The sequence below is a fragment of the Bradyrhizobium sp. LLZ17 genome (assembly GCF_041200145.1).
Classification (GTDB): domain Bacteria; phylum Pseudomonadota; class Alphaproteobacteria; order Rhizobiales; family Xanthobacteraceae; genus Bradyrhizobium.
In genome coordinates, this window is record NZ_CP165734.1 from 173,015 (window position 1) to 230,685 (window position 57,671).

Consider the following 57,671-nt stretch of genomic DNA (forward strand, 5'->3'; position numbering starts at 1 on the left):
GCGCCAGTAACAACGCGCCGCCAGCCGCAGCTCCGCCGCCGGCCGAGCCGCCGAAGCCGGCGCCGGCGAACGAGCGCAGGCGGCAGTAGGGCATCTCTCTCCTCCGTCATTGCGAGCGAAGCGAAGCAATCCAGACTGTCTCCGAGGAGGCAGGCAGCCTGGATTGCTTCGTCGCAAGGGCTCCTCGCAATGACCGAGCTTGTGGGGGCGTTGTAATTTCCCAACGCGCAGGCGTCGCTGCTCCGATGACGAGCCCAAACAAAAACGGAGGCCGTTAGGCCTCCGTTTTCTCATTCCTATTCGGCGCTATCCGCGTCTTACCCCAGCCGTCCCCCGGCGTGCGCGAGCAGGGTGTAGACCAGGCCCGTCTCCGAGGTCAGGTGGTTGCGCAGCTCCTGCGGGCCGCGGCCGTCGCGGGCGACTTCGTCGAGCAGGCGTTCGAACTCGACGACGTAGCGGTCGACCGTTCCCTTGAAGTTGCGGTCGGAGCGATACTTGCGGGCGACCTCGTCGAAGGCCTTCTGGCCGGCGGGCGTGTAGAGGCGCTTGGTGAAGGCCTTGTTCTCGCCGCGCTGGTAGCGGTCCCACATCTCGGCGGCGAGGTTGCGGTCCATCAGCCGGCCGATGTCGAGCGACAGCGATTCCAGCGGATTGCTGCCACCCTGCGGGGACTGCGGAGCGGGTGCCGCGCGGCCACGCGGGGCCTCACGTCCGCTCGGAGCGGCCGGGTTGCCGTCGGTGCGGTTCAACAGGTCGGACAGCCAGCCGTCGCGGCCCTGGTCGCTATTGCCGGCAGGCGCGACCGGCGGCGCTTCGGTGCGGCGCGCGGCAGGTCCGCCGAGGTCCGGCGGCGGCAGCGTTGCGGCGCTGGCGCTCTCGCGGATGCGGGTCTCGGTGCCGCGGCCGCCAGCCGTTGCCAGCATCGGCTCTTCCTGGCGCTGCACGGTGGCCCGACCGGTCGTGGTGACGTCGAGGCCGCGGCCGTGCTGGGCCACGATGCGGTTGAGCTCGGCGAGCGCCTCGATCTGGTCGACGATCACCTTGCGCATCTGCGCAGTGCTCTCGGCGGCCTCCTGCGGCATTTCGAGCACGCCGCGGCGCAGCTCGTTGCGCGTGGCTTCGAGCTCGTTGTGCATCTCGAAGGCCATCTGCTTCATGCTGGCGACGAGGTTGCCGAACTTCTCGGCCGACTGCTTGAACATCGCATCCGCCTCGTCGGTGGTCTGGCGGTAGATGTCGTGCATCGATTCGATGGTCTGGCGATGCTCCTCTTCGGATGCCGACCGCACCGCCTCGAACTGGCGGGTGATCGCGGCGGAGCCTGCGCCGGCGGTCTCCGCCACCACGCGGGCGATGTCGCGGGCACGCTCTTCGGCGGCGGCCAGCGATTCATCGAGCAGGCCGGTGAAGCGCGACAGACGCTGATCGAGATCGGTCGTGCGCAGGTCGATCGTGGTGACGAGCGATTCCAGCGCCTGCTTGCGTTCGGCGAGCGAGGCGGTGGTGTTCTTTGTGCTCTGCTCGACCACCTGGGCGGCATCGACCAGCGCCTTGCCGTGCGCGTCGAACTGGGTCGACAGCTCGCCGAGATCCTGCAGGGCCCGCGTCGTCTTCGTATTGAAGACGTTGAGCTGGTCTTCCAGGTTCTGCGTCGCCGCGCCGTTGCGCGAGGTGACGTCGTTCATCGCCGAGACGAAGTCGGCGACCCGCGTCACCAGCGCCCGCTCGAGCGAGTTGAGGTTGTCGTGCGCACCGGTCAGCACCTCCTGGAGGAGGATGTTGCCTTCGCGCAGACGCTCGAACAGGGCGACCGTGTCGGTGCGCAGGATCTTGCTGGTCTCCTGCATCTCGGTGACGGCCGCGATCGAGACCTGGCGCGACTGGTCGATCGCCGCGCGCGAGGACTGCTCGAGGTCCTTGAGCGACTTGTTGACTGCGCCGGTCGCTATCTCGCTCGCCGCGTTGATGGTGCGCGCCACTTCGGAGCCGTTGCCCATCATCGTCTGCGAGAATGCGTGGCCGCGCGTCTCGATCGACTTCAGCGCGTCGGAGGTGACGCGATCGATGTCGAGCGTGAGCTGGCTGGTCTTCGAGCCGATCGCGTCCACGAGCGAGCCGCGCTTGGCATCGATCATGTTGGCGAGACGGTCGGCCTGCTGCTGCACATAGGTGACGATCTCGTCGGTCTTGCCGGTCATGGCCTGGCCGAAGCTGCTCGAGGCGGCGAGCACCGAGCGCTCGACGTCCGCCGAGCTCGACTTCACCCGCGAGCTCGCCTCGTTGGAGGCATTGATCAGCGCGTTCTGGGCATTCAGCGCGCTGGTCTGGATGTCGTTGGTGGCGTTGGTCGTGGCGGTGCTCAGCGTGCGCTCGATCTCGGTCGAGATCGTGCGGATCTGGCTGGCGGCGTCGGCCGATGTCGACGTCAGTGAGCTCTGCGCCTCACGCGCGCTGTTCAGGATGGTCGAGGCGGTGTCGGCGCCGACCGAGGTCAGCGTGCGCTCGATATCCGTGGTCAGCGACTTGATCTGGCTCGCCGCGTCAGTCGACGCGGAGATCAATGTGCCCTGGGCTTCGCGCACGCCGCTGGTGAGCGCCTCGATGGTGGCGCCGCCGGCGGTGGCCAGCGCGCGCTGCATCTCGGCTGCGAGCGAGCGGACCTGACTGGTCTGCTCTGCCGAGACCGAGAGCAGGGTGCTCTGGGCGTCGCGGGCGCTGGTGGTGATCGTCTCGGCGGTCGACTGGCCGACCTGCGAGAGCGAGCGGTGCACTTCGGCCGCGAGCGACTTGACCTGGCTAGCCGCATCCGAGGATGCCGTGACGAGTGTGTTCTGCGCTTCGCGGGCGCCGCTCGTGATGGTCTCGGCCGTGGCGGTACCCGCCATCGAAAGCGAGCGCTGCACGTCGGAGGAGAGTGCCTTGATCTGGTTGGCGGTCTCGCTCGATGCCGCGATCAACGCACTCTGCGCGTCGCGGGCGCCGGCGGTGATCGATTCCGCCGTGGTGCTGCCGGCCAGCGACAGCGAACGCTGCACGTCTGCGGTCAGCGTCTTGACGTGGTTGGCTGCGTCCGAGGAGGCGGTGACGAGCGTGGTCTGCACCTCGCGCGCGCCGGCCAGGATCGAGGCCGCGGTGGCCGAACCTGCCGCCGACAGCGTGCGTTCGACGTCGGCCGCGAGCCCCTTGATCTGGTTCGACGCATCGCCCGACGCTGCGACCAGGGTCGATTGCGCTTCGCGGGCGCTGGTCAGGATCGAGTTCGCAGCACCGGTGCCGACCGCGGTCAGCGCGCGCTCGACCTCGGCGGAGGTCATCTTGAGCTGGGCGTTGACGTCGGAGGAGACCGTCATCAGCGACTGCTGGGCGGTGCGGGCGCCGGTCTGGATGGTCTCGCTGGTGTTGACCACGAGGTTGGTGAGCGAGCGCTCGGCGTCCTCGACATGCGAGCGGATCGCGGTCGAGATCATCTCGGCGCGGGACATCATGTCCTCGCTGGCCTGGCGTCCGCTGCTCTCGATGCGGCCGGCGACCGCCTCGACGCGCGAGCCGAGCAGGTCTTCGAACTGCGCCACACGGACGTCGATGTCGCTGGCGACAGAGCCGACCTTGGTCTCGATGGCGTGCTGGATGTCCTGGAAGCGCGCCGTGACCGTGTCGGTCAGGTGCATGCTGCGGCCGTCGATCAGTTCGGCGACGCTGGTGATGCGGCGGTCGACCGACTCGATCGCCTGCGCGGTGCCGTCGGTGAGCGTCGAGGTCAGCAGGGTCAGGCGGGTGTCGATCGACTGCACGGCCTGCGAGGCGCCGTTGCTCAGGGCGCTCGTCAGATAGGAGAGGCGGCTGTCGACGGACTCCAGCGCCTGCGATGCGCCGCTGTTGAACGTGGTCGTGAGATGCGTCAGCCGCGTATCGATCGCCTGGATCGTCTGCGAGGCGCCGTCGGTGAGCGTCGTCGTGAGATTGGTGAGACGGGAGTCGATGGATTCGAGGGCCTGCGATGCGCCACCGGTGAGCGTCGTCGTGAGGTGCGTCAACCGGGTGTCGACCGACTGAATAGCCTGCGCGGCACCATCGGTCAGCGACATCGCCAGCGTGTTGAGACGCCCGTCGATGGTCTCGGTGACGGATTTGGCGCGGGTGTCGAACGACTCTTCGAGTGCGGCGACGCGGCCGACGAGCTGCTCGTCGAACGTCTTGATGTGGCCGCCGATCGTGCCGTCGAGGTTGGCGATCTTGCCGTTCAGCGAGGCATCGAGGTTGGTGACACGTTCGCCGATCGTGGTCTCGAACTGCACCAGGCGCTGGTCGAGCACAGCCGTGATCGCGCCGCCGTTCGAGGTGAAGCGGGTGTCGAAATTATCGACATAGGTCTTCAGGGTTTCGGCAATGTCCTGCGTGCGCTGGCCCATGCGGTCGACGATCTCGCCGCCGAAGGTCTTCACGGTGCGGTCGAACTCGGAGATGTGGCGCGTGATCAGCGCACCCAGCGTGCCGGAATCGCGGGCGAACTTCTCGACCAGCTCCGAACCCTGGTTCTTCACCAGCTCATCGAACGCGCTCATCTGGAGCGAGAGCGAGTCGTGCGCGGTCTCGGTCTGGCTGACGACCTTGGCGACCAGCGTGTTGACGGTGGCGTCGAGCGCCTCGCTCGCCTTGTCGCCGGAGGTCATGATCTGGCCGGCGAGCCGGTTGCCGGCGTCGTCGATCTTCGCGGAAATGTCGTTGGAGCGCAGCTCGAGCTCGAGCAGCAGCGAGTCCGACGAATTCTTCAGGCTGTCGTGCACCTGCTCGGTGCGCTCGGAGATGCCGTCGACGATCGCGGCGGAACGCTGTTCGAACTCGCCGGTGATGCGGTCGATGCGCTCGTTCAGCATCTCGTGGACGCGGTCGGCGAGGTCGACGAACTCGTCGTGGACATGGCCGGTCTTGAAGTTGAGGCTGGTGGTCAGTCGCTCGCTGGCGTCGAGCACCGCGCGCGTGGTCTCGGCGCTGGCTTCCTCGAGGCGATCGAGCAGGTCGCCGCCGCGCTCGCCGAGCGCCAGGATCATGTTGTCGCCGGCGTTGCTCAGTGCCCCCGTGATGTGGGCGCCGCGCTCTTCCAGCGCGCCGGTGATGGACTTGGCAACCTCGTCGACGCGCGAGGCGATAGCATCCGAGATCAGCGCGATGTCGTGACGCAAATCGATCTGCACGCCGGAGATGGCGCTGCGGACCTGTTCGGCCTGGCCGACCAGGTTGTCGCGCTGGTGCGCCATGTCCTGGAGCAGGGCGCGGATGCGCACTTCATTGTCGGAATAGGCGCGTTCGAGCGCCGCGACCTCGTTGGCGACCAGTGTCTCGAGCTCGCCGGCGCGCGCAATCGCGCGCTCGATGCCGTCGCCCATCGCCGCGACCTCGCGGCGGATCGCCTGACCGACCGTGACCATGGAATCGGAGGCCGAGCCTTCCGGCTCGGAGAAGCGGATCGCTACCTGCGCCATCGCCTGCGCGACCGAGCTCATTTGCTGGCCGCGCCAGACGAGGCTCGCCAGGAAGAAGAACAGCATGATCGGCGCGAAGAACATCGTGACGAGGCCGGCGATGGCCAGCACGCCGCCGCTCTGGCCCATGGCGGCCTGGATCGAGGGCAGGAAACCGACCGTCAGCGCGGCGCAAGCCGCAAGCCAGATCACGGTGAAGATCGTTGCGCCCGTGTAGACGCTGCGGGCAGGGCGTCCGGTTTGCAAGGACTGGAGCAGCTGGCCGATGGTCTCGCGGTCGTCATTGGCGGCGCGACGCGACGCGCGGCTCCTCGACCGGATCGAACACGTTGCGCTCGTTCGCGGCAGGCCGCGTGTCGAACGCCGGCTCGTCGAATACGGGCGGCATCGGCGGCGCCACCGAGGGCGCCGATTCGTTCCGCGCCGAGGCGCTGCGGCTGGTATCCGCGGCCGTGTCGCTGATGTTCAGAGCTTCCTGGATCGCAGAAAGCGCAACTTCTGTGGGGTCTTTGACCTTTTTCGGAGTGTTCGCCATGTTCAGTCCGAGCCCTCGTTACTTGTACGCGTCCCCCCGCGAGCCCTGCGCGCTACGCAAGCCCACAGACCGGATCATGCCGCTTGCGCGGATCTCCGAGCCGTCCCCACCCGGACGGCTTGTCCGCCAATTTCTCCAACATCCTATTGGCAGAGCGTCGCGAATGAAATGGCTGCGATTAAGACAATCTTAATCATCGTTAACAGGATCGGGCCGTAACGCCTTAGCCCTGAATGAAATTTTCCACCGAACTCGCCGGATTGCGGCAACTTTTCGTCAATAAACCGGCGGAATTGAGTAAAACCGCCCCAACGCTTCGTTAACCATTTCCATGCTTGGGTGAGGCCAAAGCTCACCGCCGGACCGGCGGACATCCGCGATGCCGGGGCCCGCGCCATGACGCCTGAACTGCAACGGATGGACTGGATGCCTTCGCCCCCGCTTGCGCCCATCGACCGCCCGCTCGATTTCGACCACCTCTCGCGCATGACGCTTGGCGACACTGAGCTGGAACAGGAAGTGCTTGCGATGTTCGCCGAGCAGGCGGTCCGCCTGCTTGCGGCGATGACGGCACTGCCGGCCGAGACCGGCGCGCTCGCGCACAAGCTCAAGGGCTCGGCGCGCGGGATCGGCGCCTTTTCGGTCGCCGATGCGGCCGCAAGCCTCGAGACCGCGATCTGGACCGGCCACAACCGGCCCCATGCCTTCGCCGCGCTGAAAGAGGCGGTGGCCGAGGTCCGCGCCGCGATCGCCGCCATCCTGAAGCATTAGGCCGGCGACCCGCCCTGTACGGATGGCTTGCGCACTAGCGCCGGCCTGACCGACCCGTTATAGGACAGCCCGGACCCTCCTTTTTCCCAAGATCGCGGCAGCACGAGCACACATGGCCAAAATTCACTTTGTCGATCACAAGGGCGAAACCCGTACGGTGGACGTCGAGAACGGCGCGACCGTGATGGAAGCCGCCATCCGCAACAGCATTCCCGGCATCGAAGCCGAATGCGGCGGCGCCTGCGCCTGCGCGACCTGCCATGTCTATGTCGACGAAGCCTGGCGCGAGAAGGTGGGCAGCCCGACGCCGATGGAAGAGGACATGCTCGACTTCGGCTTCGACGTGCGCCCGAACTCGCGGCTGTCCTGCCAGATCAAGGTGTCCGACGAGCTTGACGGGCTCGTGGTGTCGACGCCGGAACGTCAGGCCTGAGCACGCCTCTCTTCCGTTCTATGCGGCTGGCGGCGCGACCTCGATGCCGCGCTTGTGCCAGGGTCTCAGTTTCTCGATCACCTCTGCGGTGAGCGGCGCGGGCCGCCGTGTCGCTTCGTCGAGCATGACGCCGACCGAAATCGCCGACGCGATGCATTTGCCTTCTGAAAACACGACCTGCTCGAAGGTCACGGACGTTCGTCCCAGCTTCACCACCCCGAGGCCGAGCTCGATCGTGCCCGGCCAATGCAGCTCCGCGCGAAAATGGATGTCGAGCCGCACCATAATCCAGGCAAGTCCCGGCGGGGTCAGCCCGTATTCGGGAAGCTTCATCAGCGTGACGCGGCCGGTCTCGAAATAGGTGGCGTAGACCGCGTTGTTGACGTGCTGGTTGGGGTCGAGGTCGCCGAAGCGGACATTGTCGCTGAGGCGAAACGGAAAGTCCTCCAGGCGCGGCGTCGTATCGAGGCGGCTTGGTGCGTTCACCGATTGATCTCCGTCATATCCATCCACCTTACATCCCAGTTATTTTGAGCGGGCAAGTGGGGGCGGTTGCGGGGCGCTCCTGCTTTTATGCCTTCCCTGATCCATCCCCGTTGGTTAGACAGGCAGGGTCACCTCTGCCCGCCGGGCGCCGTCCAACCGATAATGACCGATAAAGAGACGAGATGAGCGACGTGATCAAAACCGATGTGCTGATTATTGGCGCCGGCCCCTGCGGTCTGTTCGCCGCCTTCGAGCTTGGCCTTCTCGACATGAAGGTGCATTTCATCGACATCCTCGACAAGGTCGGCGGTCAGTGTGCCGAGCTCTATCCGGAAAAACCGATCTACGACATTCCCGGCATTCCGCAGGTCTCCGGCCAGGGCCTCACCGATGCGCTGATGGAGCAGATCAAGCCGTTCCACCCGACCTTCCATCTCGGCGAGATGGTCGAAACCGTGGAGAAGATCGGCGATCCCCTGTTTCGCTGCACCACGGACACGGGCAAGGTGTTCGAGTGCAAGGTGGTGGTGATCGCGGCCGGCGGCGGCTCGTTCCAGCCCAAGCGCCCGCCGGTGCCCGGCATCGAGGCCTATGAAGGAAGCTCGGTGCACTACGCGGTGCGCAAGATGGAGATTTTCCGCGACAAGAACGTGCTGGTCGTCGGCGGCGGCGATTCCGCGCTCGACTGGACGCTCAATCTGCATCCGCTCGCCAAGCGCATCACGCTCCTGCATCGGCGCGACGATTTTCGCGCGGCTCCCCACAGTGTCGAGCAGATGCGTGCGCTGGTCGCGGCCGGCAAGATGGATCTCCGGATAGGCCAGGTCACTGCGCTCTCCGGCGCCGACGGCAAGCTGGCCGGCGCCACCGTCAAGGGCAACGACAACGCCATCACCGAGGTCGCCTGCGATGCCATGCTGCCGTTCTTCGGACTGACAATGAAGCTCGGTCCGGTCGCGAACTGGGGCATTGCGCTCGAAAACAATCTGGTGCCTGTCGAAACGTCCGCGTTCGAGACCAACGTGCCCGGCATCTTCGCGATCGGCGACATCAACACCTATCCAGGCAAGATCAAGCTGATCCTGTGCGGCTTCCACGAAGGCGCGCTGATGTCGCAAAAAGCCCACCGCTACGTCTATCCGGAGAAGCGGTTGGTGTTCCAGTACACGACCTCGTCGTCCAGCCTGCAAAAGAAGCTTGGTGTCAACTAACCGCCGCGAGAGCGAGAGGGCACGCCCCATGTTTCGGGTGCTGGAATCGTTCGCGAAATCGCCGTAGTGTCCGGCCATTCAGTCTTGGCTAGCAAGGTCGTTGGCTCAGCAGGGTGATCATAATGCGGACTCTCTTTACCGGCATTCGGCTGCTTCCGTTTCTCGCGCTCGCGCTGTCGCTCGGTGCGACGAACCCGGCCGCGGCGCAAGCGCCGGCCCAGCCGACCGCCGCAGGCCTCTGGCAGAAGGTGGAAGACGGCAAAACGGTCGGATGGTTCCTCTTCATCGACCACAACGGCGTATTCGAAGGCGTGATCGCGAAAACCTTTCCGCGTCCCGGCGACGATCCGAACGAGGTCTGCGCGAAATGCACCGACGATCGCAAGAACGCACCGGTGCTCGGCCTTTCTTTCATCCGCGACATGAAGCGCGACGGATTGAAGTATGACGGCGGCAATGTGGTCAATCCGCGCGACGGCAACATCTGGAAAGCCAAGATGACCGTGAGCCCGGACGGCCAGACGCTGACCATGCGCGGCTTCCTGGGCATCTCCCTGTTCGGCAAGGACGAGACGTGGACGCGGCTGCCCGACGCCAACATCGCCCAGGTCGATCCCGCCATCGTCGCGAAATATTTGCCCGCACAGGCCGCCGCCACCAAGCCGCCGCCCGCGCCGTCGGCGAAGAAGGGCGGCGCGATGATGCTGGCGCCGGCCGCGAGGCAGTAGGGGCACTCCACGCCGCTGTCATTCCCGCGGAGGCGGGGAATCCAGTACGCCGCGGCTTCTGCGAATCCTCGCCGCCTTCTCCGGAATACTGGAGCGGGCGACGACGGCCGAGTGTGTGGCTCGCGCCGCGCTGTCGCGGCAGTAGTTCCCCGGAATGTGCGTTGGCGCCGGATTTGCATAGCGTTCGTCAAAGCCGCTGGGGGAATGAGTCGCTATGTCCACGCCTGCCGCCATCGCGCGGGGCGCGAACGGCGTTGGCTGTCCCTCGCGGCGGTGTCCTCGATCCGCGGGAAGACGACATGAGACCTGCAAGACCGTGTGCGGCCAGTTTGCTGGGGCTGATGCTGGTGCTGGCGACATCGGCGCTCGCGCGAGACGACGGTCGCTACGCCAACTCCCCCTTAAAGCCCTGGTTTCAGGGCCTGCGCAGCGAATACGGGCAGTGCTGCTCGGATGCCGACGGCTATATCGTGGCCGACGTCGATTGGGAGTCCGATCAGGGGCACTACCGCGTGCACCTTGACGAGGAGTGGGTCATCGTGCCCGACGGCGCCGTGATCGCCGAGCCGAACAAGATCGGCCGCACCATGGTCTGGAAGCACTATATCGACGGCCACCCGCACGTGCGCTGCTTCATGCCGGGCAGCATGACCTAGGACTTGCGCGTCATTCCGGGTTCGCGGCGCTGCGGCGTCGGACGACGCCGTGTCAATCAACCAGCCTGGCTCGCCGCGCTTAAGCTGCCCGCGCTCAGGTCACCGGCGCCGGATTGAACAGTGTGAGATCGTTGTGGATGCCCCAGCGGTCCGACCACGGCTTGGTGCGGCCAGAGGCGACGTCGAGGATCAGACGGAATAGGTCCCAGCCGGTTTCCTCGATGGTCTTCTCACCAGTCGCGATATGGCCGGCATCGAAATCGATCAGGTCCTTCCAGCGCCGCGCGAGCTCGCTGCGGGTCGCGACCTTGATCACCGGCGCCGCCGCCAGGCCGTAGGGCGTGCCGCGGCCGGTGGTGAACACTTGCAGCGTCATGCCGGAGGCGAGCTGAAGCGTCCCGCAGATGAAGTCGGACGCAGGCGTCGCCGCAAACAGCATCCCCTTCTGCGTCGCCTTCTCGCCGGGCGAGAGCACCCCGGTGATCGCGCTCGAGCCGGACTTGACGATCGAGCCCAATGATTTTTCGACGATATTCGCCAAGCCGCCCTTCTTGTTGCCGGGCGTGGTGTTGGCGCTGCGGTCGGCGCCGCCGCGGGCGAGATAAGAATCGTACCAGGCCATCTCGCGCACCAGCGCGCGGCCGACGTCCTCGTTGATGGCTCGCCGCGTGAGCAGCTGGATCGCGTCGCGCACCTCGGTCACTTCCGAGAACATGACGGTGGCACCGGCGCGCACCAGCAAGTCGGCGGCGAAGCCGACGGCGGGGTTCGCGGTGACACCGGAGAAGGCGTCGCTGCCGCCGCATTGCAGGCCGATCACGAGATCGGAGGCTGGGCAGGTCTCGCGGGTGCGCTTGTCGAGGATCTTCAGCCGCGCCTCGGCCTGGGTCATGATCGCGTCAACGATAGCGCCAAAGCCGTCGAACGCCTCGTCCTGCATCCGCACGATGGCATCGCTGACGCCTTCCGGCACCAGCCGCTCGGGCGCGAGCTTTTCGCATCCCAGGCTGATGACCAGAATCTCGCCGCCGAAATTCGGGTTGAGCGCGATGTTTTGCAGCGTGCGGATCGGAATCACCGCATCGGGCGCGTTGATCGCGACGCCACAGCCATAGGCATGCGTCAGCGGCACGACATCGTCGACGTTCGGATATTTCGGCAGCAACTCGGCGCGGATGCGCTTCACCGCATATTCCATCGTGCCCTTGACGCATTGCACGGAGGAGGAGATGCCGAGGATGTTCTTGGTGCCGACCGAGCCGTCGGAGTTGCGAAAGCCCTCGAACGTGAAACCCTCGAGCGGCGGCAGCGGTGCGGGCACGGCCGTGGAGATCTCGAGCTTGTCGAGGGCAGGGGCCTCCGGCATGCGGATGCGGGCTTCGTCGACCCATTCGCCGGCGAGGATCGGGGCGAGCGCATAGCCGATCACCTCGCCATAGCGGACGATCGGCTGATCTTGCGCGATGTCGACCAGCGCCGTCTTGTGCCCTTGCGGGACGAAGGCGCGCAAGCTCAGCCCGCAGGCGAAGCGCGAGCCGGCGGGAAGCCCGAAATCATTGACCACGATCGCGACGTTGTCGCGCTCGTTGAGCTTGATGTAGCGGGGTTGCTCTTTCGCTGCGATGTCCTGGTCCATCTGCTCTCACCTCAGAAACCGATGTCGTAGGGTGGGCAAAGGCGCAACGCGCCGTGCCCACCATGCTTCACACCGAACATCGCGGTGGGCACGCTTCGCTTTGCCCACCCTACGATATCTTGCCCGTGGTTAGCCGGGGAAGGTGTAAGCCGTCTTCACCATGGTGTAGAACTCGCGTGCGTAGGAGCCCTGCTCGCGGGCGCCGTAGCTCGAACCCTTACGGCCGCCGAACGGCACGTGATAGTCGACGCCGGCGGTCGGCAGATTGACCATCACCATGCCGGACTCGCTGTTGCGCTTGTAATGCGAGGCGTATTTCAGGCTGGTGGTGCAGATGCCGGAGGCGAGGCCGAACTCGGTGTCGTTGGAGATCGCGAGCGCCTCGTCGTAGTTCTTGGCGCGAATGACGGTCGCCACCGGCCCGAAGATTTCTTCGCGGGCGATGCGCATGTTGTTGTTGGCTTCCGTGAACAGCGCCGGCTGGAGGTAGAAGCCGGGTGTCTCGCGCTTGAGCAGTTCGCCGCCCCAGGCGAGCTTGGCGCCCTCGTCCTGGCCGATCTTGATGTAGCGCAGGTCCTGGTCGAGCTGGCTCTGGTCGACCACGGGACCGATATGCACGCCGGCCTTGAGTGCGTCGTCCACCGACAGGCCTTTCAGGCGCTCGGTCATCGCCGCGATGAAGCGGTCGTGAATGCCTTCGGTGACGATCAGGCGCGAGGACGCGGTGCAGCGCTGGCCGGTCGAGAAATAGGCGCCGTTGACGGCGACCTCGACGGCGGTCTTGAGGTCGGCGTCGTCGAGTACGACCAGCGGATTCTTGCCGCCCATCTCAAGCTGGAATTTCTTCATGTTGCTCGAGGTCACGCAGGCCTGCGCGATCTTGCGGCCGGTCTGCACCGAGCCTGTGAAGGTGATCGCCGCGACGTCGGGATGTTCGAGCAAGGTCTGACCGACCACCGAGCCGGAGCCGACCACGAGATTGAACACGCCGGCGGGAATGCCGGAGCGACTGATGATCTCCGACAGTGCATGGCCCGAGCCCGGCACCAGCTCAGCCGGCTTGAACACCACAGTGTTGCCGTAGCAGAGCGCGGGCGCGATCTTCCAGGCCGGGATCGCAATCGGGAAATTCCAGGGCGTAATCATGCCGACAACGCCCATCGGCTCGCGGGTGAGCTCGACGTCCAGCCCGGGACGGACGGAGGCGCCCTTTTCGCCCATCAGGCGCAGCGCCTCGCCGGCGAAGAACGCAAAGATCTGGCCGGCACGTCCGACCTCGCCGATGCCTTCGGGCAGGGTCTTGCCTTCCTCGCGGGCGAGCAGACGCCCGAGCTCTTCCTTGCGGGCGAGGATTTCGAGCGAGATCTTGTTCAGCGCGTCAAAGCGCTCCTGCGGGGTCGAGCGCGCCCAGGCGGGGAAGGCGGCCTTGGCCGCGGCGATCGCCTTCTCGGTCTGGGCCTTGTCGGCCTTGGCGTATTCGCCGACCACGTCACCCGTATTGGAGGGGTTGATGTTCTTGGTGATTCCGGAGCCATCGACCCATTCGCCGCCGATGAAGTTTTTCAGGATCGCTGTCATCTTTTTCCTCCAGGGAAGGTTTCTTAACGCACGAGGCAGGGACGCTTGTCGTCGAAGGTCCAGCCGGGGATCAGGTCCTGCATGGCAATAGCGTCATCGCGGGCACCGAGTCCATGCTGCTTGTAGAGCTCATGAGCGGCCTCGATGGCGGCGCGGTCGATTTCGATGCCGAGGCCGGGTTTGTCCGGCACCATGATCTTGCCGCCCTTGATCTGGAGCGGCTCCCTGGTCAATGCCTGGCCGTCCTGCCAGATCCAGTGGGTGTCGATCGCGGTGACCTTGCCCGGCGCAGCGGCACCCACATGCGTGAACATGGCAAGCGAGATGTCAAAATGGTTGTTGGAATGCGAGCCCCAGGTCAGGCCGTTGTCACGGCAGGTCTGGGCCACGCGCACCGAGCCTTGCATGGTCCAGAAATGGGGGTCGGCCAGCGGAATGTCCACCGCGCCCAGGCGCAGCGCATGGGAGAGTTGCCGCCAATCGGTCGCGATCATATTGGTCGCGGTCGGAAGACCCGTGGCGCGGCGGAACTCGGCCATGATCTCGCGGCCGGAGAATCCGGCCTCGGCGCCGCAGGGATCCTCAGCATAGGCGAGGATGCCGTGCATGTCCTTGCAGAGCCGGATCGCCTCGTCGAGCGACCAGGCGCCGTTCGGGTCCAGCGTGACGCGCGCGTTGGGAAAACGCTTTGCGATGGCGGTGACCGCCTCGATCTCCTGCTCGCCGCGGAGTACGCCGCCCTTCAGCTTGAAATCGGCGAAGCCGTAATGATCCTGGGTGGCTTCGGCGAGCCGCACCACCGTCGCCGGCGTCATCGCCTCCTGGTGGCGGAGGTTGAACCAGTCGGGCTTGCCGGACTCGCCCTTGACGTAGTCGAGCTTTGATTTGCTGATGTCGCCGACGAAGAAGAGATAGCCGAGCGTCTCGACGCTCTTGCGCTGCTGGCCTTCGCCGAGCAAGGCCGCGACGGGCAGATCGAGATGCTGCCCGAGCAGGTCGAGCAGTGCGGACTCCACGGCCGTGACGGCGTGAATCATGACGCGGAGATCGAAAGTCTGCTTGCCGCGGCCGCCGGCATCGCGGTCGGCGAAGGCCGTGCGGATGTCGGCGAGGATGTTGTTGAGCGCGCCGACGGTCTTGCCAATCACGAGATCGCGGGCGTCCTGGAGCGTCTGCCAGATCCTCTCGCCGCCCGGCACCTCGCCGACCCCGGTGTGACCGGCATTGTCGGTGAGGATGACGATGTTGCGGGTGAAGAACGGCGCGTGCGCACCGCTCAAATTGAGCAGCATGCTGTCGCGGCCCGCGACCGGGATCACCTGCATCGAGGTGACGATTGGTGCACCGCCGACTGACGCGCCGATGTCGGTCCGGGTCATCGTACGCTCCTCCTTGTTGGCTACTGTTATTCTGCGGCCTGTTGTGTCGAGGAGATGGCGGGCAGGTTTTTCACCAGCGCTGCTACTTCCGCGATCTCCTGCTCGGTGAGATCGGTCAGCGGCGGGCGGACCGGGCCGGAATCGCGACCGATCACCTTCATGCCGGCCTTGACGATCGAGACCGCATAACCCTTCTTGCGGTTGCGGATCGCGATCAGCGGCAGGATGAAATCCTTCAGACCGGCGTGGATGGTCGCATGATCGCGCTTGCGCACGGCGGCGTAGAAGTTGGTGGCGAATTCCGGAACGAAGTTGAACACGGCCGAGGAGTAGGTCGTCACGCCCATGTCGAGATAGGGCAGCGCAAAGGTCTCCGCGGTCGGCAGGCCGCCGATATAAGTGAGGCGATCGCCGAGCTTGGTGTAGACGCGGGTCATCAGCTCGATGTCGCCGATGCCGTCCTTGTAGCCAACGAGGTTCGGGCAGCGTTCGGCCAGGCGCGCCAGCGTGTCGGGCTGGAGGATCGCGTTATCGCGATTATAGACGATGACGCCGATCTTCACGGAGGCGCAGACCGCCTCGATGTGGGCGGCGAGGCCTTCCTGTTCGGAATGAGTGAGATAGGGCGGCAGCAACAGGAGGCCGTCGGCGCCGGCCTTCTCGGCGCCGATCGCGATCTCGCGCGCGATCGCGGTGCCGTAGCCGGTGCCGGCCAGCACGGGCACGCGGCCCTTGGTCTCGTCGACGGCAATCTTGACGATGTGCGGAACCTCGGTCGGGGTCAGCGAGAAGAACTCGCCGGTGCCGCCGGCGGCGAACAGGCCGGCGACGTCGTAGCCGCACAGCCAATCCATGTTGGCGCGGTAAGTCGTCTCGTCAAAGGAGTAGTCAGCCTTGAACGGCGTGACGGGGAAGGACAGGAGGCCGGATCCGATCTTCTGGGCCATTTCCTGCGGGGTCATCTTGCTCATTTGGGCGCTGCTCCCTTCTGTCGTGTTTGTCGGGGACGCAAATCAGGCGGCGTCCATGCCCAGGTGTTTAAGAGCCCGTTCCATGCGCGTCCAAGCCAAAGCCTATATCGACCGATGCGAAATCAGCATCAATCCTCCAGCACCTCCGCCGAGGATAATTCGCTCGCGATCTTCACCAGCGCGGCGAGCAAAGGATTCTCGTCGTCACGGCGCCAGACCATGAACAATTCGACGGGGACGCGGGTCCGCAGCTTCAATGGGCGCAGGCGGACGTCGGAGATTTTCAGGCCTGCAGCCGCGGCCGGCACGATGGCGAGGCCAAGGCCGGCGCGCACCATGGCAAGGATGGAGTGGATCTGGCTCAAATGCTGCACATAGCGCGGCAAGATGTCGGCGCGGGTGAACAGCGCCACCAGCAGGTCGTGGAAGTAGCGGCTCTCATAGGGCGAATACATCACGAAGGGCTGGCCGTCGAAATCCTTGATGGTGATGGTTTCGGCATTCGCCAGCGGATGCTTTTTCGGGATCGCGGCGAGCAGCGGCTCGGCGACGACGCGGCGGCTGGCGATTTCCGGGCGCGCGATCGGCGGCCGCAACAGGCCTGCATCGATCTGGCCCGAGGTCAGCGCCTCGAACTGGTCGCCGGAGACCATTTCCTTGAGCGAGAAATCCACCTCAGGCAGCTTGGCGCGGCAGGCCGCCACGAGCTCGGGGAGGAAGCCGTAGGCGGCGGCGGCCGTGAAACCGATCTTCACCGAACCGGTCTTGCCGAGCGCAATGCGGCGGGCCACCTGGGAGGCGCTTTCCGCAAGCTTCAGGATTCGCCTCGCCTCCGGCAGGAAGCTGCGCCCGGCAGGCGTCAGGCGCACCGAGCGGCTGGTCCGCTCCAGCAGCGGTGCGTCGATGATATGCTCGAGCACCTGGATCTGCCGGGACAGCGGTGGCTGGGTCATGTTCAGCCGCGCGGCGGCGCGGCCGAAATGCAGTTCCTCCGCCACCGTGACGAAACAGCGGAGCTGGTTGAGGTCGAACATCGATACATGCCTTGGATGGATAAGGCGTTTCCCGGGCACTTCTAGCATCGATCATCCCCAAAACAAAGACGGCGGCCCACAGGGGCCGCCGCAAGTTGCCTGGTCCCGCTCCGGATCACCGGAGCGCTCAGGAGGAACTCGTGAGCACGACCCGCTCGATCTTTCCGACGATCACGAGATAGGCGAAGGCCGCCACCAGCGCATTGGCGCCGACGAACACCAGCGCGCCATTGAAGGAGCCGGTCGCAGCCAGGATGTAGCCGATCACAATCGGGGTCGAGATCGAGGACAGATTGCCGAAAGTGTTGAACAGGCCGCCGGAGACGCCGCCGGCTTCCTTCGGCGAGGTATCGGAGACGACGGCCCAGCCGAGCGCGCCAATGCCCTTGCCGAAGAAGGCGAGCGCCATGAAGCCGACCACCAGCGCCTGGCCGTCCACATAGTTGCAGGCGATGATCGACATCGACAGCAGCATGCCGCCGACGATCGGGATCTTGCGCGCCATGGTCAGCGAGCCCGTCTTGCGCAGGATGGCATCGGAGATGACACCGCCGAGCACGCCGCCGATGAAGCCGCACAGCGCCGGCAGGGTCGCAACGAAGCCGGCTTGCAGGATCGAAAGGCCGCGCTCCTTCACGAGGTAGACCGGAAACCAGGTCAGGAAGAAATAGGTCAGCGTGTTGATGCAGTACTGGCCGAGATAGACACCGAGCATCATGCGGTTCGAGAGAAGCTGGCGGATGTGGTCCCAACGGGGACCGGTCGCGGCTGCGCGCTCGTTCTTCGAATCGTTCTTCGGGGAGTCGAGATCGACCAGCGCGCCGCCTTCCTTGATGTAGTCGAACTCGGCCTCGTTGACGCCGGGATGCTCCTTCGGCGCATAGACGGTCTTGATCCAGGCCATGCCCATGATGACGCCGAGGGCGCCCATCACGAAGAACACATAGCGCCAGCCATAATCGTGCGCGATCCAGCCCATCAACGGCGCGAAGATCACGGTCGCGAAATATTGCCCGGAATTGAAGAAGGCGGACGCAGTGCCGCGCTCATTGCCGGGAAACCAGGCCGCCACGATACGGGCATTGGCGGGGAAGGAGGGCGCTTCGGCGATGCCCACCAGGAAGCGCAGCCCGAACAGGACGGTGATCGCGGTCCCCGCGCTGAAGAAGCCGACCCAGCCTTGAAGCGTCGTGAACAGCGACCAGACGATGATGGAGAAGGCATAGACGAGCCGCGAGCCGTAGCGATCGAGCAGCCAGCCGCCCGGCACCTGCGCGATCACATAGGACCAGCCGAAGGCCGAAAAAAATGTAGCCCATCGCGACGGGGTCGAGATGGAGTTCCTTGGAAAGCGCGGGGCCCGCGATCGAGAGCGTGGCGCGATCGGCATAATTGACCGTCGTGACCAGGAACAGCATGGTCACAATGAACAGCCTGACGCGAGACCTTCTCACGTCCGCTGCGGACACAACTGCGCTCATCAGGCGCCTCCTTAAAACTTGAAACGTTTCCTCACCACGACTCCTAGAGGCGCGCGCAGGAAACTGTCCAAGTTGAAGGGAGTATCGATTGATGCTGTTTTTGAATTGATGGAACGGCAGCTTTTGGGAACGCTGCTGGAAATCGCGAGTGATATGGCCCGAGCTTCAATTCCGGCATCGCGAGCGTAGCGAAGCAATCCAGTCTGCCGCCGCTGAGGGACTCTGGATTGCTTCGCTGCGCTCGCAATGACGGATATGGCGAGAGCTCGTTCTGGGTTCTACTGCTGCACGCTCGGCAGCAGTTGCGGCAATAGTCCGCGCGTGACACCCGGAGGCACCGCATCGAGGCCGAGCACGGCGCTTGCGGCGGGCAGCGTGGCATCGGCCATCGCGGCGTGGCCTTCGGCGGTGGGGTGCACGGCGCCGCCATAGACGGCCGAGAGCACGCCCCAGGTCGCATCGTGGATATCGGTCGGCTGGCTCGCCGCCGGCAAGCCCTGCGGATAGGTCATCGCGGCAAAATAGCTGTCATTGGCGTCGCGGATCCAGCGCGCGCGCGGCAAATAGGCACGGTATTCCGAGGCGCTGCGGCCGCACAGCATCGGCTGGCTCGCCGCCGCGACGATATCCGGATTGAAGCTCTGGCCGTTTTCGGCAAAGCAGGTGCGGTCGAACTCGGGATCGTTTCCGGCATGGGCGCAGAAGCCGTGATCAGCGAACGCGGCCTGATGCGTATCGACGAAGGTCATGCGATCAGCTTCGGGGTCGCGGCACAGCGCACCGTTGGAGCAGGTGGCGAGCCCCTTCAATTGCGGCAGGAACTCGGTATCGACGAAGGTCGAGACGCGCGCGAGCCGCTGCGGATCCGCATTGAACGCGGGATGGATGTCGAAGCCGCCACGCCCGCCGCGGCAGGGTACGCCGCCATCCGCCAGCGCCGGATTGGCGTAGGAGACATAGACCACGTGCGAGAGGTCGCCGCCGACCAGCGGCTTCAGCGCCTCGCGCAGCTTGACGAAATTCTGCGGCAGCTCGCGCGCCAGCGCGTCGCGGGATTCGTCGACGCTCGCCATCACGCCGGAGCGGCGGAACAGCGCGCGCTCGGTCGGGGTGTCGACGATGACGTCGGCGACAAGGCCCGAGAAATAGACGTCGTTCGCGCCGACCGAAAGCAGCACCAGGTCGAGCGTGCGATCCGGCTGACGTTTCTTCGCCGCGGTGAGCGCCTCGCGCAACTCCGCGATCTGGGCGTTCACGCTGGTCTGGCAGGTGCCGGTCTTGCCGGGCGGGCATTCGCGGGCGCGCTGCGAGCCGAGCAGTCCGTCGCTGATGCTGGCGCCGGTGCAGGCGAGCGGCAGATAGGTCACTGCGATGTGGCTGTAGCGCACCGCGAGCGCCAGCGCGGTGCGGGCCTGGTAACTGTACAGCGAGCGATGGCAGGGCGAGTTGAACCAGAGCGCGCCGTAGCGCTGCCAGTTCGCAAGCGTATCCGGCGCCTCGCAGGCGCGGCCCCCCTTGAAGCCGGCACGGCTCGGCCGGTAGTACTGCGCGCCGGCGGCGCCGAGATAGGAGCGGAAGCAGAAACCTTCGTCGGAGAGCGCCAATGGCCGGTCCGGATTGCCTTCGCCCGAGGCGATGCTGTCGCCCAGACCGGCGATGAAGATGTCGCGGACCTGGATCTCGGTCTGCACGCGCTGGGTCGGATCAGAGCCGGAGGAGACATCGACGCTCGCGACCGTCTGCTTGCCGTAGCGGACGCGCAGATTGACCGGCTCTGCGCAGTCGAAGGTCGAGGTTTGCGGCCCGTCGCCGTCGTCGAAGGACCAGGCGCAGATAGCCCCGACCGGCACCGCGCCGGTCAGGCGCACGGTGACGGGGTGGTCGAGCGGCGTGATGTAGTTCTCTTTGACGTTGTCGCGGGTGCAGGGCTGGTTGACCCGGCCCTGGAGGTCGATGCAGAGCCGGTTGACCATGTTGCGGGCCCAGCCGCGGCCCTCGCTCTGGAGCTCCAGCGACTGCTCGGCGGCGAGAATGCTGCGGTTACGCGCATTCTCGACATGCAGCAGGAAGTCGCGCTCTTCGCGGAACAGGCGGAAGCGGTTGCGCACCTCCCAATTGATCTGCATGGCGCCGGTATCCTGCGCGGCAACGCGCTGGAGCGGCGAAAAGCTCAAGATCCCGGCAAACAGCAGGACGCAAGCGGAGAGGGTACGAAGAGATACAGGGATCATGGCCCGCGTCTTCAACGGCAAAGTTGAGGCGGAAATAAGAGAGGATTGCTGCTCCGGGCGCAACCTTTGTCCGGCGGTCGCGCGGACCGCCCGCCTTACCCGGTTGTTGGCATCACCGTTTGCTGGCTTGGCGCAGCGCCCGCTCGCGCTCCATCGGCGTCACCTGGTTGGGCAGGTTGGCCTGCGCGCAGGCCTCCGCCAGCCGCCGGCGCTCCTGCCAGGGCTCGACCACGTTCATCCACAGCTCGCGCGTGCCCATGATGGAGATGGCCAGACCGAACGGGATCACGAAATAAAGGATGCGGAAGACCAGGAGGGTGGCGAGCAACTGCTCGCGGCCGAATTCGGGAAGCGCCACCAGCATGGCGGCGTCGAACACGCCAAGGCTGCCGGGAGCATGGCTGGCGAAGCCCAGCAGGGTTGCCAGGATGAACACCACGGCGAGCGACAGGAAGTCCATCGGCGGGTTGGCCGGTACCAGCAGGTACATCGCCATCGCGCAGAAGCCGAGATCGACCACGCCGATCAGGATCTGCACCAAGGTCAGCGGTGCTGACGGCAGCACCACTTTCCAGCCCTTCTGGCCAAGTTCGCGTCGCTTCTCGCCCGTGCAGAGCCAGACCAGATAAGCGACGATCGAGGCGAGGCCGCCGAGTGCGATCAGCCGGTTGATCGGCGACGGGAGCTGATCCATGTAGGAGGCCGCATCCGGATGGATGACCATGCCGATCGACAGCACGAAGATGTTACCGAGCCAGAAGGTCAGGCCGGAGAGGAAGCAGATCTTGGCGACGTCGATCGCGTTCAGCCCGTAGTCCGAATAGATTCGGAAGCGGATCGCTCCGCCGGTGAACACGGTGGCGCCGATGTTGTGGCCGATCGAATACGACGTGAAGCTGGACAGCGCCGCGATGCGGTACGGTACGTGCTTCTTGCCGATCGTTCGCAGTGCAAAAAAGTCGTAGAAGGTCAGCGTACAAAACGCGAAGAACACGCACATCGCGGCCAGCCCGATATTGCCGCGGGGGATATCGGTCAGCGCCGTCAGGATGACGCCAGTATCGATGCCCTTGAGGGTTCGCAGCAGCGTCGTGACCGCGAAGGCGATGATCATGACGCTCGCCGCGATTCCGACCCGGCGCCAGCCGATCCATCTCTTGAAACCGCGTTTCAGCGCGGGCAGCATTCCGTGCATTCATCCTCCCGGCGGGGGGCAAGACCAAACCGGTCAGGCATTGACTGGTCGGGCGCGACCGCTGCGCCCAAGAGGGCGCCGATCGCTAGGCATGATGTAGCTCATTTAGGGCAAAAACAGCAACTTGTGCAGGCCTTGACAAGGACAGCTTCTGCGCTGGAGCGGGCGTTCCTGTCATACGTGGTTCACACGGCTCGCGCGTTAAGCATCTGAGTCGAGGCCCCGGCCTGGATCGCGCGTCCGTGTGTTGAGATGGTTTCAGATCCTGAAGCCGCAAGCCTTGTTCCGGCGCAAACATGCGGAGTTTTTCTGGAAAGCAAGTCTTTTGTGGAACGGCGGCCGCGCCCGCAGGTTAGCCGAGATCAGCAACCGAACACGGCGAAATGCGGCTCTCGTGCGAGCCGGCGCCGCCGTGTTCCCAAAATCTGCGAGGATTTGGAACGATGGGACTGTTCACAAAAGACATCAAGACCATGAACGACCTGTTCGTGCATCAGCTGCAGGACATCTATTACGCCGAGCAGCAACTCACCAAGGCGCTGCCGAAAATGGCAGACAAGGCCACTGATCCGCAGTTGAAGCAGGGCTTTTTGACGCATCTCGAGGAGACCCGGCAGCACGTCAAGCGTCTCGAGGAAGTGTTCAAGATGCACGGCGCGGAGGTGAAGGCGGTCGATTGCCCGGCGATCGACGGCATCATCGAGGAAGCCAACGAGACCGCTGGGGAAGTCGCCGACAAGACGGTGCTCGACGCCGCCCTGATCAACGCGGCGCAAGCGGCCGAACATTACGAGATCGTGCGCTACGGAAGCCTGATCGCCTGGGCCAAGCAGCTCGGCCGCAACGATTGCGCCAGCGTGCTTGCCAAGACGCTCGAGGAAGAGAAGGCGACGGATAAAAAGCTCACCAGCATCGCCGAGAGCAAGGTCAATCTGCGCGCCGCGAGTTGACGGCGCAAGCTACCCTCTGTGTCTGGAGGCGCCGCGTATCCGCGCGGCGTCTCTTTTTTCTTGTCGGCTCCGTCTAGCCAGATCGGTATTTCAGCCCGAACACCAGCGCAACGGCCGCAAAGACCGCAATCGTCGTGGCGAAGACGAGGCTGGCCACGGTCGAACTGATCAGGGTCGAGAGGATACCGATACCGATGACTGGAAGCGCGTTGCCGAGAAAGCAGCAGATGAAATAGGCCGACACCACTTCGGCACGACGGTCATCCGGTGCGATCTGGTTCACCACCTGCAGGCTGCCGCGATAGCCGAGACCCGCCGCCACACCGCAGGTCGCGGTCGCCACGATCATGACGCCGAGCGATCCCATGAGCTGTGCGGTCACCAGCAGGGCAAGGCTCGGCAACATCAGGCCGAGCGACCATAGCATCGCGGCGCGGCTCGACACCGAGCGCGTCAGGGCAATGACGAGGGCAACGGCGGCGGCAAGCTCGAGGAAGATCATGCCCGCGACCGCGTGGCTGGTGACGTGCAGCTCGCTGGCGAGCACGCTCGGCGCGAGCGCGGCGAAAAAGGCAACGAGGGCCATGGCGCCGAAGCCGGTGACCGCAGGCGCTACGAACCTGGACCGGATCGGCGACGGAACGCCGGCGCGCGGCCGCACCGACACTTGTGCGAAGGAGGTGAGGGGACGATTCACCGTCTCGCGAGCGAAGGCAACAAGGATCGCGACGACGACCAGCACGGCGAGATAGGCGATGAACGGTATTCGCAGCGGAAGCGCGACATATTCGGCAAGCAGGCCGGCGATCAATGCGCCAAGACCAAGGCCGGTGAAGTTCGCGATCGTTGCGATCACGGTGGCGCGGGAGCGGTCCCGTTCGGCGATCAGTTCGGCAAGCCAGGCGGTGCCGGTTCCGGCGCCGAGCCCGATCGCAAGACCGCTCAGCACCCGGGCGACGTAGAGCGAAGCGATTCCGTGTGCGAACAGGAACACGAGGGCGCCCACGATGGCGATGCCGATGGCAATGACCGCGGTGCGCCGCCGCCCGACCTGATCGGACATCCGGCCGAATATCAGGAGCGCGGTCAGGTTTCCGACGACGTAGACGGCATAAATCAGCGTCAACGTGATCTGGGAGAAGCCCAGCTGTTGCTTGTAGATGACGTAGAGTGGGGTTGCGACCGTGCTGCCGGAACAGCACGCCGATCATGCTGGCGACGGAAACGATGGTTGCAGTCTTGCCGAACTCCGATGGTGCGGCCGACGGAACCGAATTGTTGCCAACTCTTGCCATGACTTCGCGACCCTGAAGGGAAGATGTAGAGCCCAACACGAAGCAATCTTGTGACGTTCCCATTCGCTGCGTGCGGACGGGGTTTGCATGTCGCGCAGAGCGAGAGACTTCGACGTTTCAGCTGCAGCATGCGATGCGGCTCTGCAACGAAGCTTCGATCAGAACCGAAGCATGGAACGCAACGGAAGCCTCATGGCAGCGTTCACCCGCGAACATGAGGTGGATCATGCCGGCAGAATTTTTTCAGATGCAATCCTTTCCGAAAGCGTGGAACGCGCGGAGTACGCAAGCTGCGCCCGCGCTGATGCTAACTGCCATGAGCCTCGGTTATGGCGTGGTGCAACTCGACGTCACCATCGTCAACACTGCGCTCGATGCGATGGGCAAAACGCTCGGCGGCGGTGTCGCGGAGCTGCAATGGGTGGTCAGCGCCTACACCATCGCGTTTGCCGCCTTCATCCTGACGGCGGGCGCGCTCGGCGACCGCATCGGCGCCAAGCGCGTCTTCATGGCGGGCTTCGCCATCTTCACGGCGGCATCGCTCGGCTGTGCATTGTCGCCCAATGCCGTCGTGCTGGTCAGCGCGCGGTTGGTCCAGGGCCTGGCCGCGGCGATCCTGGTGCCGAACTCGCTGGCGCTGCTGAACCATGCCTATGCGGACGACCGTGAGCGCGGCCGCGCCGTCGCGGTCTGGGCCGCCGGCGCGAGTCTGGCGCTGACCGCAGGTCCGTTCGTCGGCGGCGCCCTGATCACCCTGGTCGGGTGGCGCGCGATCTTTCTGGTCAATCTTCCGATCGGCCTGGTCGGGCTGTGGTTGAGCTGGCGATACGCGAGCGAGACGACGCGCGCGCCCTCGCGCGAGATCGATCTGCCCGGCCAGCTCGCGGCGATCGGCGCGCTTGGGGCGCTCGCGGGCGCGATCATCGAGGGGGCGCGCTTGGCTGGCGGCATCCGCTCGTGCTCTCGGGCTTCGTGGCGTCTGCCGTGCTGGCCGTGCTGTTCGTCTGGCGGGAAAGCCGCACGGCCCAGCCGATGCTGCCCTTATCGCTGTTCGGTCACCGGCTGTTTACCCTCACCAGCATCGTCGGACTTCTGGTCAACGTCGCGATCTACGGCCTGATCTTCGTGCTCAGCCTGTACTTCCAGAGGATCAACGGCCTGTCGGCATGGTGGACCGGGCTCGCCTTCGTGCCGATGATGGGCGCGGTGCTGCCGATCAACCTGCTGGCGCCGCGCCTGGCCGAGCGTATCGGGGCGTGCCCGACCATCGTGGTCGGCGCCTGCGTGTCGGCGCTCGGTTGCCTCGGCTTGCTCTGGATCGGGGCCGGAACCAGCTATTGGACGATCTGCGCGCAGATGATCGCGATCAGCGGCGGACTGGGTTTGCTGGTGCCGCCCTTGACCTCGACTTTGCTCGGCAGCGTCGAGAAGGCGCGCTCGGGCATCGCCGCCGGCGTATTGAACGCGACGCGCCAAACCGGCAGCGTGCTCGGCGTTGCGCTGTTCGGATCTCTGATCGGGAGCCAAGGCGCGTTCATGCAGGGCCTGCATCTCTCGCTGGCGATTTCGGCCGCCGTGCTGCTGCTGGCCGCTGCGGTGATCGGGTTCGGTGCGCGAACCGGAGATGAACACGAAGGTTGAGCAATATGAATAACGTCACAAATGCTCTGTTCACCATACCCAGAACCGCCGCATAGCTGGTTACCGACTGTCCACCTCTGCCGGTTTTAGTGCGGGTGGAACAGGGGCCGGCAATGTATCAAGTTCTCTACTGTCTCACCGATCAGCATGACTGGCGCCTGGTCGTGCTCGGAGGCGCAGTGTGCCTGCTGGCCAGCGCGGCGGCAATCAGCCTGTTTCACAGGGCGCGTGCGACGCAGGGACCGGGGCGGCTGGTCTGGATCTCCTTGGATGCCGTCGTCAGCGGCTGCGGCATCTGGGCGACGCACTTCATCGCGATGCTCGCCTATGGGCCGGGCAACTCTGGTGCCTACAACATTCCTGTGACCGTCCTCTCTTTGATCTTCGCGATCTCCGTCACCTTCGTGGGACTGAGCATCGCAGTGTCGTCCTTGCGGGCGTCATGGGTGCTGCTCGGCGGTGCCATTGTAGGCGGCGGCGTCGCTGCGATGCATTACACCGGCATGGCGGCGCTGGAGATTTCGGCACGCGTGAACTGGGTCGAAGGCACAGTCATCGCTTCGGTGCTGTTTGGCGTTGTCTTTGGGGCGCTCGCTCTATTCGTCGCTGCGCGACGCGATGACCGCGTCCATGCACTTACCGCGACTGGCCTTCTGACGATCGCCATCGTCACGCATCATTTCACCGCGATGGGCGCCGTGCTGCTGACTCCGGACCCGTCGCTCGCAATTAGCGGGCGGTCGATCCCGCCGGCCTCGATGTCGTTTCTGACCGCCAGCGCCGCAGTCGCGATCATTGCGATCGCGCTGGTTGCGGCGCTGCTCGACCGCCGGGCCAAGGGTGAATTGGGACGCCAGCAGATCGTGCTCGACACCGCGCTACAGAACATGTCGCAGGGGCTGTGCATGTTCGATGCGGAAGGCAAGATCATCCTGTTCAATGAGCGCTATGCGTCGATGTTCCGCCGCTCGCAGATGCAGCTCACTGGCCGCCCGCTCGTGGACGTGTTGAGGGAGGAGCAGGCGAACGGTCAGTGGACAGGTGATCCCGATCAGTTCTTCGCGCGGCTCGTGGCGGACGCGCGCGATGGACGCACCACGACCGACGTCGTGGAGCGGTTCGGCTGCTCGATCCGCGTCGTCAACCAGCCGATGCAGGGCGGCGGTTGGGTCGCAACCTTCGAGGACATCACCGAGTGGCTGGAGGCGCAGGCGAAGATCTCGCACATGGCTCGCCATGACGCGCTGACCAATCTGCCGAATCGCGTGCTGTTTCACGAGGAGCTCGAGCAGGGACTGCGCCGGGCGGGTTCGAACGACCAGCTCGCGGTGCTCTGCCTCGATCTCGATCGTTTCAAGGACATCAACGACTCCCTCGGACATCCGATGGGCGATGCACTGCTGAAGGAAGTCGGCGCCAGGCTGACGGCCACCGTCGGAGAGCACGACACCGTGGCGCGGCTCGGCGGTGACGAGTTCGCCGTGGTCCAGATCGGCCGCTCTGGAGGAAGCTGCCGCGGGAGCTCTTGCTGGCCGACTTGTTGAAGCGATCTCCGCCCCCTACGAGATCGACGACCATCACATCGTGATCGGCGTCTCGATCGGCATTTCACTGTCGCCGCAGGATGCCAGCAATCCGGACGAACTGTTGAAGAACGCCGACCTCGCGCTGTACCGCGCTAAGGCGGACGGCCGCGGTACCTATCGGTTCTTCGAGACCGGCATGGATGCGCGGGCGCAGGCGCGACGCCTGTTGGAAATGGATATGCGCGCGGCGCTGCGGTGCGACGAGTTCCAAGTCTACTATCAACCGATCCGCGATGTCGCGAGCGATCGCGTTGTCGTTTTCGAGGCGCTATTGCGCTGGAATCATCCGCAACGCGGGCTGATCTCGCCCATCAATTTCATTCCGCTGGCGGAGGAGACCGGCCTTATCGTTCAGCTTGGCGAATTCGTGCTGCGCAACGCCTGCGCGGATGCGGCAACCTGGCCGGACGATGTCGATGTCGCCGTCAACCTGTCGCCGGTTCAGTTCAAGAGTCCGAACCTGATCGCAATCGTGACCGAGGCATTGGAGGGATCGGGCCTCGCGGCGCGCCGTCTCGAGCTCGAGATCACGGAATCCGTATTGCTTCAGAACAGCGAGGCGACGCTGACCACCCTGCATGAGCTGCGCGGTATGGGCGTGCGGATCTCGCTCGACGATTTCGGGACAGGCTATTCGTCGCTGAGCTATCTGCGCAGCTTCCCGTTCGATAAGATCAAGATCGACCGCTCGTTCGTATCCGAGCTTGCGACCCGTCAGGATTCCATGGCGATCATCCGCGCCGTAACCGGTCTCGGCCGAAGCCTCGGCATCGTCACGACGGCGGAGGGTGTTGAGACCGACGCGCAGCTCGAACTTCTGCGGCGGGAAGGCTGCACCCAGGTCCAAGGCTTTCTGTTCAGCATGCCACGGCCAGCTTCCGAAGTGGTGTTTATGCTGGAACGCCCGCGACTGCGCGCTTTGGCCTAGGACGATCTAGCCCCGCCGCAGCGCGAAATGCGCGCCGCAGAATGCCATCACCGCACCAAGGCAGAGCGCGGCAAGGCCGGCGAGCACGCCGGAAATGGTCGGGATCGGGCTTGGCGCCGAGGCCGCTTGTCCTGCGCCTGCGAGCAGGAGCACGCCGACCGCGATCAGGAACTGCCGCATTCGCTGCGGAATCTGCCCGGAGACGGCGCTCTGCATCAATGTCGCCGTGAAGTAGCCGCCGGTGAAGCCGACCGTTGCGATCAGCCACCAGGCGATCGCCGCGCCGGTCGGCATGAGCTCGTGTGTATCGGATCGCCACAGACCGCCGAGGTCGAGCCCATAGCGCGCGCCCAGCATGTGCACCGCGAGCGCGAGCAGCACGCCGGCGATGACGGCGGCGCCGAGAATCAGGCGGCGCGGAAAAAGGTCGTCTCGGCCATCCCTCGCTTGTAGGATGGGCGAGGGCGATTGCGCAAGCCGATCGAGAACGGGATTGGCGCGCACGGGATCGATGATCGAAATGCAGGATTCGGAACCTGAGGCCGCTCCAGCCACCAGCTACGCCTATAAGGCGTCGCTGATCGGCTCGGCGCATCGCTTCGAGTTGACCGATGAGGGCCTGTCCTGGCATATCGCCGGCCGTTCGGGCGTGTGGCGCTACGACGAGATCAGCGCGATCCGGCTGTCGTTCCGCCCCGTCTCGATGCAGCAGCACCGGTTTCGCGCCGATGTCAGCCATGCGGGCGGTGGCCGCATCGCGATCCTGTCGACGAGCTGGCAGACAGCGGCGCTGATGGCGCCGCAGGACCGCGGATTTCGCGATTTCCTTGTCGAGCTGCACGCGCGGATGGCGAAGGCCGGCAGCCGCGCCGAGTTGACCGCGGGCCTTGGCCGCAAAACCTATGCGGCCGTGCTCGCATTCCTGGCGGTGCTGGCGGTGGCGATGACGGGGCTGTTGATCCGCGCACTGATGATCGGCGAGTTCGCCGGCGTGCTGTTCATCATCGGATTTGCCGCCCTGTTTGCCTGGCAGGTCGGCGGCTTCGTGCGGCGCAACCGGCCGCAGAGCTACAGCTTCGAGCGCGTGCCGAGGTCCTTGTTGCCTTAGGTGCAATCGGTCGCAATCAAACGTGACTTCGCGCGCCTGCGCGGATGTCGCATCGTGCTGCCATGTCCCTCCTCGATCGCAGTACTCGCCTGCCTACGGCGGATGAGATAACCAGGATCAACCGGACGCATTTGATTGACACGCCGCTCCGGCCGGCCGACCTGTTGTTCTTGTTCGGCACCCGCGAGGACGTTGCGCTGCGCGTCGACACCGCGGTGGGGCTGTGGCGCGCGGGCTATTTCCGCTGGTCGATTGTCAGTGGCGGCGTGACGCCGGGCTCGGAGCAATCCGAATGCACCATCATCAAGGCGGCGATGGTTGCCGCAGGTGTTCCCGCGGACCGCATTCTCGAGGAACATCGCGCGATGAACACCGGCGAGAACGTGATCTTCTCGCTGCCAATCATCGATGCCGCGCTGGGATTGCAAAATGTCCGCAGCGTGATCTGCCTCGGCAACACCTGGACCGCGCGACGTTATCCGATGACGCTGCATCGGCACTGGCCGGAGGTCGAGAAGATGCTGCTCACCGTCGACAGCTTCGCGACACCGCGCGAGCGCTGGCACACGGACGCCGAATTTCGTCGGCGAATCCTGCACGAATGGGACAAGATCGAGTCGTACAAGGCGAGGGGCTTTATCGCGGAGTGGCCGGGGCGCTGATCGACACACGCTTGCTACTCCGTCGAATCGAAATCCTCTTCCTTGGTGCCGAGCAGCGACACGATCGTGCGCAGGCCGGAATCAAACTGCTCGAGCGAGGGCGGGGCGAGCGCGAGGCGGACCGCGTTCGGCGCATGACCATGCGCGATTGCAAAAGTGGAGGACGGCGTCAGCGCGATGCCGCGACGGGCTGCGGCGGCAACAAAAGTCTGCGAGCGCCAATGCGTCGGCAGCGTCAGCCAGAGATGATAGGAGCGCGGATCGGCCGAGAGCTGGTAGCCGGCGAGCAGCCTTGCCGCAGTCTGCTGGCGCCGCGCGGCATCGATGCGTTTCAGCCGCGTCAGTTCGGCGACGGTGCCGTCAGCCATCAGTCGCTGCCCGGACGCGATCGCGTGGCCCGAGGCGATCCAGCCGCCGGTCCGCACTGCGCTCATCACGCTCTCGCGCAGACGCGGTGGCGCGACCAGGATGCCGAGCGCAATGCCCGGCGCGACCTTCTTGGACAGGCTGTCGATCACGATGCACCGATCAGGCCCGAGCGCGGCCAGCGGGGTGTCGTCGGCGAGGAAACCGTAGACGGCGTCTTCGATGATGGTGAGATCGAGCTTTTCGGCGACACGCATGATGTCGGCGCGTCGTGTCGCGTTCATGGTGACGCCGAGCGGGTTCTGGATGATGGGCTGGAGATACAGCGCCGACAGATGCGACTCGCGATGCGCCTTCTGGATCGCGTCGGGCCGCACGCCGTACTCGTCCATCGGGATTGGAACGAGCGTCACGCCGAGCCGCGCGGCGATGCTCTTGATGTAGGGGTAGGTCAGCGCCTCCACGCCGCAGCGGCCGCCGGTGGGAACGAGGGCGACGAGCGCGGCCGCAAGCGATTGCTTGCCATTGGCGGTGAAGACGATCTGCTCGGCCTGCGGTATGAAATCCTTGCGCGCGAGATAGGCGGCGGCGGCATTGCGCGCGCTCTTGGTGCCGGTGCTGGTCGAAACGCGCAACGCGGATTCGAGCGCGTCGACGCGCTCGAGCCCGGCGAGGCTCTTGGCGATCATCGCCCATTGCTGTGGCAGCAGCGGGTAATTGACCTCGAAATTGATGCGCGCATCGCGCGGCTCGCTCACGGCTTCGACTTCGCGCCTGATGTCGCCTGAGATGAAGGTGCCGCGGCCGACCTCGCCGACCACGAGGCCGCGGCGGAGCAACTCCGTATAGACCCGGCTCGCGGTCGAGACCGCAATGCCACGATCATAGGCAAAATTACGCTGCGGCGGCAGCCGGTCGCCGGCCCTTAAGGTACCGTTAGAGATATCCGAGGCAATGGCATCGGCAAGCTTCACGTACTCGAACTTGGACATTATTGCACCGAGAGCAATGTTTCACTTGCTCCGAGTAGTGTACTGGAGCATTTAAGTTCCATCAAGGTCCGCGATTGAGCCGAGGGGAGCGAGAGCAATCCGACGGCAAATGAGGTGCAGGCGCTCACAGCGCGTGCGCCAACGGCATTCCCTTCGCCGCGTGGACAGAAGGCCGGAGAAGAACAATGACCACGATCTCGCAAACTTCGGGGCGGAGTTTACGCCCATCCTCGTCGGGCGGATTTTTTCGCACCTTCGCCAACGTCGCCTATGCGCTGTTCGACCGCCTCGATCAGCGCTCGGCGATCAAGACGCTGAACGAGCTCGACGACCGCGCCTTGCGCGACATCGGGATCACGCGCAGCCAGATCGAGGACGCGGTCTACGGGCAGTTCAAAGCCGAACTGACGCGGTATCTGTAAGCGACTTCCACGCGCATCGCGCCTGACAGGTCCAGGCACGATGACCTCTCAACAGATGTGCGGGCAGGATCAGGCCAGCGCGGCCTGGCCCCACATGCTGCCATAAGCTCGATCGTCCTCGGACTGGTCGGGCTGGCGAGGTCTCGCTGGAGCCCCACGCTGGCGCCGATGGCGGGCATCGCGCCGCTGCATGCGTCCAACGAGGCTGCCGGCGAGGGAGACAATCCGCTCCGACGCCTGCCTGACGACGAAGAGGATCGTCGTGATGCGACTGAGCACGCCGACCAGGAACAGCACCGAGAAAATATCGATATAGGCGAGGAAATCGCCGACCAGCATCAGCTCCGGTGGAATCGGAATGCTGTGATAGTAGGCGGCGATAAGGATGACGACGGGGATGAAGGCAATGACCTTCCGCACCGTCACCCTGTCCAGCAGCGCGGCGAGTTGCACGACCAGCACCTCCCATAGCGCATCGCCGATCGCAAGCGGGACCTCGTAGGTCCATCTCCGCCACCAGTGCTTCACCACATTGCTCCGAGCTCAGTGCCTGACCACCAGCACCGAGCACTTCGCGTAGCGCACCACATGCCCTGCGTTGGAGCCGAGGAAATAGGTGCGCATCGCCGGCCGGTGCGAGGTCATCACGATCAGATCGGCCTTCATGTGAACGGCCTCCTCGAGGATCTCGTGATAGATGCCGCCCTGGCGGACCACGCTGGAAATCCGCGCGGCGTCGATGCCGGATTCACGTGCGACGATGGCGAGCGCCTCTTCCGAGGTCTGGCGCTGCTGCTCGTCGAAATCCGCAGGCACGTATTCGGCCAGCATCACCGGCGTCATCGGCAGTACATTGAGCAGGCGGACCGTGCCGCTCCAGGTCTCCGACAGCGTTGCCGCGGTCGCGATCGCCGGTTTGGCGAGATCAGTGTCGGCGAGGTCGATGGGCACGAGGATGGACTTGAACATCTGCGCCTCCAAATCTTCCAATCAGGTCTTGCCGGCACGTCGCGCGATCATCCCAGTCGAAGCAGCTTGGGGCTGACGAACAGTACCAGTTTGCCGCGGCGGTAGGCCACGTCACCCCAATCCTTCACGTCAAAGTCGAAGATCGCAAGCCCCGCCGTGGGCAGGTTGTCGGCGAGCGCCTTCGCGCCGGCCGGATCGCCGCTGCCGATCAGCATCAGCGCCGCCTCATGCATGCCGGGATTGTGGCCAACCAGCAGCAATTGCCGGGGATTGGCCGGGATGGTTGCAGTGCGAATGGCTTCCAGGATCTGCGCGGGGTCGGCCCCGTAGAGTTCCGGCACGATCTCGACCTGCGGCGCGGCGACGCGGTCCTTCATCGCCTCCCAGGCGATGTCCCAGGTCTGCCGGGCGCGGACGGCGTGCGACACCAGCACGGTTTCGGGGACCGGTGGATGACCGGCGATCCAGTCGCCGATCTCTGCGGCATCCCTCTGGCCACGCTCGTCGAGCCGCCGGTCCTGGTCGCGGCCGCTTGGCGCGTCAGTCTCGGTCTTGGCGTGACGCAGCAGCATCAAACGGCGCATGGCATTCTCGAATCGTTACGCGTCCAGAATAATCTACAGGTCCCGGTTGAGGGCAAGGTGACAAGGGCCTGCACGGTCCTCTAAGAAGAAACGATATGACCGAGACTTTCACAAGCGTGTCCCAGGAAGAAGCCGGCTTTCGCGACCGCACCCGGCTGTCGTTCGATCTCGACGCCGACATCTGCGTGATCGGGGCCGGGCTGGCCGGGCTCTCTATCGCCCTGCAGGCGGCCCGGCTCGGGGCCAGCGTCGCGGTGCTCGAGGGCCGCCACATTGGCTGGAACGCCTCCGGCAACCAACTCGGCACGGTGATGCCGGGCTTTGCGCTGCCGCTCACCGACCTGATCGTGCGCATCGGGTTCGAGGACGCGCGTGAATTATGGACGCTGTCGAAGGAGGGCGCCGAGTTCGTCCGCGCCAACGCCACCGAAGAGAACATGCCGGGCATCGGCCCGAGCAATGGCGTGCTGGAAGTATCCAACGTCGATGCCGGCGACCGGCTGATCAGCCGGTTGCAGATGCTCAATGAGGATTTCGACACCGAGGTCGAGGGCTGGCAGGCCGATCGTGTCCGCACGGTGCTCAAGACCGATCATTACTTCCACGGCGTCTATTATCCGAAGGCATTCCAGCTCGACGGCCGCAAATATGTGCACGGCCTCGCGGCGCTGGCGCGGCGGGCCGGTGCGCGCATCTTCGAGGACACGCCGGTCGTCAGCATCGATTATTCCGGCATTCGCAAGCGCATCGTCACGCCCTCGGCCCGGCTGCGTGCGACCCACATCGTGCTCGCCGGCAACATCCATCTCGGCGCGCCGCTGAAGCGGCTGTCGCAGACGCTGCTGCCGGTCTGGCGCTATGCCGGAATCACCGCGCCGCTCGGTGAGCGCGTCAACGAGTTCATCGCCTTCAAGGGATCGGTGATGGATTCCGACGGCATCGACCATTTCCGTATCGTCGATGGTGACCGGCTGATGTGGCAAAGCCCGGAGACGACCTGGGCGGCACGGCCGCAGCGGTTTGCAGGTAGCGTCAAGCGCAGAATCCGCACGATCTTCCCCCAGCTGGGCAGTGTCGAGATCACCGATACCTTCGGCGGCGCCACCGGCCAGACCGTGCACGGCATGCCGCAGATCGGCCAGTTGCGCAAAGGCCTGTGGGTAGCGAGCGGGTTCGGCCGCCAGGGCATGAACACGTCCGCCATGGCCGGGCAGCTGATCGCACGCAGCATCCTGGCGGGCGACGAGCGTTGGCGGCTGTTCTCGCCATTCGAGCTGGTCTGGGCGGGCGGCGCGACTGGACGGGTTGCGGGCCAGCTGGTCGGGTCTGGGCCAGGGCGAGTTCCGCCGCCGCGGGCTCGCTCGCCCGTTACCGCGAGCGGGCACGGGTCAAGGACAGGGAACGCGAGGCGCGGCTGGCCGAAGCCAACCGGGCTGCCGGCACCGGGCCGCGCCGTCCGCCGCCCGGGGTTCGGCCGCGGCTGGTGCCAGCGCGGCGGACGGGTGAGGGCGAGGAACCCGTCTCCCAAGACCAGGGCGTCTCGCAATAAGTTGAGAAAAATCCCGCCTGGACGTGTAACGTCCACGGCTAGAAGCCCGTATCTCAGGGCGTGGATTTCCTGCGCACGGAGAATGAGATGTTTGACCGCCGCATCCTTTTGACGACTGTCGCCGGCCTGTTTGGCCTCTCAGCCTTTCGCTGGCTGAGAGGCACTCCGGCTCTGGCTGGCGAGAAGGGCGCCGAGAAGTTCGAGATCGAGAAGACCGACGCCGAGTGGCGCGCCCAGCTCACGCCGCAGCAATATGAGATCCTGCGCAAGGAGGGCACCGAGCGGCCGGGCTCCAGCCCCCTGCTGAAGGAGCATCGCAAGGGCGTGTTCGCCTGTGCAGGCTGCGACCTGCCGCTGTTTTCCTCGGACACCAAGTTCGAGAGCGGCACGGGGTGGCCGAGCTTCTACCAACCGATCGAGGGCAATGTCGGCAAGACCGAGGATCGCACGTTCGGCATGCTCCGCACGGAGGTGCATTGCCGCCGTTGCGGGGGGCATCTCGGCCACGTCTTCGACGACGGTCCGAAGCCGACCGGGCTGCGCTACTGCATCGACGGTTTTGGACTGGTTTTCCATCCGGCCACAGCCTCGGCGACGTAAGCTTGATCCCGGCAATTGTTGCCGGCCCGGCAATTGTGCCCCGGTCATCAAGCCGGGGCCTTTGTATTTAAGCTATTGATTTAATTGAAGTCCCCGCATTGGCATAGGCCTTGCGAAGTCTCCTCCGAATGCGGCCATGGGTCCGGCGGCCGCCCGAGATCGGATTTGGAGACAAAGTTATGGGTATCTTCGATGCAATGAACACCTCGGTTGGTGGTCTGCAGGCGCAGTCCTACGCCCTTCAGAACATCTCCGGTAACATCGCGAACTCATCCACCACCGGTTACAAGGGCATCGGGACCAGCTTCGAGGATCTCATTCCCGACTCCTCGGTGCCGAGCAAGCAGGTCGCCGGCGGCGTCACCGCGCATGCGCAGGCGACCATCACCACGCAGGGCACGATCTCGGCCTCCAGCGTCGCCACCAACATGGCGATCACGGGTGACGGCTTCTTCTCGGTGGAGAAGGCGACCGGCGTCGTCGACAACGCGCCCGTGTTCAACGGCGTCACCAATTACACCCGCCGTGGCGACTTCCAGCTCAATGCCAACGGCAATCTGGTCAACGGCGCCGGCTATTATCTGATGGGCGTTACGGTCGACGCGAAGACCGGCAATCCGCAAGGCAACGTGGCGACGGTCCTGAAATTCCAGAATAACTTCATCCCGGCCCAAGCGACGACTTCGATCCAGTACGCGGCGAACCTGCCGACCCAGCCGAACACGGTGGCGAGTTCGACCGCTTCGAGCGGCTCCCTGCTGGCTGCCGGCGGGATCAATCCCTCGGATTTCACGGCGAACCCGCTGCCGGTCGGCACGCCGCCGGCGCCCTATACCAATGCGACAGTCGCCGGCGCGGCGGCCACCGGCAACATCCGCTCGGCCTATTCCTCGACAAGTGCGACAAGCACCGTTGCGCTTCAGAACAACTCGGCTGCAGCGGCGTCCACGACCACTTCCCTCGATGCCACTCAGCCCGTGCACCTCGCCTCGAGCATCCTCGCGGGTTTGAGCGGCCAGACGCTGACGGTCAACGGCAACACGATCACCTTCAACAACACCGCCACCGTCGCGACGGTCGGCAGCAACACCACGATCGGCCTTGGCGCGGGCACCACCGCCACCGTGGCCAGCATCCTGAGCGCGATCCAGACTGCCGGCGGCGCCGGCGTCACCGCGACGCTCAGCGCCAGCGGCAACATCCAAATCTCAACCGGTACCTCGACCGACGTGCCGGTCAACAGCGGCACGGCAGCGACCGCGCTCGGCATCAGCAGCATCACGCGCGGCGGCAACGTGCTGTCCGCGCCCGCGATCTCGGGCTCGACGGTGCTGAGTGGCAGCGCGGCGGCCGGTGGCGCGCAAGTGCTCTCATCAGGCTTTGCCGCGGGCGACATCATCACGGTCGACGGCCAGGCGCTGACGTTCATGGCCTCCGGCGCCGCGGGTGCGAACCAGATCAACGTGACCGACAACATCACGACCCTGCTCGGTAAAATCGATGCTCTCTCCGGCGCTTCGGGGTCGTCGGTCAGCAGCAGCGGCGTGATCACCCTGAATACCGGCACGGTCTCCAACCTGTCGGTATCCAGCTCCAACAGCTCCGCCTTCGCGGCACTAGGCTTCACCTCGACCATCACCAGAATCGCGACGGCGGCGGCACCGCCGGTACCGGCACCGTGATCGGCAACGACATCGCGACCTTCACCAAGGAATCGATCAGCGGCGGCGCGGTTACCGCCTACAACGCAGCCGGTACGCCGGTGAACCTGCAATTGCGCTGGGCCAAGACCGACAGCGCGTCGCTTGGCAACGGCCACACTGACAGCTGGAACCTGTTCTACCAGACCGATCCGTCGCCGGCCGGCACGGCGCCCGGCTGGGTCAACACGGGGCAGACCTTCACCTTTGCCGCCGACGGTTCACTGCTCTCGCCGAGCGGCTCGGGCATCACCATCAACAACGTCTCCGTCAGCGGCCAGCAGCTCGGATCGGTCGCTTTCAACATATCCTCGGGTGGACTGACGCAATATGCGAGCACCAGCGGCGCGGTGACCATCAACACCATCACCCAGAACGGCTACGCCGCCGGCCAGCTGCGTTCGGTCGCGGTCAACAACAACGGCCTCGTGGTCGGCACCTTCTCCAACGGCCAGAACCTCGACCTCGCCTCGGTGTCGCTGTCGCACTTCAACGGCACCAATTATCTGAAGGCGCTCGATGGCGGCGCCTACGCGGCGACGGATCAGTCGGGACCTGCAATCGACGGTGCATCGGGGACGATCAGCGGCTCGTCGCTGGAGGGATCCAACACCGACATCGCCGACGAATTCACCAAGCTGATCGTGACCCAGCAGGCCTATTCGGCCAACACCAAGGTGATCACGACGGCGAACTCCATGGTGCAGGATCTCCTGAACGTGTTGCGCTGATCGGTCTTCCGGCACGTAACGTAACCAAAGGCGGCAAGTCACCATGGGTTTGAGTTCAGCCCTCGCCAGTGCGATGAGCGGTCTGCGCGCCAACCAGGCCGCGCTTTCGATCGTCTCCTCGAACGTCGCAAACTCGCAGACGCCTGGTTACGTCACCCAGACGCCAAACCAGATCGAGGTCACCACGGGTGATTTCGGATCCACGGTAGTCACGACCGGGGTCAGCCGCGAGCTCGACACCTACGTGCAGAACCAGCTCCGCACCGAGACCGGCGGCAGCGGCTATGCCGACCAGATGGCCAACATCCTGAAACAGCTTCAGAATGTCTATGGCACGCCCGGCAACAGCGGCACGCTCGAAACAGCGCTGAACAATTTCACCAGCACGCTCCAGGCGCTGTCGACGAGCGCGGGCTCGTCGTCGGCCCAGACGGTTGCGCTCGGTGCGGCACAGGCGCTGGCGACACAGCTCAACGTCACCACCAAGGGCATCCAGTCGCTGCGCTCCAACGCCGAGCAGGATCTCAACACCTCGGCACAGCAGGCCAACGCGGCGATGAACACGATCGCCGACATCAACACCAAACTTCAGGGACTGTCTTCGAGTGATCCGTCCGCCGCAACGCTGATGGATCAGCGCGACCAGGCCATCAACTCGCTGTCCAAATTTGTCGACGTCCGCGTCACCACCGACGGATCGAACCAGGCCAACATCTTTACCACGACGGGCATCCAACTCGTCGGCGCGGGGCTCGCCTCGCAATTCACGTTCGCTTCCGCCGGCGCACTCTCGGCGACCTCGCTCTACAATTCCGATCCAGCCAAGTCCGGTGTCGGCGCGTTCAACATCAAGCTTCCGAACGGCGCTCAGCTCGACGTCGTCGCCAACAACGTGGTGTCCTCCGGCCAGATCGCGGCGGATCTGAAGTTGCGCGACCAGACGCTGGTGCAGGCACAGACCCAGGTCGACCAGCTCGCCGCGACGATGTCGAGCGCGCTCTCCGACAAGACCACGGCCGGCAGCGCGATCGCAGGTCCACCCGCGGGTTTCCAAATCGATCTCGCCGGCGTCGCACCGGGCAATACAGCCAACATCACCTACACCGACACGACGACCAACACGCAGCGCCAGATCACGCTGGTCAATGTGACCGACCCGGCGGCGCTGCCGCTTCAGAACGCCACCAACGCCAACCCCGTGCAGGTCGGGGTCAATTTTTCGGGTGGCATGGCCTGCAATTGCGGCGTCCCTGAACAACGCGCTTGCCGGGACGCACCTGACATTCTCCCCGGCCCCGCTGCCTGCGACTGCCACAAGCTTGCAGGTCACGGACGACGGTACCGGCCTCGCCAAGGTCAACTCGTCCACGATCACCAAGACGATCTCGTCGCTGACCTCGGGCAGTCCGCAACTGCCGCTGTTCACTGATGGTGGTCAGGCGCTCTATACCGGTGCGATCACGGCATCGGGTTCGCAGATGACCGGCCTTGCCGGTCGCATCGCCGTGAACACGCAGCTCACCAACGATCCGACTCGGCTGTCGGTCTACAGCACCTCGCCGGTGACGCCGGCAGGCGACACCACGCGCTCTGACTTCCTCTATTCCCAGCTCACCTCGACGGTGTTCTCCTATTCACCGCAGACGGGACTCGGCTCGGCGAGTCAGCCGTTCAGCGGCAGCGTCTCGAACTACCTGCAGCAGTTCCTGAGCGTCCAGAGCAACGCATCGACCCAGGCGACCCAGCTCCAGCAGGGCCAGAGCGTCGTGGTGTCGACGCTCCAGGCCAAGTTCAACTCGACCTCCAGCGTCAACCTGGACTCGGAGATGTCGAACCTGATCCAGCTTCAGAACGCCTACGCGGCCAATGCCCATCTCATGTCGGTGGTGCAAAGCATGATGACCACGCTGCTCCAGGCTCAAGGGTAACCACGCGTATCAAGTGTAAGGGCGCCGCAACATGTCGATCAGCAGCATCAACTACTCTTCGTCGGTCCTCGGCGCGCAGATCCGCAACATCAACCAGCAGCTCACCGACCTGTCGACGCAGCTCTCGACCGGCAAGCTGTCGCAGAACTATTCCGGCATGGGGACCAACGAAGGCTTTGCGATCGCCTCGCGCTCACAATTGTCCGACATCGCCGCCTATACCGACACGATGACAAACGTCAACGTCAACATCAACCTCGCCAATACGGCGCTGCAGTCGCTGACGACGATCCGCAACACCGTGCAGACGGGTTCGGCCACCTCCTCGCAGGCTCTCAACGTCAACGGCCAGACGGTGGCGCAGAACACCGCCGCCGCACAGTTCGGCTCGATGGTCGGCGTTCTCAACACGCAGGCGGGCAATCGCTATCTGTTCTCCGGAACCGCGGTCGGCACGCAGTCGGTCGCCAACGCCGGCGATATCATCAACGGCACCACGACGCAGGCGGGATTCAAGACCGTCATGGCGGAGCGCCGGGCCGCCGACCTCGGCGCCAACGGCATGGGGCGGCTGGTGCAGACGCAGCCGACGCCGAGCTCGGTGAAGGTGTCCGAGGACGTCGCGGGATCGCCATTCGGGTTGAAGATCGCCGCGGTCTCCTCGACGTTGACGGGCGCGACCCTCACCGGTCCGAGCGGCTCGCCGGTGTCGTTCTCGGTGGATCTCAACGGCGTCAACCCGAACAGCGGCGACAAGCTCAGCGTGCAGTTCACGCTACCCGACGGCTCGACGGAGCAGATCGACCTGACCGCGTCCAGCGCGACACCGACGCCGCTCGGGAGCTTTGCGATTGATGCAAGCACCCCCGTCAACCCAAACAACACCGCGACGAACCTCAACACCGCGCTGAACACCGCCATCACGAAGCTCGCCAACACGTCGCTGGTGGCGGCATCCGCCGTTACCGCCGGCGACAATTTCTTCAACACGGACAGCTCGGCGATCGGTGCTGCCAAGACCAACCAGGCGGCCCCGGTGGCACCTATCAGCGGCGCCACCGCGCTGTCGGGCACCGCGCCGTCGGACTCGATCTCGCCCGGCTTTTCCGCCGGCGACACCATCACCGTCAACGGCACCACGCTCAGCTTCGTCGCCTCCGGTGCGACCGGCAACCAGCTCAACGTCACCGATAGCATCCAGACGCTGATGAGCAAGATCGACTCGATCACGGGCACTTCGAAGCCGTCGACGATCCACGGCGGCGCGGTCACGATCAATACCGACGATGCGGCGAGCCTGAGTATTTCGACCAGCAACACGCTGGCAATGAACGCGCTCGGATTCGCCTCGCAGCCGATCACCGCGACGCAGCCGCCGCTGCGTGTCGGCTCTTCGCCGGCGAGCTCGGCGACGACGCTGGTGAACGGCTCGGCCACGACCGTGAAATGGTACACCGGCAATGACGGGCCCGGCTCGCCGCGCTCGACGGCCGTGGCACGGGTCGACGATTCCGTCACGGTGCAATATGGCGCGCAGGCCGACGAGGATGCGATCCGCCGTCAGTTGCAGGCGATTGCCGTGTACGGCACGTTCTCGACGTCGCCGACCGGGCAATATTCCGGCGCCCAGGTGACGGCGCTGAGCCTGCGCACCACTCAGGCGCTGACGCCGCAGCCCGGGCAACAGCGCGTCGAGGACATCCAGACCGATATCGCGATGGCCCAGAACACGATGAAGGACGCGACCACGCGCCAGACCCAGGCCAAGGCGCAGCTTCAGACCATCATCGATCAGGCGGAATCGGCTTCTCCCGACCAGGTCGCGAGCGAAATCCTGTCGCTCCAGAACGCGCTCCAGGCGTCCTACCAGACTACCTCCAATCTCGCGCAGCTCTCGCTCGTCAAGTACCTGTAAGGGCGCATTAAGGCGCCGTTAACCATGCCTGTTTACCTCTTGGTGAGGATTTGAACGGGGGCGGAGCCGTCGATGTCGGACAAGGTGCAACTGGTGGTGGCCACGCCGTGTTTCGGCGGGCAGGTGTCGAGCATTTACGCGAGCTCGATCTTCGCGCTCCAGCGCGCCGTGCACGGCATGTCCAATCTCGAGCTCAAGGTGCACTTGCGGGACGGCGATGCGCTGATCACGCGCGCAAGGGCCAATCTGGTCACACTGTTCCTGGACGATCCCAAGGCCACGCATTTCCTGTTCATCGATGCCGATATCGGGTTCAAGCCGGAGCAGGTATTTCGGCTGGTCAGAATCCGGGGCTGATGTCGTCGCCGGGTGCTATCCGATCAAGCGGGTCAACTGGGACAAGGCGAAGCGGGCGATCCAGTCCGGCCGGGCCGACGTACCGGCGGCCTCGCTCGATTACGTGCTCGAGATCGAGGACCCCGACCGCATCGTGGTGGTCAACGGCTTCACCCGCGTGCGCTATGCCGGCACCGGCTTCCTGATGATCCGTCGCCAGGCGCTGGAGGCGATGTGCCGCCATCCGAACTATGCGGGCTTGCAGTTCTTCCGCGAGCATTCGCACGACGCGCTGGCGACGAGCCAGAATCGGTTCGCATTGTTCGAATGCATGATCGATCCGGCCACCGGCACCTACCTGTCGGAAGACTTCGCCTTCTGCAAGCGCTGGACCGACATCGGCGGCGAGATCTGGGCCGATATCCAGAGTTCGCTCGACCATGTCGGCCCTTCGGTGTTCCACGGCGACATCACCTCGCAATTCGCGCCGGCACCCGCGGTTGCAGCCGATGCGGCGTGAGCCTTTCGGGATGAGCGCCGGCGCATCCCGTCTGTCAGATACCGAGCGAGCGTCCGACGGCGGCTCGCGCTACCGCCTGCGCGATCTCTTCACACCGCTGGATACGCTGCTAGTGTCCGGCGGAGACCAGCGGCTGGCGCTCGACCCGAAACATCGCGTCAACGCCTATGGCTGCGCGCCGTCGCCCGCGCCGGATCTCTGGAATTTCGCCTCGTCGACCGCATCGCCGATCTCGCAGGCTGCCTATGATCGCGCCGCGCTGGCGCGCGAGGAACTGGTCCACAAATCGTTGTTCGACGAGGTCGAAATTGCCTTCGACAGGCGCTGCGAGGACATGCGTGACGAATTGCGCGGCTACCTTCAGCTGCCGCCGCGCGTGGACATCGTGTTCTCGCCGTCGGGCACCGATTCGCAGCTTCACGCGCTGTTCCTGGCGCGCGCCGCACTCGGCGGGCTGCCGGTGACGATCGTGGTCGGGGCCGACCAGACCGGAAGCGGCACCGCGCATACCGCGCGCGGCCGCCATTTCGGCACGGTGACGGCGAGCGGCTTCACGGTGCGCAAGGACAGTGCGGTCGCGGGCCTCGCCGGCGAAAGCATCGCGGTGCCGCTGCTTGACGCCGAATCCGACATTGCGATGCGTCCGGATGCGGATGCCGCGGTGTTGCGCGCGGTCGAAACCGCGATCGCGCAGGGCACGCCCGTGCTGCTCCAGATCATGGATTCGTCAAAGCTGGGCTGGCGCGCGCCAAGTGCCGCCTGCCTCGACGAGATCGCGCGGCGCTGGCCCCGCAAGGTCCAGATCGTCGTCGACGCCTGCCAGGCGCGGTTGGGGCGGCGGCGGCTGCGCGCCTATCTCGACCGCGGCGACATGGTGTTGATCACCGGATCGAAGTTTTTCGGTGGCCCTGCGTTCAGCGGCGCGCTGCTGGTGCCAAAAGGTCGGTCACGGTCGCTCGACCGCATTGGCGAGATCGCGCCCGGCTTCTTCGACTATGCCGGCCGCAGCGACTGGCCGATGGCATGGACGGCGCTGCGCTCGCGCTTCGCGCGCCGGCCGAATTTCGGTCAATGGCTGCGCTGGGAGGCGGCGCTGGCGGACATCGGCAACTATTACGCGGTGCCCGGAGCATTCCGCGCCAGGGCCATGGCCGAGCTTGGGGCCGGTATCGACAGCATGATCGCATTGTCGCCGTCGCTTCGGGCCGTTCCGACCGCGTTCGACAAGGCCGGCGTGGATGACCAGGAATTCGCCCACCCCACGATCTTTCCGTTCACGCTGCTGCGCAATGGCAAGCCGGCCTCCATCGCCGACACCAGCGCCGTGCATCGCGCGCTGGCGCGCGACGTGAACGATGAGATCGGCGGCAGCGCGGCAGACCGGGGGGTCGCCGCGCAGCGCTGCCTGGTCGGCCAGCCGGTTCGGCTCGAGCGGTCCGATCATGCGCCGCAAGCGGTACTGCGGCTATGCGTCGGCGCAGGGCTGGTGACGGAAGCCTGGTCGGCGGACGAGGCGCAAGCGCGACCCAATCTTCAGCATGTCCTCGATCAAATCGCTCATATCATGGTGAAGGTCGAACTGGTGCTCGACCGCGCCATGGGCGCGGTATCGCCGGATACGCCTGTCCTCGGGTTTTGAAATGCAACATCCAGTTCAATCGCCGATCTCAACCACCGATGCCCCGTTTGCCGAGCGCATCGGTTTTGCGCAATTGACGCGCCAGGCTTTCGAGGGCGTGGATCTGCTCCCGTTGCGCGATCATCTCGTTGCGAGGATTTCCGAAGGCACAGCGCACGCCGGCGAGGGGCTTGATCTGTCGTTGATCGTCCAGCTGCTCGGCGACAAGCAGGCGGGGCTTGCCATCCAGGCCGAAGTGCTCACCTTTCATCGGCTGTTTCGTTCGCCTTGCACGGTCGAGAAGCCGCGTCTGCGGGTGCTTGCGCTAGCGGCCGCGATCGACATGGGCGGCAATACGCCGATCGAGTTTCTGCTCGAGCAGTCCGAGATCGAGCTGTTGACGCTCTATGTGGTCGATGGCGTCGGTCTGCCGGAGCAGCTGCCGGACCACGACGTCGCCATCGTCGTCGCATCCGATTCCGAAGAATGCCGCGAGGCGCTTGCCGGGATCGAAAAGGCCGCGCCGTATTGGCCGCGGCCGCTGCTCAATCGCCCGGGTCTCATCGGCAATCTCGATCGCGACAAGCTGTATCGGCTGCTGATGGGCATTCCAGGTCTCGAGATTCCCGCGACCATCCACGCCAGGCGTGCGCAACTGGCGGACCTCTCCGCGGGCCGGATTGCTTGCAAGGACATCGCAAGCGAACTGCGCTTTCCGATGATCGCGCGGCCCCGCGGCACGCATGCCGGCGTCGGGCTCGCGAAGCTCGACGACGCCTCGGCGCTCGCTGCCTATCTCGTCGAGCGCGAAGAGCATGACTTCTTCGTCGCGCGCTTCGTTGACTATGTGAGCCCCGACGGGCTCTACCGCAAATATCGTCTCGCGATGGTCGACGGCAAGCCTTACGCTTGCCACATGGCAATCGCTGAACGCTGGGACATCTGGTATCTCAACGCCTACATGGCGTTCAGCGAGGAGAAGCGTGCTGAAGAGGCCGTCTTCATGCTCGACTTCGACCACGCCTTCGCTGCGCGCCACAAGAGCGCGCTCGACGAGATGAGCAGGCGCGTCGGCCTCGATTATTTCATCGTCGATTGCGCCGAGAACCGGGAACGCGAGCTGCTGGTGTTTGAGGCTGATAACACCGCAGTGGTGCACAACATGGATTCGCCTTTGGTGTTTCCGTACAAGCCGCCGCAGATGCGCAAGATCTTCGCCGCGTTCACGGCGATGCTGTCGCGCCATGCGAAGGCAGGCGAGGGGAGTGCAAGATGAACGAGATCGTTCGCGACGCGCAGGCAGCCGTCACCGGCACCTCGCTCGACCCGCAGGACTGGACGGAGTTTCGCGCGCTCGCCCATCGTATGCTCGACGAAACGATCGATGGCATCGCCAATGTACGCGCGCGGCCGGTCTGGCAGCCGATTCCCGATGAGGTTCGCGCGGCGCTTCGGGCCGAGGTGCCGCGCAACGCCACCGATCTGGCCGAGGTCTATCGTCAATTCTCCGAGCACGTCGCGCCTTATGCGACCGGCAATGTCCATCCCGGCTTCATGGGCTGGGTGCATGGCGGCGGCACGGCGGTGGGCATGCTCGCGGAGATGCTCGCGGCGGGCCTCAACGCCAATCTCGGCGGACGCGATCACATGCCGATCGAGGTCGAGCGCCAGATCGTCGACTGGATGCGGCGACTGTTCGCATTTCCGCAAGGTGCGAGCGGCATCTTCGTCACCGGCACGTCGATGGCCAATCTGATGGCGGTGCTGGTCGCGCGCACCGATGCGCTCGGCGCGCTGGCGCGACAGCACGGCATCGGCAACGATGGCGCGCTGCTCACGGCCTATGCGTCGAAAGCGGCGCATGGCTGCATCTCCAGGGCGATGGACATTGCCGGGTTCGGCACCGATGCGCTGCGCAAGATCAACGTCGATGCCGATCATCGCATCGACGTCGCCGCGCTGCGCGCGCAGATCGCGACGGATCGTGAGGTCGGCTTCAAGCCATTCCTGGTCGCGGCGTCTGCCGGCACGGTGGACATCGGCGCGATCGATGATCTCAGGGCCATCGCGGATTTGTGCCGAGAGGAGGGAATCTGGTTTCACGTCGACGGCGCCTTCGGCGCGCTCGCTATCCTTTCGCCCGAGCTGACGCCGTTGCTCGACGGCATCGAGCTTGCGGATTCGATCGCGCTCGACTTCCACAAATGGGGCCAGGTGCCTTACGACGCCGGCTTCCTGCTGGTCCGCGACGGTGAACGGCATCGGCAGGCCTTTGCGCAGCCGGCGGCCTATCTCCAGCGTGAGGCGCGGGGACTTGCGGCCGGCGCGGTCTGGCCCTGCGATCTCGGACCCGATTTGTCGCGCGGCTTCCGCGCGCTGAAGACCTGGTTCACGCTGAAGACGTTTGGCACCGACCGGCTGGGCCAGGTGATCACGCGAAGCTGCGCGCTGGCGAAGTATCTCGAAGCGCGTGTGCTCGCAGAGCCGCGGCTGGAATTGCTCGCGCCCGTCAATCTCAACATCGTCTGCTTCCGCTACCGCGCGGACAATGCAGTCAATCGCGAGATCGTCGCCGATATTCAGGAATCCGGTATCGCTACGCCGTCGGGGACGACGCTGGACGGCAGATTCGCGATCCGCGCCGCAATCGTCAATCATCGCACGGGCGAGACCGATATCGATGCGCTGCTGGCAGCCGTGCTGGAATTCGGCGCACGCCGGACGGATGGAGGCCTGATCGAAATCGAGGCGCCGCCACTCGCGGCGCAATGAGCCATCCGCTGGAACGACAACGGCCCCGGAGATTATCCGGGGCCGTTGTCGTTTGCGCTGGTGTTGGAACCAGGGATCAGGCAGCCGAGCTGACGTCGGCCTTGGGATGCGTCGCCTCGTACTGATCCCGCAGCTTCTCTTCGTAGGCGATCAGCTTGCGGGCATCCTTTAGTGCCCGGTAGAGATCACCGCTCATGATGTGGTTGTTGATGCCCTCGATGATCGGCCAGGCGCTCGGCACGGCGGTGACGATGTCGCGCACCAGGTTGAAATAGGTGCCGTGCTGGGTCTGCGGATCCGGCGAGATGTACATGAGCTGGACCGCGAGATAGACCAGCTTGGCCGGCGTATCGGCCGTCTCCGGCGTGAGAATGTCGCGCTCGCGCAGGATCGGGACATTCTCGCCGTCGATCAACAGCCGGGCGCGCTGGTCGGTGTTGGTGATCACGCAATTGCCGACAATGATGCGTTCGTGCGGTTTGAGCTCGACCTTGAGAGCCATGCCTGTTCTCCATCAACCCTTTTGTAACGAGCGGCGCGCGTGTCGCTGCCTGCTCCGATTTGGGTCCAATCCTTGCCCAATGTGGTTAACGGGTCGTAAACATCGGCCGTCGCGCCAAAAGATGAAGCTATTTCAGTATCTTGCGTAACGACGAGGAGGGCGCTCGAAAGTTTGCGCCAGGGCATTTTGGGCGCGACGCGGACAAACCGGCGGTTTCATTTCACGGATTGTTAGAGGCTTGGACGCACCGTGCGGCCCGTCGTTTGATCGATCTTGGTCAGACAGGACGCGTAGCTACCAGAAAGGTAACAGTATGTCCGGTATCGTTCTCTCCTCCTCGGTTCGCCAGAACCTGCTCTCCCTCCAGTCCACCGCCGACCTGCTCGCCACCACCCAGTCCCGTCTGTCGACTGGCAAGAAGGTGAACTCGGCGCTCGACAACCCCACCAACTTCTTCACGGCACAGTCGCTCGACAACCGCGCCAGCGACATCAACAACCTGCTCGATGGCATCGCCAACGGCGTGCAGGTGCTGCAGGCCGCCAACACCGGCATCACCTCGCTGCAGAAGCTGCTCGACAGCGCCAAGTCGATCGCCAACCAGGCGCTGCAGACCACGGTCGGCTACTCGACCAAGTCCAACGTCTCGACCACCATCGCGGGTGCGACCTCCACCGACCTGCGCGGCACCACGACCTATTCGAGCGCGACCGCGCTCTCCAACGTGCTGTTCTCCGGCGCAGCCGGCGGCGTCACGGCGGCGGTTTCAGGAACCACGCTGGGTGCAACGGCCGTGGCGACCTATACGGGCACCGCGATCAACGCGGCGACGACTGCCGCCAAGCTCTTGAACGGTGCGGCTGCCGGTGACGCCAATGCCGGTGTTGTCGCGGGCGATACGTTCACAGTCGACGGCAAGACCGTTACTTTTGCCTCCGGCGATGCTCCGACGACTGCGCCGACGGGTTACACCCAGATCGCGGCTTCGGCCGGCGTGACCACCGGCAATGTGTTCACGGATGCGAGCGGCAACTCGCTGGTCTATCTCGGTTCGACGACGAAGGCCTCGATCGGCGACGTGCTGACCGCGATCGATGTTGCCAGCGGTGTGCAGAGCAATGTCGCGGGCACGTTGACGGCAAACACCGGCCAGACCGCCTCGAGCGTCAACGGCAGCGGTGCGTTGCTGCTCAAGAGCTCGACCGGCGCGGATCTGAGCGTATCGGGCAAGGCAGACATCCTGAAGGCTCTCGGGCTGACCACCGCGACCGGCACGGGTAGTGCCACGGTCACGGCGGCCCGCGTCACTGCCTCGGGCAGCCTCGGCTCGTTCGTGCAGGATGGTTCGACCCTGAACGTCAACGGCAAGACCATCACGTTCAAGAACGGTGGAACCCCCGCCGCAGCACAGGTTGCGAGCGGCTCGGGCGTGAGCGGCAACATTGTCACCGACGGCAGCGGCAATTCGACGGTCTACCTCAACCAGGCCTCGATCGCCGACGTGCTGAAGGCGGTCGACCTCGCCACTGGCGTGCAGACCGCATCGAACGCCAGCGGTACGGCGACCCTGAGCACGGCAACCGGTCAAACCAACTCCTCCCTGGTTGCCGGTTCGCTGCACATCTCGACCGGCGCGAATTCGGATCTGTCCATCACCGGCACCGGGAACGCGCTGTCCTCGCTCGGTCTCACCGGTTCGACCGGCACCGGCACCGCTTTCACGGCGAGCCGCGCCGCTGCGTCCGGCGGCGTCTCGGGCAAGACCTTGACCTTCTCCTCCTTCAACGGCGGTACGGCGGTCAACGTCACCTTCGGCGACGGCACCGGCGGCACGGTCAAGACGCTCGATCAGCTCAACACGGCTCTTCAGGCCAACAACCTGTCGGCCACGATCGACGCCAATGGCCTGCTGACGGTCTCAGCGACCAACGACTACGCGTCCTCGACACTCGGATCTGCCACCGCTGGCGGTACCATCGGGGGCACGCTCACGACTGCCTTGACATGGTCGAATCCCACCGCTCCGGTTGCTGATGCTGTTGCTCAGGCCACCCGTACCAACCTGGTGTCCCAGTACAACAACATCCTGACGCAGATCGACACGACTTCGCTGGATGCTTCCTTCAATGGTGTCAACCTGCTCAACGGCGACCAGCTCAAGCTGGTGTTCGACGAGACCGGCAAGTCCAACCTGAACATCACCGGCGTGACCTTCAACTCGAAGGGTCTGGGTCTGGCCGGCCTGGTGCAGGGTACGGACTTCATCGACAACTCCTCGACCAACAAGGTGCTCACCAACCTGAACACGGCCTCGAGCACCGCTGCGTTCGGAAGCCTCCACGCTCGGTTCGAACCTCTCCGTGGTGCAGGTGCGTCAGGACTTCAACAAGAACCTGATCAACGTGCTCCAGACCGGGTCGTCCAACCTGACGCTGGCCGACACCAACGAGGAAGCCGCCAACAGCCAGGCACTGTCGACCCGCCAGTCCATCGCGGTCTCCGCACTGTCGCTGGCCAACCAGTCGCAGCAGAGCGTGCTCCAGCTGCTCCGCTAAATCGCGGCAGACATCAAAAACCTGACAAGGCGGCGGGGCTTCGGCCCCGCCGCTTTTTGCGCGAGCGCTTTGAGCGTCTTCGATCGAGCTCCGAAAAGTAACCGTCGGTTATGGTTAATGAAGCGTAAGCGCAAAAAACCGCCAACGAATTCAGTGTGATTTCCGGCGCTCGCAACGTGCACCATGGGTTCATGGTGAACCGAGGCTTATACCGGCGACGCGTGTTTCACCCTTTGTTAGCCATGTTCGCGCAGGCTGTGCTCGTCACTCGATCCATTGCGATCGAACGAAGACGCGTAAACCAGAAGGGTAAGAGTTATGTCCGGTATCGTTCTCTCTGCGTCGGTTCGTCAGAACCTGCTGTCTCTCCAGTCCACCGCCGACCTGCTCGCCACCACCCAGTCCCGTCTGTCGACTGGCAAGAAGGTGAACTCGGCGCTCGACAACCCCACCAACTTCTTCACGGCACAGTCGCTCGACAACCGCGCCAGCGACATCAACAACCTGCTCGATGGCATCGCCAACGGCGTGCAGGTGCTCGAGGCCGCCAACACCGGCATCACTTCCCTGTCGAAGCTGCTCGACAGCGCCAAGTCGATCGCCAACCAGGCGCTGCAGACCACGGTCGGCTACTCGACCAAGTCCAACGTCTCGACCACCATCGCGGGTGCGACCTCCTCCGACCTGCGCGGCACCACGACCTATTCGAGCGCGACCGCGCTCTCCAACGTGCTGTTCTCCGGCGCAGCCGGCGGCGCCACGGCGGCGGTTTCAGGAACCACGCTGGGTGCAACGGCCGTGGCGACCTATACGGGCACCGCGATCAACGCGGCGACGACTGCCGCCAAGCTCTTGAACGGTGCGGCTGCCGGTGACGCCAATGCCGGTGTTGTCGCGGGCGATACGTTCACAGTCGACGGCAAGACCGTTACTTTTGCCTCCGGCGATGCTCCGACGACTGCGCCGACGGGTTACACCCAGATCGCGGCTTCGGCCGGCGTGACCACCGGCAATGTGTTCACGGACGCGAGCGGCAACTCGCTGGTCTATCTCGGTTCGACGACGAAGGCCTCGATCGGCGACGTGCTGACCGCGATCGATGTTGCCAGCGGTGTGCAGAGCAATGTCGCGGGCACGTTGACGGCAAACACCGGCCAGACCGCCTCGAGCGTCAACGGCAGCGGTGCGTTGCTGCTCAAGAGCTCGACCGGCGCGGATCTGAGCGTATCGGGCAAGGCAGACATCCTGAAGGCTCTCGGGCTGACCACCGCGACCGGCACGGGTAGTGCCACGGTCACGGCGGCCCGCGTCACTGCCTCGGGCAGCCTCGGCTCGTTCGTGCAGGATGGTTCGACCCTGAACGTCGACGGCAAGGTCATCACGTTCAAGAACGGTGGAACCCCCGCCGCAGCACAGGTTGCGAGCGGCTCGGGCGTGAGCGGCAACATTGTCACCGACGGCAGCGGCAATTCGACGGTCTACCTCAACCAGGCCTCGATCGCCGACGTGCTGAAGGCGGTCGACCTCGCCACTGGCGTGCAGACCGCATCGAACGCCAGCGGTACGGCGACCCTGAGCACGGCAACCGGTCAAACCAACTCCTCCCTGGTTGCCGGTTCGCTGCACATCTCGACCGGCGCGAATTCGGATCTGACGATCACCGGCTCCGGAAATGCGCTATCATCGCTCGGTCTCACCGGTTCGACCGGCACCGGCACCGCTTTCACGGCGAGCCGCACGCCCGCGGCCGGCAGCATCTCGGGCAAGACCTTGACCTTCGCTTCCTTCAACGGCGGTACGGCGGTCAACGTCACGTTCGGGGACGGCACCAATGGTACGGTCAAGACCCTCGATCAGCTCAACACGGCTCTTCAGGCCAACAATCTCGCGGCAACCATTGACGCGAATGGCCTGCTCACGATCTCGACGACCAACGAGTACGCATCGTCGACGATCGGTTCGGCCGCTGCCGGCGGCGCTATCGGGGGCACGATCACGACTGCGCTGACCTGGTCGAACGCAACGACGCCGACGGTTGACGGGGTGGCACAAGCGGCCCGTTCCAACCTTGTCTCTCAGTACAACAATATCCTGTCGCAGATCGACACGACGTCGGTGGACTCCTCGTTCAATGGTGTCAACCTGCTCAACGGCGACCAGCTCAAGCTGGTGTTCGACGAGACCGCCAAGTCCACCCTGAACATCACCGGCGTGACCTTCAACTCCAAAGGTCTGGGTCTGGCCGCGCTGTTGCAGGGCACCGATTTCATCGACAACTCGGCGACCAACAAAGTGCTCAACAGCCTCAACTCAGCTTCGAGCACGCTGCGCTCGGAAGGTTCAAGCCTGGGTTCGAACCTCTCCGTGGTGCAGGTGCGTCAGGACTTCAACAAGAACCTGATCAACGTGCTCCAGACCGGGTCGTCCAACCTGACGCTGGCCGACACCAACGAGGAAGCCGCCAACAGCCAGGCACTGTCGACCCGCCAGTCCATCGCGGTCTCCGCACTGTCGCTGGCCAACCAATCGCAGCAGAGCGTGCTCCAGCTGCTCCGCTAATAACCGACTGAAATAGCTGTACTAAAACGGCGGCGGGGCTTCGGCCTCGCCGCTTTTTTGCGTTCGCACGGACCGTATAGATCCCGCGCGCTGGGCGGAGGAGGGGCGCTAACCCGGCATTAACCCTATCCCTTAAACCGCCGTTAACCATACTTTAAAGGACAGCCCCTAAAACTGGACGAAAGCCCGCTTTCCAGATCGGCGAGCCCCGATTCGTTACCCGGTTCAAGAGGAAGACCTGCCAATGTCCAACATCGTTCTCTCGGCGTCGGTTCGCCAGAACCTGTTGTCGCTGCAATCGACGGCCGATCTGCTGGCTACGACGCAGCAGCGCCTCTCGACCGGCAAGAAGGTCAACACCGCGCTCGACAACCCTACCAATTTCTTCACCGCGCAGGGGCTGGACAACCGGGCGAGCGACATCAGCAATCTGCTCGATGGCATCAACAACGGGGTGCAGGTTCTCCAGGCAGCCAACACTGGCATCACCTCGCTGCAAAAGCTGATCGACAGCGCCAAGTCGATTGCCAACCAAGCGCTTCAGACCACGGTCGGTTACTCGACAAAGTCGAACATCTCGACCACGATCCCCGGCGCATCGCCAGCCGATCTTCGCGGCACGACGAGCTATACATACACAACTGCAACCGGCAATGTCGTCACCGACGGTACTGCCGGCGGTACGCACGCGATTACAAGCGCGATCACCCTCGGTGGCATCTCGCAGCCACTGACGGGAACGGCTGCTCCCGACGGCGCCGGCACGGCCGCAAGCCTTGCTGCGGGTCTCACTTTGGCCGGTGCGCCCAGTGCGACCACGATCGCCGCGAACGGCGCGCCATCGGATGGGGACGTGCTTGTCGTCAACGGCAAGACGATCACGTTCAGGGCTGGCAACGTGCCTGCAGCGGCCAGCGTTCCCGCCGGCTCCGGCTTCAGCGGCAATGTCGTCACTGACGGCAACGGCAACTCGACCGTTTACATCGGTACCACAGCTGCCCCGACCGGAACGGTTCAGGACGTTCTGAATGCGATCGACCTGGCGAGCGGCGTGCAAAAGGCCGCAATCACCGCCGGCACGGCAACGCTGTCGAATTCGTCGGGCACTAACGCAGCCATCGCGGGAGGTGTTCTGACCCTCACGACCGGAACAGGCGCCGACCTGAGCATCACCGGCAAATCCGACTTGCTGAAGGCGCTCGGCCTGACCACCGCGACCGGCTCCGGTAATGTCACCGTTACCAAGGCGCGCCTGACGACCTCGGCGACGCTGGGCACGCTCGTTGATGACGGCTCGACGCTGAACGTGGACGGCAAGACCGTCACCTTCAAGAATGCGGCCGCGCCTGCCGCCGCCCCCGCGGGCTCGACCAAGATCGGCAGCATCGTGACGGACAATAACGGCAACTCCGTCGTCTACCTCCAGGGCGGCAGCGTTCAGGACTCGCTGAACGCGATCGATCTGGCGTCGGGTGCCGGCATCGTCAGCGGCGCCGCCGTGGTTGCCGCGCCCGGCTCGTCGCTATCGTCGGTGGTCAACGGCGCTCTCAAGCTCAGCACCGGCACGGCGGCAGATTTGTCGATCACCGGAACGGGCAACGCGCTGTCCTCATTCGGTCTCACCGGTCCGACCGGCACCGGCACGGCCTTCACCGCGGGTCGCGCGCCGGGCGCGGGCAGCATCTCCGGCAAGACCCTGACCTTCACCTCCTTCAACAGTGGCACGCCCGTGAACGTCACCTTCGGTGACGGCACCAATGGCACGGTCAAGACGCTCGACCAGCTCAACAACCAGCTTCAGGCCAACCATCTGACGGCGACGATCGACGCGAACGGTGTGCTCACGATCACCACCGTCAACGAGTACGCGTCGTCGACACTCGGCTCCGTGGCCGCCGGCGGCGTGGTCGGAGGCACGATTACTGGCACGGTTGCGTTCACCACCGCGCAGCCGCCGATCCAGGATCCTGTGGCGCAGACGGCGCGCTCCAACCTAGTCAGCCAGTTCAACAACATCCTGGCGCAGATCGACACGACTTCGCAGGACTCCTCGTTCAACGGCGTCAACCTGCTCAACGGCGATACGTTGAAGCTGATCTTCAACGAGACGGGCAGCTCCACGCTCGGCATCAACGGCGTGGTCTTCAACGCGGCGGGCCTCGGCCTGAGCAATCTCGTCACCGGCGTCGACTTCATCGACAACGGCGCTACCAACAAGGTGCTCACCAGCTTGAACGCAGCCTCGAGCACGTTGCGGTCGGAAGGCTCCGCGCTCGGCTCCAACCTGTCGATCGTGCAGGTACGTCAGGACTTCTCCAAGAACCTGATCAACGTGCTGCAGACCGGCTCGTCGAACCTGACGCTCGCCGACACCAACGAGGAAGCGGCCAACAGCCAGGCGCTGTCGACCCGTCAATCGATCGCGGTCTCCGCGCTCTCGCTCGCCAACCAGTCGCAGCAGAGTGTGCTGCAACTGCTCCGCTAATATCGCAGCGCAGAATCGCTAGTCGACACATCGCGGCGGGGCTAATGCCCCGCCGTTCTTTTAGCGAGATCGCTAAGACAAGATTAGCTCAGATCAGCGCATGATGAATGCGATCGTTTACAGCGCACGCACTCGCATCTAGCTTTGAAGTGAGAAAGAATCCGTGCCCCGTAATTGTCCGGAGCGCTTCCACTCTCTCACGTAAGCAAATCTTAAGCGGTGCTGCCTAGGGTTGGGAAAGAAATCCTTAAGCCTGTTCAACGGGCTAGGAAACCTCCAGGGTGTGATTGATGTCGAATTCCGCTGCCTCGGCTTACGCGCGCGTTGCGACGACCACTGCATCTCCTCGCGACGTCGAGGCGCAGACGCTGCTCAAGGCCGCGAACAAGCTGCAGGACGCCGTCAACAATGCCGACCCGCTCAGCGAAGAGACCAGGCACGCCCTGATGTTCAATCGCAAGCTCTGGACCATCTTCCTCAGCGAAGCGATGCGCGACACCAATCCCCAGCCCATTGAAGTCCGGCAGAAGATCGCCAACATCAGCGTGTTCGTGCTGAGCCAGACCGCGGCGCTCCAGATGAGCCCGCAGTTCGATCACTTCCGTCCGCTGATCGAGATCAACCGCAATATCGCCGCCGGCCTGTCCGGACGTCCCTGACGGAGAGTTGCCGTGGCCGACCTGATGAGCATCCTGTCGACCGCGTACAAGTCGGCCGTCACGTCGGTTCCGAGCAAGACCAAATATGTGGCCGTCGATCCGACGCTCTATAAGGGCACATGGACCGGCAAATATCCGGACGGCAAGACGTTCTCGCTCGGCATTTCGAACGTTGACGGCTTTCGCGCCCAGATTCACTACCAGAGCGGCGATACATCGCAGTATCAGCAGGTCCTGATCAAGGACTTCTCGTTCCGCTTCGGCAATACGAAGTTTACGCTGACCAATGTCGGCAAGGCGGAGATCAAGAACGTCGTGACCGATCCCGCGACCGGCTCGACCTATCTCGATACGGCGCAGGCCACGCTCCAGACCTGATGATCAGGCACTGAGGTCCGTGTTGAGCGGGCGCGAGGGCTCGGACTTCAAATCCAGTGCATGGAAATAAGCCCGCCGCCGCAGCATTGCGTCGTCCGGAAACTGGTTGACCACCGCGTCGGTCTTTTCGTTGAGGATCTGGAAGACGAAGGATGCGGCCGCCTGATCGAACACGACTTGGCGCGAGATGTTCTCGTTGCTTTGCAGATCATTGCGCACAGCCGCGCTCGTATCGCTCGCGGCGACCGTCTGGCTCACCGGCAAATCAGTTTGCACGGCCTCGTTCGCCGCCGCATTCGACGTCGTTACGATCTGCGCAGGGGCCGGTATCCCCACCGGCCTGATGCTGAAATCTGTACTCATGGCAGCCTCCTGGTTGCCTCGCGTGAGTCAAATCCCAACCCCTCTCAATAAGCAACCATGGAACACCAGGATTGAAGACCCGGTAAGGAAACGTGCCTAACCGCGCGACGACATCGCCGCGCGGTTTTTCGTAAAATTGCAGCTTGTTGCCTGCGTACGCTCAGAGCGAGCGGCTGACCGCGAGCGGAGTGATATGGCGCGGGCCCGGCGTGGCGCGACGTCCCGCCGCGGTATAGGTGTTCGGCACGTTGCGCTTCTGGATCTCGGCATTGACGCCGCGGACGACGCTTTCGGAGACCGCATGCGCCGTCGCGAGCACGGTGAGGTTGACCTGGAGCATGGCGCGGAAGGCGTCGTGGTGCCGGTGCAGGGTCGAGAGGAGTTCGGGCGCGGATTTCGCGAGCTGATCCTGGCTCGCCTTCAGCCGGCTGACGGCCCCGACATAGTTCCGCGACAGCTCCTGCTTCTTGCTCTCGAGCGTCATCGCTTCACGAACCTTGCCGGCACGCACGAGTTCGGTCTCGCGCTCGATCAGGCCGAGCAGGGCGCTCATCGCGTCCATCAGATCCTCGGCAAGCTTGCGTGCCTCGGCGCTGCCGGGCGCGGTGCTTGGGCGCTGCGCTTGCATCGGTCGACGTGACGCGTTGAATTGGTTCATGTCGTTTGACCTTATGCCGTGCGGATGGTTTTCGCCTGCTGCATGATCAGGGTGCGGTAGACTTCGCTCGCGACGCCGACGCCGCCGGCTTTGGCGAAGTTCTTGGAATATTGCTCGGTCAGCATCGAGCGCCACACACCGGTGCCCGGCGTGTCGCCGAACGGCCCTTCGCCCTTCAGGCTTGACGTCATCTGCGAGAACATGCTGTTGAGGAACATCGCCTCGAAATCGGTCGACGTCTTTTGCGCCTTCGCCTGCTGCTGCGGCGAGACCTTCTGAAGCGCGGCCGCGAGCTCGAAGTCGGGCCGGCCGTTGCGACTCTCTACCGAGAAGGCGGAAGAGGTCGCGAGGTGTGCGGTGTTGATCAAGCCGGCCTGCATCACATCACCTCGATGTCGGCTTCGATCGCGCCCGCGGCCTTGATCGCCTGCAGAATGCTGATGAGGTCGCGGGGGCCGATGCCAAGGCCGTTGAGGCCGTCGACGAGCTGCTGGAGCGAGACGCCGTCCTTGACGACGGCGAATTTCTTGCCGTC

38 protein-coding genes and 10 pseudogenes (2 of these 48 running past the window's edge) are annotated in these 57,671 nt (G+C 64.6%); 26 read left to right on the forward strand and 22 right to left on the reverse strand.

Translation table 11 applies throughout. The features are described from left to right. Positions 1 to 89: pseudogene (locus tag AB8Z38_RS00775) on the forward strand (MlaD family protein); it begins 795 nt to the left of the window's first position. A 228-nt stretch (positions 90 to 317) separates the two neighbouring features. Here the strand turns inward: AB8Z38_RS00775 and AB8Z38_RS00780 are convergent. Both AB8Z38_RS00780 and AB8Z38_RS00785 read right to left on the reverse strand, forming a co-directional pair. Beyond that, positions 318 to 6,015: pseudogene (locus AB8Z38_RS00780) on the reverse strand (negative regulator of septation ring formation). Between the two features lie 143 nt (positions 6,016 to 6,158). Beyond that, positions 6,159 to 6,389 carry a hypothetical protein gene (locus AB8Z38_RS00785; RefSeq protein ID WP_369722622.1) on the reverse strand — a complete coding sequence of 77 codons (231 nt, stop codon included), beginning with the start codon at positions 6,387 to 6,389 and terminating at the stop codon, positions 6,159 to 6,161. Between the two features lie 52 nt (positions 6,390 to 6,441). Between AB8Z38_RS00785 and AB8Z38_RS00790 the strand changes: the two genes are divergently transcribed. Continuing rightward, positions 6,442 to 6,786: an Hpt domain-containing protein gene (locus AB8Z38_RS00790; protein ID WP_369722623.1), complete on the forward strand. Its 345-nt coding sequence runs from the start codon at positions 6,442 to 6,444 to the stop codon at positions 6,784 to 6,786. Between the two features lie 112 nt (positions 6,787 to 6,898). Then, on the forward strand, positions 6,899 to 7,219 hold the full coding sequence (locus tag AB8Z38_RS00795) for a 2Fe-2S iron-sulfur cluster-binding protein (RefSeq protein WP_237864982.1): 321 nt from the start codon (positions 6,899 to 6,901) through the stop codon (positions 7,217 to 7,219). Positions 7,220 to 7,237: 18 nt separating this feature from the next. Here AB8Z38_RS00795 and AB8Z38_RS00800 read toward each other — a convergent pair whose 3' ends face one another. Then, the gene (locus AB8Z38_RS00800) at positions 7,238 to 7,705 is read right to left on the reverse strand and encodes an acyl-CoA thioesterase (protein ID WP_369722624.1); all 468 of its coding nucleotides are present in this window, start codon (positions 7,703 to 7,705) and stop codon (positions 7,238 to 7,240) included. A gap of 182 nt (positions 7,706 to 7,887) precedes the next feature. Here AB8Z38_RS00800 and AB8Z38_RS00805 point away from each other — a divergent pair, with 182 nt between their 5' ends. The 3 genes from AB8Z38_RS00805 to AB8Z38_RS00815 all read left to right on the forward strand — a co-directional run bounded on the left by AB8Z38_RS00805 (position 7,888) and on the right by AB8Z38_RS00815 (position 10,300). Continuing rightward, positions 7,888 to 8,916 (forward strand): NAD(P)/FAD-dependent oxidoreductase, encoded by a 1,029-nt coding sequence (locus AB8Z38_RS00805; protein ID WP_369722625.1) that lies wholly within the window; start codon positions 7,888 to 7,890, stop codon positions 8,914 to 8,916. Positions 8,917 to 9,038: 122 nt separating this feature from the next. Continuing rightward, positions 9,039 to 9,644: a DUF2147 domain-containing protein gene (locus AB8Z38_RS00810; RefSeq protein WP_369722626.1), complete on the forward strand. Its 606-nt coding sequence runs from the start codon at positions 9,039 to 9,041 to the stop codon at positions 9,642 to 9,644. A gap of 299 nt (positions 9,645 to 9,943) precedes the next feature. Beyond that, positions 9,944 to 10,300: a hypothetical protein gene (locus tag AB8Z38_RS00815; protein ID WP_369722627.1), complete on the forward strand. Its 357-nt coding sequence runs from the start codon at positions 9,944 to 9,946 to the stop codon at positions 10,298 to 10,300. A 94-nt stretch (positions 10,301 to 10,394) separates the two neighbouring features. On the opposite strand, the gene garD is transcribed toward AB8Z38_RS00815, so the two are convergent. From garD to AB8Z38_RS00855, 8 genes and pseudogenes are all read right to left on the reverse strand, one after another. Then, positions 10,395 to 11,936: a galactarate dehydratase gene (gene garD, locus AB8Z38_RS00820; protein ID WP_369722628.1), complete on the reverse strand. Its 1,542-nt coding sequence runs from the start codon at positions 11,934 to 11,936 to the stop codon at positions 10,395 to 10,397. 129 nt (positions 11,937 to 12,065) lie between these two features. Next, positions 12,066 to 13,514, reverse strand: coding sequence for an aldehyde dehydrogenase family protein (locus AB8Z38_RS00825; protein WP_369722629.1), 1,449 nt, complete (start codon positions 13,512 to 13,514; stop codon positions 12,066 to 12,068). A 23-nt stretch (positions 13,515 to 13,537) separates the two neighbouring features. Further along, positions 13,538 to 14,893 carry a glucarate dehydratase gene (gudD, locus tag AB8Z38_RS00830; protein WP_369722630.1) on the reverse strand — a complete coding sequence of 452 codons (1,356 nt, stop codon included), beginning with the start codon at positions 14,891 to 14,893 and terminating at the stop codon, positions 13,538 to 13,540. A gap of 26 nt (positions 14,894 to 14,919) precedes the next feature. Continuing rightward, positions 14,920 to 15,864 (reverse strand): 5-dehydro-4-deoxyglucarate dehydratase, encoded by a 945-nt coding sequence (gene kdgD / locus AB8Z38_RS00835; RefSeq protein WP_369722631.1) that lies wholly within the window; start codon positions 15,862 to 15,864, stop codon positions 14,920 to 14,922. Positions 15,865 to 15,992: 128 nt separating this feature from the next. Then, a complete protein-coding gene (locus AB8Z38_RS00840; RefSeq protein ID WP_369722632.1) occupies positions 15,993 to 16,898 on the reverse strand; it encodes a LysR substrate-binding domain-containing protein in 906 nt (301 codons plus the stop codon). A gap of 127 nt (positions 16,899 to 17,025) precedes the next feature. Beyond that, a pseudogene (locus tag AB8Z38_RS00845) lies at positions 17,026 to 18,379 on the reverse strand (MFS transporter). Positions 18,380 to 18,657: 278 nt separating this feature from the next. Beyond that, the gene (locus AB8Z38_RS00850; RefSeq protein WP_369722633.1) at positions 18,658 to 20,610 is read right to left on the reverse strand and encodes a hypothetical protein; all 1,953 of its coding nucleotides are present in this window, start codon (positions 20,608 to 20,610) and stop codon (positions 18,658 to 18,660) included. Positions 20,611 to 20,722: 112 nt separating this feature from the next. Continuing rightward, positions 20,723 to 21,805, reverse strand: coding sequence for a YbhN family protein (locus AB8Z38_RS00855; RefSeq protein ID WP_369722636.1), 1,083 nt, complete (start codon positions 21,803 to 21,805; stop codon positions 20,723 to 20,725). A 443-nt stretch (positions 21,806 to 22,248) separates the two neighbouring features. Here AB8Z38_RS00855 and AB8Z38_RS00860 point away from each other — a divergent pair, with 443 nt between their 5' ends. Beyond that, positions 22,249 to 22,755, forward strand: coding sequence for a ferritin-like domain-containing protein (locus AB8Z38_RS00860; RefSeq protein ID WP_369722637.1), 507 nt, complete (start codon positions 22,249 to 22,251; stop codon positions 22,753 to 22,755). Between the two features lie 73 nt (positions 22,756 to 22,828). Here AB8Z38_RS00860 and AB8Z38_RS00865 read toward each other — a convergent pair whose 3' ends face one another. Then, the gene (locus AB8Z38_RS00865) at positions 22,829 to 23,917 is read right to left on the reverse strand and encodes an MFS transporter (RefSeq protein ID WP_369726713.1); all 1,089 of its coding nucleotides are present in this window, start codon (positions 23,915 to 23,917) and stop codon (positions 22,829 to 22,831) included. A gap of 380 nt (positions 23,918 to 24,297) precedes the next feature. Between AB8Z38_RS00865 and AB8Z38_RS00870 the strand changes: the two are divergent. Both AB8Z38_RS00870 and AB8Z38_RS00875 read left to right on the forward strand, forming a co-directional pair. After that, positions 24,298 to 25,691 (forward strand): annotated as a pseudogene (locus tag AB8Z38_RS00870) (MFS transporter). Positions 25,692 to 25,804: 113 nt separating this feature from the next. After that, positions 25,805 to 28,205, forward strand: a pseudogene (locus tag AB8Z38_RS00875) (EAL domain-containing protein). 6 nt (positions 28,206 to 28,211) lie between these two features. On the opposite strand, the gene AB8Z38_RS00880 reads toward AB8Z38_RS00875, so the two are convergent. Continuing rightward, the gene (locus AB8Z38_RS00880) at positions 28,212 to 28,661 is read right to left on the reverse strand and encodes a hypothetical protein (RefSeq protein ID WP_369726714.1); all 450 of its coding nucleotides are present in this window, start codon (positions 28,659 to 28,661) and stop codon (positions 28,212 to 28,214) included. 64 nt (positions 28,662 to 28,725) lie between these two features. Between AB8Z38_RS00880 and AB8Z38_RS00885 the strand changes: the two genes are divergently transcribed. Together AB8Z38_RS00885 and AB8Z38_RS00890 are read left to right on the forward strand one after the other, a co-directional pair. Next, positions 28,726 to 29,313 (forward strand): hypothetical protein, encoded by a 588-nt coding sequence (locus AB8Z38_RS00885; protein WP_369722638.1) that lies wholly within the window; start codon positions 28,726 to 28,728, stop codon positions 29,311 to 29,313. A gap of 44 nt (positions 29,314 to 29,357) precedes the next feature. Then, positions 29,358 to 29,975 carry a YdcF family protein gene (locus AB8Z38_RS00890; protein ID WP_369722639.1) on the forward strand — a complete coding sequence of 206 codons (618 nt, stop codon included), beginning with the start codon at positions 29,358 to 29,360 and terminating at the stop codon, positions 29,973 to 29,975. Positions 29,976 to 29,989: 14 nt separating this feature from the next. Here AB8Z38_RS00890 and AB8Z38_RS00895 read toward each other — a convergent pair whose 3' ends face one another. Then, positions 29,990 to 31,333: a PLP-dependent aminotransferase family protein gene (locus tag AB8Z38_RS00895; protein ID WP_369722640.1), complete on the reverse strand. Its 1,344-nt coding sequence runs from the start codon at positions 31,331 to 31,333 to the stop codon at positions 29,990 to 29,992. A 185-nt stretch (positions 31,334 to 31,518) separates the two neighbouring features. On the opposite strand from AB8Z38_RS00895, the gene AB8Z38_RS00900 reads away from it, so the two are divergent. Continuing rightward, the gene (locus AB8Z38_RS00900) at positions 31,519 to 31,755 is read left to right on the forward strand and encodes a DUF1127 domain-containing protein (protein WP_369722641.1); all 237 of its coding nucleotides are present in this window, start codon (positions 31,519 to 31,521) and stop codon (positions 31,753 to 31,755) included. Between the two features lie 69 nt (positions 31,756 to 31,824). On the opposite strand, the gene AB8Z38_RS00905 is transcribed toward AB8Z38_RS00900, so the two are convergent. Genes AB8Z38_RS00905 through AB8Z38_RS00915 form a run of 3 tightly spaced genes read right to left on the reverse strand, consistent with a single transcriptional unit; the run spans position 31,825 to position 33,308 of the window. Further along, positions 31,825 to 32,283 carry a hypothetical protein gene (locus tag AB8Z38_RS00905; protein ID WP_369722642.1) on the reverse strand — a complete coding sequence of 153 codons (459 nt, stop codon included), beginning with the start codon at positions 32,281 to 32,283 and terminating at the stop codon, positions 31,825 to 31,827. A gap of 15 nt (positions 32,284 to 32,298) precedes the next feature. After that, a complete protein-coding gene (locus AB8Z38_RS00910; RefSeq protein ID WP_369722643.1) occupies positions 32,299 to 32,724 on the reverse strand; it encodes a universal stress protein in 426 nt (141 codons plus the stop codon). A 47-nt stretch (positions 32,725 to 32,771) separates the two neighbouring features. Then, positions 32,772 to 33,308, reverse strand: a complete 537-nt coding sequence (locus AB8Z38_RS00915; protein WP_369722644.1) for a histidine phosphatase family protein — start codon at positions 33,306 to 33,308, stop codon at positions 32,772 to 32,774. A gap of 95 nt (positions 33,309 to 33,403) precedes the next feature. Here AB8Z38_RS00915 and AB8Z38_RS00920 point away from each other — a divergent pair. The 9 genes and pseudogenes from AB8Z38_RS00920 (at position 33,404) to AB8Z38_RS00960 (ending at position 46,977) form a co-directional block, all read left to right on the forward strand. Then, a pseudogene (locus AB8Z38_RS00920) lies at positions 33,404 to 34,857 on the forward strand (NAD(P)/FAD-dependent oxidoreductase). A gap of 87 nt (positions 34,858 to 34,944) precedes the next feature. Continuing rightward, positions 34,945 to 35,457 (forward strand): peptide-methionine (R)-S-oxide reductase MsrB, encoded by a 513-nt coding sequence (msrB, locus tag AB8Z38_RS00925; RefSeq protein ID WP_369722645.1) that lies wholly within the window; start codon positions 34,945 to 34,947, stop codon positions 35,455 to 35,457. A 179-nt stretch (positions 35,458 to 35,636) separates the two neighbouring features. Continuing rightward, positions 35,637 to 37,888: pseudogene (locus AB8Z38_RS00930) on the forward strand (flagellar hook-basal body complex protein). Positions 37,889 to 37,931: 43 nt separating this feature from the next. Beyond that, a pseudogene (gene flgK, locus AB8Z38_RS00935) lies at positions 37,932 to 39,816 on the forward strand (flagellar hook-associated protein FlgK). A 31-nt stretch (positions 39,817 to 39,847) separates the two neighbouring features. After that, a complete protein-coding gene (locus AB8Z38_RS00940; protein ID WP_369722646.1) occupies positions 39,848 to 41,731 on the forward strand; it encodes a flagellar protein in 1,884 nt (627 codons plus the stop codon). A gap of 72 nt (positions 41,732 to 41,803) precedes the next feature. Next, positions 41,804 to 42,587 (forward strand): annotated as a pseudogene (locus AB8Z38_RS00945) (hypothetical protein). Next, positions 42,577 to 44,226: a hypothetical protein gene (locus tag AB8Z38_RS00950; RefSeq protein ID WP_369722647.1), complete on the forward strand. Its 1,650-nt coding sequence runs from the start codon at positions 42,577 to 42,579 to the stop codon at positions 44,224 to 44,226. The pseudogene AB8Z38_RS00945 and the gene AB8Z38_RS00950 overlap by 11 nt, the downstream one beginning before the upstream one ends. Before the next feature lies 1 nt (position 44,227). Beyond that, positions 44,228 to 45,481, forward strand: a complete 1,254-nt coding sequence (locus AB8Z38_RS00955) for a RimK family alpha-L-glutamate ligase (protein ID WP_369722648.1) — start codon at positions 44,228 to 44,230, stop codon at positions 45,479 to 45,481. Next, positions 45,478 to 46,977, forward strand: a complete 1,500-nt coding sequence (locus AB8Z38_RS00960) for an aspartate aminotransferase family protein (protein ID WP_369722649.1) — start codon at positions 45,478 to 45,480, stop codon at positions 46,975 to 46,977. Before AB8Z38_RS00955 ends, AB8Z38_RS00960 begins: the two co-directional genes overlap by 4 nt. Before the next feature lie 76 nt (positions 46,978 to 47,053). Here the strand turns inward: AB8Z38_RS00960 and flbT are convergent, their stop codons facing one another. Further along, complete coding sequence (gene flbT, locus AB8Z38_RS00965; RefSeq protein ID WP_369722650.1) at positions 47,054 to 47,479, reverse strand: flagellar biosynthesis repressor FlbT; 426 nt, start codon at positions 47,477 to 47,479, stop codon at positions 47,054 to 47,056. A 313-nt stretch (positions 47,480 to 47,792) separates the two neighbouring features. Here flbT and AB8Z38_RS00970 point away from each other — a divergent pair. The 5 genes and pseudogenes from AB8Z38_RS00970 (at position 47,793) to AB8Z38_RS00990 (ending at position 56,115) form a co-directional block, all read left to right on the forward strand. Then, a pseudogene (locus tag AB8Z38_RS00970) lies at positions 47,793 to 50,034 on the forward strand (DUF1522 domain-containing protein). Between the two features lie 318 nt (positions 50,035 to 50,352). Beyond that, positions 50,353 to 52,593 (forward strand): DUF1522 domain-containing protein, encoded by a 2,241-nt coding sequence (locus AB8Z38_RS00975; protein WP_369722651.1) that lies wholly within the window; start codon positions 50,353 to 50,355, stop codon positions 52,591 to 52,593. Between the two features lie 244 nt (positions 52,594 to 52,837). After that, on the forward strand, positions 52,838 to 55,078 hold the full coding sequence (locus tag AB8Z38_RS00980; RefSeq protein WP_369722652.1) for a DUF1522 domain-containing protein: 2,241 nt from the start codon (positions 52,838 to 52,840) through the stop codon (positions 55,076 to 55,078). A gap of 290 nt (positions 55,079 to 55,368) precedes the next feature. Beyond that, positions 55,369 to 55,737 carry a flagellar biosynthesis regulator FlaF gene (gene flaF / locus AB8Z38_RS00985; RefSeq protein WP_369722653.1) on the forward strand — a complete coding sequence of 123 codons (369 nt, stop codon included), beginning with the start codon at positions 55,369 to 55,371 and terminating at the stop codon, positions 55,735 to 55,737. A gap of 12 nt (positions 55,738 to 55,749) precedes the next feature. Then, positions 55,750 to 56,115: a hypothetical protein gene (locus tag AB8Z38_RS00990; protein ID WP_369722654.1), complete on the forward strand. Its 366-nt coding sequence runs from the start codon at positions 55,750 to 55,752 to the stop codon at positions 56,113 to 56,115. 3 nt (positions 56,116 to 56,118) lie between these two features. Here AB8Z38_RS00990 and AB8Z38_RS00995 read toward each other — a convergent pair whose 3' ends face one another. From AB8Z38_RS00995 to AB8Z38_RS01010, 4 genes are all read right to left on the reverse strand, one after another. After that, positions 56,119 to 56,478, reverse strand: a complete 360-nt coding sequence (locus AB8Z38_RS00995; RefSeq protein ID WP_369722655.1) for a hypothetical protein — start codon at positions 56,476 to 56,478, stop codon at positions 56,119 to 56,121. A 160-nt stretch (positions 56,479 to 56,638) separates the two neighbouring features. Further along, a complete protein-coding gene (locus tag AB8Z38_RS01000) occupies positions 56,639 to 57,136 on the reverse strand; it encodes a hypothetical protein (protein ID WP_369722656.1) in 498 nt (165 codons plus the stop codon). Positions 57,137 to 57,147: 11 nt separating this feature from the next. Next, on the reverse strand, positions 57,148 to 57,516 hold the full coding sequence (flgJ, locus tag AB8Z38_RS01005; protein WP_369722657.1) for a flagellar assembly peptidoglycan hydrolase FlgJ: 369 nt from the start codon (positions 57,514 to 57,516) through the stop codon (positions 57,148 to 57,150). Next, on the reverse strand, positions 57,516 to 57,671 hold the final stretch of the coding sequence (locus AB8Z38_RS01010; protein ID WP_369722658.1) for a flagellar basal body P-ring protein FlgI. Its footprint extends 969 nt past the window's final position; only the last 156 of its 1,125 coding nucleotides appear in the window; its start codon lies beyond the right edge, outside the window; its stop codon occupies positions 57,516 to 57,518. Before AB8Z38_RS01010 ends, flgJ begins: the two co-directional genes overlap by 1 nt.

What these genes read in the sequence shown, in the direction of transcription:
- AB8Z38_RS00960 (WP_369722649.1), top strand. Translation starts at nt 45,478, where the DNA reads ATGAACGAGATCGTTCGCGACGCGCAGGCAGCCGTCACCGGCACCTCG.
- msrB (WP_369722645.1), top strand. Translation starts at nt 34,945, where the DNA reads ATGTTTGACCGCCGCATCCTTTTGACGACTGTCGCCGGCCTGTTTGGC.
- AB8Z38_RS00805 (WP_369722625.1), top strand. Translation starts at nt 7,888, where the DNA reads ATGAGCGACGTGATCAAAACCGATGTGCTGATTATTGGCGCCGGCCCC.
- AB8Z38_RS00915 (WP_369722644.1), bottom strand. Translation starts at nt 33,308, where the DNA reads ATGCGCCGTTTGATGCTGCTGCGTCACGCCAAGACCGAGACTGACGCG.
- AB8Z38_RS00955 (WP_369722648.1), top strand. Translation starts at nt 44,228, where the DNA reads ATGCAACATCCAGTTCAATCGCCGATCTCAACCACCGATGCCCCGTTT.
- AB8Z38_RS00885 (WP_369722638.1), top strand. Translation starts at nt 28,726, where the DNA reads ATGCAGGATTCGGAACCTGAGGCCGCTCCAGCCACCAGCTACGCCTAT.
- flbT (WP_369722650.1), bottom strand. Translation starts at nt 47,479, where the DNA reads ATGGCTCTCAAGGTCGAGCTCAAACCGCACGAACGCATCATTGTCGGC.
- AB8Z38_RS00790 (WP_369722623.1), top strand. Translation starts at nt 6,442, where the DNA reads ATGCCTTCGCCCCCGCTTGCGCCCATCGACCGCCCGCTCGATTTCGAC.
- flaF (WP_369722653.1), top strand. Translation starts at nt 55,369, where the DNA reads ATGTCGAATTCCGCTGCCTCGGCTTACGCGCGCGTTGCGACGACCACT.
- AB8Z38_RS00940 (WP_369722646.1), top strand. Translation starts at nt 39,848, where the DNA reads ATGTCGATCAGCAGCATCAACTACTCTTCGTCGGTCCTCGGCGCGCAG.
- AB8Z38_RS00815 (WP_369722627.1), top strand. Translation starts at nt 9,944, where the DNA reads ATGAGACCTGCAAGACCGTGTGCGGCCAGTTTGCTGGGGCTGATGCTG.
- AB8Z38_RS00980 (WP_369722652.1), top strand. Translation starts at nt 52,838, where the DNA reads ATGTCCAACATCGTTCTCTCGGCGTCGGTTCGCCAGAACCTGTTGTCG.
- AB8Z38_RS00840 (WP_369722632.1), bottom strand. Translation starts at nt 16,898, where the DNA reads ATGTTCGACCTCAACCAGCTCCGCTGTTTCGTCACGGTGGCGGAGGAA.
- AB8Z38_RS00825 (WP_369722629.1), bottom strand. Translation starts at nt 13,514, where the DNA reads ATGACAGCGATCCTGAAAAACTTCATCGGCGGCGAATGGGTCGATGGC.
- AB8Z38_RS00910 (WP_369722643.1), bottom strand. Translation starts at nt 32,724, where the DNA reads ATGTTCAAGTCCATCCTCGTGCCCATCGACCTCGCCGACACTGATCTC.
- gudD (WP_369722630.1), bottom strand. Translation starts at nt 14,893, where the DNA reads ATGACCCGGACCGACATCGGCGCGTCAGTCGGCGGTGCACCAATCGTC.
- AB8Z38_RS00895 (WP_369722640.1), bottom strand. Translation starts at nt 31,333, where the DNA reads ATGTCCAAGTTCGAGTACGTGAAGCTTGCCGATGCCATTGCCTCGGAT.
- AB8Z38_RS00855 (WP_369722636.1), bottom strand. Translation starts at nt 21,805, where the DNA reads ATGCACGGAATGCTGCCCGCGCTGAAACGCGGTTTCAAGAGATGGATC.
- flgJ (WP_369722657.1), bottom strand. Translation starts at nt 57,516, where the DNA reads ATGCAGGCCGGCTTGATCAACACCGCACACCTCGCGACCTCTTCCGCC.
- AB8Z38_RS00890 (WP_369722639.1), top strand. Translation starts at nt 29,358, where the DNA reads ATGTCGCATCGTGCTGCCATGTCCCTCCTCGATCGCAGTACTCGCCTG.
- AB8Z38_RS00810 (WP_369722626.1), top strand. Translation starts at nt 9,039, where the DNA reads ATGCGGACTCTCTTTACCGGCATTCGGCTGCTTCCGTTTCTCGCGCTC.
- AB8Z38_RS00975 (WP_369722651.1), top strand. Translation starts at nt 50,353, where the DNA reads ATGTCCGGTATCGTTCTCTCTGCGTCGGTTCGTCAGAACCTGCTGTCT.
- kdgD (WP_369722631.1), bottom strand. Translation starts at nt 15,864, where the DNA reads ATGAGCAAGATGACCCCGCAGGAAATGGCCCAGAAGATCGGATCCGGC.
- AB8Z38_RS00950 (WP_369722647.1), top strand. Translation starts at nt 42,577, where the DNA reads ATGCGGCGTGAGCCTTTCGGGATGAGCGCCGGCGCATCCCGTCTGTCA.
- AB8Z38_RS01000 (WP_369722656.1), bottom strand. Translation starts at nt 57,136, where the DNA reads ATGAACCAATTCAACGCGTCACGTCGACCGATGCAAGCGCAGCGCCCA.
- AB8Z38_RS00785 (WP_369722622.1), bottom strand. Translation starts at nt 6,389, where the DNA reads ATGTCCGCCGGTCCGGCGGTGAGCTTTGGCCTCACCCAAGCATGGAAA.
- garD (WP_369722628.1), bottom strand. Translation starts at nt 11,936, where the DNA reads ATGGACCAGGACATCGCAGCGAAAGAGCAACCCCGCTACATCAAGCTC.
- AB8Z38_RS00900 (WP_369722641.1), top strand. Translation starts at nt 31,519, where the DNA reads ATGACCACGATCTCGCAAACTTCGGGGCGGAGTTTACGCCCATCCTCG.
- AB8Z38_RS00860 (WP_369722637.1), top strand. Translation starts at nt 22,249, where the DNA reads ATGGGACTGTTCACAAAAGACATCAAGACCATGAACGACCTGTTCGTG.
- AB8Z38_RS00850 (WP_369722633.1), bottom strand. Translation starts at nt 20,610, where the DNA reads ATGATCCCTGTATCTCTTCGTACCCTCTCCGCTTGCGTCCTGCTGTTT.
- AB8Z38_RS00795 (WP_237864982.1), top strand. Translation starts at nt 6,899, where the DNA reads ATGGCCAAAATTCACTTTGTCGATCACAAGGGCGAAACCCGTACGGTG.
- AB8Z38_RS00995 (WP_369722655.1), bottom strand. Translation starts at nt 56,478, where the DNA reads ATGAGTACAGATTTCAGCATCAGGCCGGTGGGGATACCGGCCCCTGCG.